A 49,264-nucleotide genomic window follows, 5' to 3' on the forward strand; every position below is an offset into this window, starting at 1 on the left:
ACCCTGCCCTGGCTGGGATTAAGGCTCGCCTCCCCAACTCTGCTGCGCTGCGCCAAGCCGCTGGCGCTGATCAATGCCATCCTGCTGTTGGCCTCCCTGCTGCTGCTCGCCAGCTGCTTTGCCCAGGATGATTTCACCGTCAGCTATGTGGCCCAGCACGCCAACAGCGCCCTGCCGCTGGGCTTCAAGCTGGCGGCGGTATGGGGGGGCCATGAAGGCTCCATGCTGTTCTTCGTGTTTGCGCTGGGGCTGTGGGGCGCCCTGGTGGCCCTTTGCTCCAAGCGGCTCGATCCGCTGATCACAGCTCGAGTATTGGCCATCATGGGGCTGATCGTCGGGCTGTTCGGCCTCTATACACTGATCTTCTCCAGCCCGTTTGACCGCCAATTCCCGGGGCCACTGGAGGGGCGCGATCTCAACCCCATGCTGCAGGATATCGGCCTTATCATCCACCCCCCCCTGCTCTATCTCGGTTACGTCGGCTTTGCGGTCAACTTCGCCTTCGCCATGGCGGCGCTGCACTCGAGTCGGCTCGATGGCGCCGTGGCCCACTGGAGCCGCCCCTGGGCGCTCGGCTCCTGGGTGTTTCTCACCGCCGGCATCGTGCTGGGCTCCTGGTGGGCCTACTACGAGCTCGGCTGGGGCGGCTGGTGGTTCTGGGATCCGGTAGAAAATGCGTCCCTCTTGCCCTGGCTGCTGGGCACCGCCCTGCTGCACGCCCTGATTGTCTGCGAGAAGCGCGGCGCTTACGGCCACGCCGTGCTGTTGCTCTCCATCTTCACCTTCGCCTTGAGCCTGCTCGGCACCTTTGTGGTGCGCTCCGGGGTGCTCACCTCGGTACACGCCTTTGCGGTGGACCCCAGCCGCGGCCTCACCCTCTTGTTGCTGCTCGGCTTGCTATTGACCTGCGCCCTCACCCTGTTTGCCCTGCGGGCGGACATTCGCGCCCCCTACGCCCGCTTCGGCTTACTGTCAAAGGAGGGGCTGCTCGGCAGCGCTATCCTGCTGCTCTGCGTGGCCTGCGCCAGCGTGCTGCTCGGCACCTTCTACCCCATGGTGTTCCAGTCGCTTCATCTGGGCTCGCTCTCGGTGGGGGCCCCCTATTTCAATGCCATCTTCGTGCCGCTGGCCCTCTGCCTGATGGGGCTGATGACCCAGCTGCCGCGCCTGCGCTGGCAGCAGCTTGCGGCACATTCCCGACTCAACGCTCTGTTGCCGCCGCTGTTTGGACTGCTTGGCGGCGGGCTGCTTAGCCTTGCCTATCTGGAACAGGGATCGTTTTCCGGTAGCTGGATTGGCATCCTCGCCAATATGGTGAGCCTCTGGCTGATGGCCAGTCTGTTGCTCCCGCTCTTGCAACCGACGTCGTTGCGCGAGCTCACCCTCAATCGGCTCGGCAGCCTGCTGGCCCACCTTGGGGTGGCGGTGTGCGCCCTTGGCATCGCGCAGGTGAGTGACCACAGTCAGGAGGGGGGCACTGTGCTTGGTGCCAACCAACCCTACCAACTCGGCGCGTTCGAGTTTCGCTATGAGGGGCGCGAGCCGGTGATCGGCCCCAACTATACCGCCGAGCGGATCACGCTTAGCGTGCACAAGAACGGTAAAGAGGTGGCGCGGCTCACGCCTGAGCGGCGTCACTACAGCGTGCGCACCATGAACATGAACGAACCGGGCATCGCGTGGGAACTGTTTGGCGATCTCTACGTGGTGCTGGGTGAAAAGATGGGACCAGATGCCTATGCCATGCGGCTGCACTACAAGCCGCTGGTGCGCTGGATCTGGTTCGGTGGCCTGTTGATGATGGCAGGCGGCGCCCTGCGCCTGCTCGCCCGTCGCCCCTTGCTTGCCTCCCGCCCCGTTGTGGTTAGCGCCTCCCATCCCCGGCTCGAACAGGAGGCGTTATGAGATCCCGCCTGCGTCTCTTTCTTCCCTTGCTGCTGACCCTGAGCCTCGGCGCCCTGCTCTGGCTCGGCCTTGGCCACAATCCATATAGCCAGGATGAGGCGACGCTCGGCCGTACCCTGCCTGCGTGGCAAAGCGACAATCTGCTGGATGGGCGTCCGATCCAGACCGCCAGCCTCAAGGGGGAGCCCTTTGTGCTTAACGTCTGGGCCAGCTGGTGCACCAACTGCCGCGCTGAACATCCGCTGCTCAGCGAGCTCGCGGCAACAGTGCCCCTCTACGGTCTCAACTACCGGGACAAGGGGGATGCCGCCCGCGCCTGGCTTATCCAGGCGGGCAACCCCTATCGCGCCGTGCTGGCCGACCCCAACGGCAAACTGGCCCTTGAGCTCGGCGTCTACGGCACGCCGGAAACCTATCTCTTTGATGCCGATGGCGCCCTGCTCGCCCGCCACACCGGCGAGCTCACCAACGAGATCTGGCTACGCCAGTTTGCCCCCCTGCTCGACAAGGCGCGAGCGGATGCGCAGATAAAGGCCGCTACAACGGCACCCGCCATTGCGCCATCTATTGCGCCGTCTATTGCAACATCAGCTCTGGAGACACAGCCATGATGTGCCGTCCTCTTGCCTGCGCCCTGCTGGTCCTCGGCATGCTGCTGAGTGCAACTGCATATTCCAGCGGGGTCGATACCTATCAGTTTCGCCACCCCGAGCGGCAGACCCGCGCTCTGGATCTGGCCCGCGCCCTGCGCTGCCCCCAGTGCCAAAACCAGAACCTGGTGGAGTCCAACTCCCCCATCGCCCGGGATCTGCGGCTAGAGGTCTACCGCTGGGTGGACGAGGGGCAGTCTGATGAGCAGGTTATCGCCCGCATGACGGAGCGCTTCGGCGATTTCGTGCGCTACGATCCCCCCTTCAAGGCCAGCACGGCGCTGCTGTGGGGCGGCCCCCTGCTACTGTTGGGGCTGGCGCTGTTGATCCTGTTTCGCCGCCTGACGCGCACAAAGGCGCAACCCATCCCTGCCGTTAAGGCCATCGTTGAGGCCCCCCATCAACCCGCGGCCGACCCGCGCAGCGAACTGAATCTGTTGATCATGCGTGGAGAACAAGCGGGCCTCTCCCCCGACCAACCACTCTACAGGGAGCTAAGCGCCGCCCGCCTGGCCAACGCCATCCCGGCGGCTGAGCTGGCCCTGCGCGAGCGACTGGCCAACCAGCATGACAATCGCGGCCGCCATCATCGGCACGGGTGGGCCTTGTTGCTGCTTGGCATCATGGCATGCGTAGCCGTGGCCGCTGTGTATCTGAGCACCGGCCGTTATCAGGCATGGCAGGATTATGCATCCCGTCCCGATCCGCTGGCGGGGTTGAGCCCGCGGGATCTGCAAGACAAGGCGCTGGGGAGTCTGCATCAGAAACTTCAGCGCAACCCTGCCGATCTCGACAGCTGGGCGGCGCTCGGCCAGCTCTATCTCTATCGGGGTGAATATGACAACGCCCTGCTCGCCTACCAACGTCTCGCTCTGCTGGAGGGGGGCGCCAGCGCGGCGACTCAAGCCGCGCAAGCCACTGTGCTCTACTATCAGGCGGGCCAGCAGCTGACTCCCGAGGCAACCCGCCTGCTGGAGAGCGCCCTCAAGCAGGACGCGGGGGAAGTGAGCGCCCTGATGCTGCTCGCCTCCGATCACTTCCTGCATGGTCGCTACAGCCAGGCCATTGCCCTGTGGCAGCAACTGCTCGATGGCGAGCGCCCTCGCATCAACCGGGCCGCGCTGATTGAGGCGATCCAGACGGCAAGCATAATGGGCGGGTAACCCCTTGATTGAATGAGGGTAATCGTGGTGATATGGCGCCGCGACCACGCAAGTGGCTCAGCACTCTCTTTCAATAGACAAGGATGTCTGGATGCAACTCACCCTGTTAAACGACTCGGGCAAATTCGATGGACTCGATGACACCATTAGGCATGTCTTTGCCGAGACGGCGCACAAATTGAATGCCTTGTTCGATCTCTCCCAACTGGATGTCACCTTCAGCCCTTTTGCCGAGGGGGATGCTCCCGACTCGGGTATCGGTGGCTGGGCCATCAACATGTATCGGATAGAACTCCAGCTTGATCTGGAACGGCCTGATATCAAAGAGGTGATCATCACCGAATTGCCTGCCGTGCTGGCCCACGAAGTCCACCATATCGTGCAAAAGAAGAATAAGGTGGAAGCAGAAACACTGGCCGAAAACCTGATTTTTGAAGGGCTGGCCTGCTACTTTGAGCAGAGGTTCAATGGTGGCACCCTCCCCTCGCTGTTCAAGGAGTCTCATCACCATGACTGGCAATCGCTCCTGGCAGAGATGACGCCCCATCTATCCAGCAAGCAGTTCAACTATTTAGACTTTTTCTACTGCCGTGATAACCGGCCATTTCCCAAATATGCCGGTTACTGGGTGGGGTTCAATCTGGTGGCCAACTATCTGGCCAAAAATGGCCTGAATGAAATAGAGGTCATGGGCCTGCCCGCCGAGGCGTATTTCAATTAACACCCCTTCACACTGTTCATGGCTATCACAGAGCCCAAACCCGGAGAGAAGATCATGATCCCCATTCGCTGCAAGGCCGTCTCTGGCGTTGCCCTTACCACTGTCGATGGCGAAACCAAATTGCTGGTGATGAAACGGGTCAAGGGGGGCTTCTGGTGTCATGTGGCAGGCACGGTGGAGGCGGGTGAAACCGGCTGGCAGACCATTATTCGGGAGTTTGGCGAAGAGACGGGGATCCGGGTCACCGAACTCTACAACGGCCAGTATCTGGAGCAGTTTTACGAGGCGATCCTGAATACGGTGGAGGTGGTGCCGGTCTTTGTAGTCTATTGCCCGCCCAATCAGGCGGTGATCCTCAACGACGAGCACATAGACTATCGCTGGTGTTCCCTGGCCGAAGCCAAGGCGCTGGTGAGTTTCCCCGGCCAGAAGGCGCTCTACGACCATATCTGGCACCATTTTGTCGACAACGCCCCTCTCCCCTGATGCGGGTCAATATCCGCTGACCGCGCACGGCTTCCCCCTGTAAATGCAACACGCCCCCGGATGGGGGCGTGTTGTATCTCAAGCCAGCCAAGCGCTTTTGTTAGCCCAAGCAGATGGCCTACGGCCGCTCGCCAGCGGCCAGACGGCGGTTGATATCGGCGATAACCGGGGCGATGTCGGCCAGGGTATCAATCACATAGTGTGCCCCCGCCGCCCGCAGTTTGGCCTCGGCCGGTGCGCGCCGGGCGGCGATCTCCGCCTCGCTCATGGCGGCAAACTCTTCCCAGGTGGCACCAAATTCGTTGCCGGAAACCGACAATCCCACCGTCCACATGCCCGCGTTAAGCCCTTCGCTGATACCCGGCACGGCGTCATCCACCTTGATGCAGCGATGCACCGCGCTCACTCCCAGCTCAATTACGTTGGCCAGCGCCATCCAGGGACCGGGGCGACCACCAGCCTTGAGATCGTCGGTGGCGACCCAGTGATCCGGGCGGTAGCCGTGATCGGCCGCCGCCGGTACCAGCGCCTCCATCACCGGACGGGGATAACCGGAGCAGGAGCCGATTTTCATCCCCTGCCCCCGCAGAACGTCCAGCACCGGCAGCACACCGGGGATGGGGGCGGCAAAGCGGGTCACGGCGGCAATCTGCAGCGGCATAAAGGTGTGATAAATGTGGTCCACCTCGGCGTGGCTCATGGGGTGGCCAAAGCGAGCCTGCCAGCGCGCATCCACCGAGGGCAGACGGCCCAGCGCGGCGATATGATCCCACTTGCCAAGACCCATGGGCTGGCGCGCTTCGTCCAGGGTCACTGGAAAGTCATAGGCGCGGGCGAAGGCCTCGACGAAGATGGAGGTGGGGGCGAAGGAGCCAAAATCGACGACGGTGCCGGCCCAGTCGAGGATCAGCGCCTCCACGTCGGTGGTCGGGTGGATGGCAATCTGCAAGTCAGTCATGGTGGTGTTCCTGTTTCGGTGAAAGTGCGATCTCGCCGAGGGCGCGATCGAGAATGGTGATGGCGCGCACCAGATCGGCGCGGGTGATATTGAGTGGGGGCGAGAGCTGGATGACGTTGCCCTGGGAGACCTTGAAGCTGAGCCCCAGCTCCAGACAGCGGTAGAGCAGCCGCTCGGTGGCCTGGCTGTTGCGGGTGCGACTCTGGTGATCGACCACCAGATCGAGCGCCCAGAGCAAACCGATACCGCGCACCTGCCCGATCAGCGGGTGACGCTCAGCCAACTTGCCGAGCTCGGCCGCCATAAAGCGGCCATCCTCCTGCGCTTTTGCCAGCAACCCCTCTTCGCGGATGGTACTGATGGTAGCGAGCGCCGCCGCGCAGCCGATGGGGCTCTTCTCGTGGGTGTAGTGACCGAGCGAGATGGCCGCAGCCTGATTGAAACGGTCGCGGGTAATGAGCGCGGCAAACGGCACCACCCCGCCCCCCAGCCCCTTGCCCAGACAGATGATGTCGGGCTCGATGCCGAACTCTTCGAAGCTGAACCAGTGGCCGGTGCGCCCCAGGGCGTTGGGGATCTCGTCGACAATCAGCAGCACCTTGTGGCGATCGCAGATCTCCCGCACCCGCTGCCAGTAGGCTTTCGAGGGCACCTGCACATCGGTGTTGCGGATCGGCTCGGCGATAAAGGCACCGATCCCTCCCTCCTTCTCGATGACGTACTCCAGATAATCGGCGTAGTGCAGGTCATCCCCCTCCCCGCGATACCAGACGCCGCGATAACGGGTGGGCGGTGGGATGCGCTCCACGCCGGCCATCAGCGGGCCCATACCAGCGCGAAAACAGGCTTCACCGCCAACCGAGATGGCATCGAGAGAGGCGCCGTGAAAGGCATCCCAGAGGGATACCACCTTGCTGTTGCCGGTGATGAAACGGGCGAGCTTCAGGGCAATCCCCACCACCTCGCTGCCGCCGGGGGCGAACAGCACCCGGTTGAGATCGCCGGGGGCCAGCTCGGCCAGGGTGCGGGCACAGTCGATGGCAACCTGATGGGTGTAGCGGCGGGGTGCAAACGGCAGATCGGCGAGTTGCTGCTGCACCGCGGCCACCACCCTGGGGTGGCCGTGGCCCAGCTGATGGACGCTGTTGCCGTGAAAATCGAGGTAACGCTTGCCCGATACGCTGGTCAACCAGCTCCCCTGCGCCCCCTCGATCAAATCCAGACAGGGGGTGGAGAGTGCCTGATGGAGGAAGTAGCGGCTATCCTCCGCCAATCCCGCCTGCACCGCCTCGCTCTGGTCAGCCCACCAACGCGCCCGCCCCTCGCCAAGGTTGATATCCCCTTCGCTATCGGCGCGGCCGCTCCCGTGCAGCTTATGGTCATGCAAATCGCGGCCACGCAGATCACGACCCTGAGCCAGCATGCTGGTCATCGCGCGTCCCCTTGCCAGTAGCAGGCGCTGGCCATGGCGGCGAGCAGATCGCGCACCCGCCCAGGGGTCACGTCGCCGATATTGCCGATACGGAAGCAATCGGCCTGGGAGACCTTGCCCGGATAGATGACAAAGCCCTGCGCCTTGAGCCGCTGGTAGAAATCGGCGAAGCGGTAGTCAGGGTGGGCCGGAGAGTAGAAGGCGGTGATGATGGGAGATTGCCACTGTTCTGGCAGCAACGGCGCAAAGCCGAGGGCAGCCATCCCCGCCACCAGCGTGCGCTGATTCTCGCTGTAGCGCTGATGACGGGCTTCAATGCCCCCCTCCTCGTCCAGCTCGCGCAGCGCCTGGGCAAAGGCAAGCACGGTATGGGTGGGCGAGGTAAAGCGCCACTTGCCCCCTTGCTGCTCCATGGTCTGCCACTGGGCATGCAGGTCGAGGGAGACCGAGCGAGCACGACCGGCGCAGGCCGCCAGCGCGGCGCGGCGAGCGATGACAAAGCCAAAACCCGGCACCCCCTGAATGCACTTGTTGGCGGAACTGATCAGAAACTCGATGCCAAGGCGCCCCATGTCGATGGGAATACCGCCAAAGCTGCTCATGGCATCGACGATCAGGCGGATGCCGCGACGCTGGCAGAGCTCAGCCACCTCCTCAAGGGGGTTGAGCATGCCGGTGGTGGTCTCGCAATGCACCATGGCCAGATGGGTGATCTCGGGGTGGCGCGCCAGCATCGCCTCGATGGCGGCGGGTTCCGGGAGGGTTGTCTCGCCACAGTCGAGCTCATGGTGGCGCAAGCCAAGGCAGCGGGCCATCTCCCCCATGCGGGCACCGTAGGCGCCGTTGTTGATGATCAGCAGGCACTCATCGACACCTATCGCCGAGCCCAGCACGCTTTCCACCACATAGCTGCCACTCCCCTGCAGCAAGACGGCACTGTAGTCACTTTGATATTCCGGGCCAGTGGCGAGGCGCACCAGCTCGCGGCGGATGGGCTCTACCACGCCCTGGTTGTAGTCCGCATCCCAGGTACAGCTGTCTTGCAGCATGGCGGCGCGCACCGTGGCGGTGGTCGAGAGGGGGCCCGGGGTCAGCAGCAGGTAATCGACGGCGGCAGGGGCCACAGGAATATGGGTCATGACTTCGCTCCTTTTGGTATATACCAGAATGAGCGCATTGTGGGTAACTGCCCCGCCAAGATCAAAGGGGTGGGGCTACGTGCAACAAAAAATTCATTTTCAGCGCCGGGATCGCGATAATCTAGGAAGCCTGAACAGCAGGGGCGCTGCTGGTATCTACCAACGCATGTTGATGTTGCCGTGTAACGACCGGGCAGATAACCTGCCCTGTGCCCAGCCCATTGCCCAACTTATTGCAAAACCAGGGATTTTCATGAGCAAACCGCAATATCTGCAGATCAAGGATGCCCTCGCCAACCAGATCCTGGCAGGGGGTCTGGCCCCCAACGACAAGCTCCCCTCCGAGCGGCTGCTGGGGGAACTCTATGGCACCACCCGGGTTACCATTCGCGAGGCACTGGTTCAGCTGGAGGCCAACGGCCTTATCTATCGGGAGGATCGCCGCGGCTGGTTCGTCACCCCGCCACGCTTTCGCTTGAACCCCAGACGCACCTCCAACTTTCACCAGATAGTGCGGGAGCAAGGGGGTGAGCCGCACACCGAGCTGCTGGAGAAAAGCCGCCAGGCGGTGCCGCCCGCGTTGATGGCGCAACTGCAGCTCAAGCCGTTCGACAGCCTGTTTCTGCTAAAACGGCTGCGCTACGCCAACGGGCGCGCCATCTGCTACTGCGAGAACCACTGCCTGCCAGAGCGGGTCCCGGGCCTGCTCGAGCTGGATCTCAACGGCAGCCTGACCGAGATCTATCAGGCCCATTACGATCTTCACTACGCCCGCATGCAGGTGCGTTTCTTCCCCACCGCCCTGCCGGACGAGGTAGCCAAGGCGCTGGGGGCCACCGCTGGCCTACCCGCCCTGCGCCTCGAGCGGCTCAACTTCGATCAGCACGGCCGGGTGCTCGACTTCGATCTGGAGTACTGGCGCCACGACAGTCTGGAGATCGAGGTGGATACCCAGGATTAGTCACGGATAAATCAGGAACGGCAAAACGTCACGGGGCTGTCACGGTCACGTCATAAAGATCCCCTAGCCTCTCTTTCGACCAATCTGGTTTATACCAAACCAATTTAACTGGAGAAGAGGATGAAACAGGGAACCCATCTGCTGGCCGCCGCCGTGCTGGCTGCCATGACCGCCCCGGCACTGGCCGCGACCGATCTCACCGTCTACACCGCCTTCGAACCGGAGCAGCTCAATGAGCTGAAAACCGCGTTCGAACGCCAGCATCCGGACATCAACATCAAGTGGGTGCGTGACTCCACCGGCGTGGTCACCGCCCGCTTGCTGGCAGAAAAAGCGCAGCCCAAAGCGGATGTGGTATGGGGACTGGCCGCCACCAGCCTGATGCAGCTCGATCAGCAGCAGATGCTCAATGCCTATGCACCGAAAGGACTGGACAAGCTCGACAGCCGCTTTCGCGACAGCAAGGCCGAGCCGCACTGGATCGGTCTGGACGCCTTCTTCAGCGCCATCTGCTTCAACAAGGTAGAGGCGGAAAAACAGGGGATCCCGGCCCCCACCAGCTGGGCCGACCTCACCAAGCCCATCTACAAGGGCAAGGTGATCATGCCCAACCCCAGCTCCTCCGGCACCGGTTACCTGAGCGTTGCTGGCTGGCTGCAGACCATGGGCGAGCAGCAGGGCTGGCAATTCATGAACGGCCTGCACCAGAACATCGACCGTTACACCCACTCGGGCTCCGCCCCCTGCAAGCTGGCCGCCAGCGGCGAGACGGTGATCGGGATCTCCTTCGACTTCCCGGCTACCAGCCTCAAGGCCAAGGGTGCCCCCATCGAGGTGGTGTTCCCGAAAGAGGGTTCAGGCTGGGATATGGAAGCCGCCGCCATCATCAAGGGCACTCCCAAGCTGGAAGCCGCCAAACAGCTGCTCGACTTTGCCGCCACCGAACAGGCCAACGCCCTCTACAACAAGTCGTTCGCCGTGGTCGCCATCCCCGATGTAGCCCAACCGAGAGCAGGCTATCCGGCGGATATCAAAGGCCAGATGATCGACAACGACTTTAGCTGGGCAGCCCGCGAGCGTAACGCCATCCTGGCCCAGTGGAGCGCCAGCTTCGACGGCAAGACCGAAGCCAAACAGTAAGCGTGAAGGGCGGCGGTTTGTTCACGCCAGACACACCGCTGCCAATAAACTGCCAGTCGAAGGCCAACAGCTGTTGGCCTTCGCTTTTTGGTTTTAACTTCCCGAGTTTGCATTGCCTTCAATTTGCGATGCTTAGTCCATTCGCACAGTACCCAGCCACTTGCTGGCGACCCGATCTCATTTGACTGTCATCAAGCTGTCATCCCCCGATCACCTGACCGTCACACTTCATCCGCAAACTGGTATATACCAAATCAGTAGCGAGTCGAACCATGACCCAGCCCTATCTGGACATTCAACATCTCAACAAGCAGTTCGGTGCTTTTCAGGCCCTCAAGGGGATCTCTCTGACCATTGAGCCGGGGGAGTTTATCTGCTTTCTCGGCCCCTCCGGCTGCGGCAAAACCACCTTGCTCAGAGCCATCGCCGGGCTGGATCTGCCGGACAACGGCGAGATCTGGCAAGGGGGGCGCAATATCTCCCGCCTGCCGCCCCAGGAGCGCGACTTTGGCATCGTGTTTCAGTCCTATGCCCTCTTCCCCAACCTGACGGTGGCCCAGAACATCGCCTTCGGCCTTGAGAATCAGGGGTTGGCGCGGGATCTCATCAAGGAGCGAGTGGACCACTGGCTGGGGCTGGTGGATCTCACTGCCCAGTCCCACAAATACCCGAGCCAGATCTCCGGCGGCCAGCAGCAGCGGGTGGCGCTGGCCCGGGCGCTCGCCCTCTCCCCCGGCCTGCTGCTGCTGGACGAGCCGCTCAGCGCGCTGGATGCGCTGGTGCGCACCCATCTTCGCAGCGAGATCCGCGCCCTGCAGCAGCGCCTTGGCATCACCACCATCATGGTGACCCACGATCAGGAAGAGGCGCTGACCATGGCCGATCGCATCGTGGTGATGGAGGGCGGCCGCATCGTACAGGTGGGCACTCCGCAGGAGATCTACCACCAGCCTGCCAGCCGTTTCGTGGCAAGCTTTGTAGGCACCATGAACTTCCTCGACACCCTGGTGCTGAGCCCCAATCAGGTGCGCCTCAACGAACAACCGCTGACACTTGCCAACCAGGCGGCGGCCGGCAGCAAATTGCAGGTGGCGATCCGCCCCGAGGCAATCACCCTGAGTGCGCCGAGCGAGCCGTATCTTGGCCAACATGGCATTGAAGCAACCATCGATCAGGTGGAGTTTCTCGGCGCCGCCCAGCGCCTGATCTGCACCGCCGACACCTATCTGGGCCCGCAGCAAATTTTGGTGGAGCGCCCGACCCACGAGCTGCCCCACCACGAACAGGGTGGCTGGCGCAGCGGCATGCGCTGCTCGCTGCACTGGCCCGCCGGGGCGATGCAACTGTTTGAAGGAGAGCGCCCATGACTGCCCCCTTTGCGACCTCCTCCCTGCTGCCACCAGCGACAGCCCGCCAAGACGCCCGCTGGCAGCGGCTCTGTCGCGGCTGGAGCCGGGATCAGCTGCTGCAACTGATCTTGCTGGTGCTCGGTATCGCCCTGCTGGTGGGGGGCCTCTTGCTGCCACTGCTCACCATGTTGCAAAAGAGCCTGCAGGATGAGAACGGCCTCTGGGTGGGCCTTGCCAACTTCAGCGCCTACTTCGACTCCCCTCATCTGGGGCGCACCATAGGCAACACCCTCTGGCTCGGGGTGTTGATCACCACGCTGGTGGTGACCATCGCCTTTGGCTACGCCTATGCCCTCACCCGCACCTGCATGCCGGGCAAGCCCCTGTTTCGCCTCATCGGTTTGATCCCGCTGTTGATGCCCTCCCTGCTGCCCGCCATCAGTCTGGTCTACTGGTTTGGCAATCAGGGGATCGCCAAGGGGCTGCTCGGCGGCGAGAGCATCTACGGCCCCATCGGCATCGTCATCGGTCTTGGCTTCTGGTGCTTCCCCCACGCCCTGATGATCCTTATCACGGCGCTCAGTCAGAGCGATGCCCGCCTCTATGAAGCCTCCCGGGTGCTGGGCAGCAGCGGCTGGCGCAACTTTGTCACCGTCACCCTGCCGACCGCCCGTTATGGCCTGCTCAGCGCCGCCATCGCCGTCTTCACCCTTACCATCTGCGACTTCGGAGTTGCCAAGGTGATTGGCGGCCAGTACAGCGTGCTGGCTACCGACATCTACCGGCAGGTGATCGGGATGCAGAACTTCTCACTCGGCGCCGTTGCCAGCGTTACCCTGCTGCTGCCGGCACTGTTGAGCTTTGCACTCGAGCACAGAGTGCGCAGCAAGATGCAGGAGCAGAGCAGCGCCAAGGCGGTGCCCTATCAGCCCAAACCCCATCGGCTGCGGGATCTGCTGGCGCTCGGCTGGTGCACGCTCTGGGCCCTGCTGTTTCTGGCGCTGGTGGGGATGGCCGTTTACGGCTCCCTGGTGCAGTTCTGGCCCTACAACCTCGGGCTGACGCTGGATCACTACGCCTTTGACAGCAACAGCGTCTATGGCTGGCAACCCTTTACCAACACCTTGCAGCTGGGCCTCTATACCGCGCTGATCGGCACCGTGCTGGTGATGGTGCTGGCCTGGGCGCAGGAGAAGGGACGCCACTTCGCGCCGCTGTGCCAGCTGCTGCATCTGCTCGCCATGCTGTCGCTGGCGGTGCCCGGCATGGTGCTGGGGCTGGGTTACATCTTCTTTTTCAACGGCAATCCGCTCTTTGGCAGCCTATACGGCACCCTGCCACTAATGGTGCTCTCCTGCGTCATCCACTACTACACGGTGGGCCATATGACAGCGCTGACCAGCCTCAAGCAGTTGCCCAAGGAGTTGGAGCTGGTGGCCATCTCATTGCGCATTCCGCTCTGGAAGGCGTTCTGGCGAGTCACCCTGCCCGCCTCCCTGCCCGCACTGCTGGAGATCTTCATTTACCTGTTCGTCAACGCCATGACCACCACCTCGGCGGTGATCTTCCTCTATTCGAGCGACAGCGTGCTCGCCTCCATCGCCGTGCTCAACATGGAGGATTCCGGCGATACCGCCGCGGCCGCCGCCATGGCCACCCTGATCCTGCTGGCCGCCGCCACCGTCAAGCTGCTCCAGCTCTTTTTGAGCCGCGCCCTGCTGGATCGCACCCAGCGCTGGCGCCACCAATAACCTTGTCGAGGAGTCATCATGTCCACCCTCCCCTTCTGGCTGGCCGAAGCGCTCGCCGCCGAACAACCCGCGCCTCCCAAGCCACTTCACGGCCACCACGAGGTCGATGTCTGCATCGTCGGTGGCGGCTTTACCGGGCTGTGGAGCGCCATCGCCCTTAAACAGGCCGAGCCCCACCTGCACGTCATAGTGCTGGAAAAAGATCGCTGCGGCAGCGGCGCCTCCGGGCGCAACGGCGGCTGCCTGCTCACCTGGTCGGCGAAGTATTTGACGTTAAGGCGCCTCTTTGGCGAGCAGCAGGCCGCCTGGCTGGTGCAAAGATCCGAGCAGGCGGTACACGAGATCGCCCACTTCTGCGAAACGCACAACATAGAGGCAGAGCTGAGGGTCGAGGGCACCTGCTACACCGCCACCAGCGAGGCCCAGCGCGGCCTGATGGAGCCGGTCTTGCAGGAACTAAAGCGCGCAGACCTTAACCAGTGGCAGGCTATTGAAGAGGGTGAACTGGCGAGCCAGTGCGGTTCCCACGTTCATCTGGAGGGGCTCTACAGCCCCCACGCGGGCTCGGTGCAACCGGCGCTCTTGGTACGCGGCCTGCTGCGGGTAGCGCGGGAACTGGGGATCGAGGTCTATGAGCACTCCCCCATGCAGCGCCTTGAGGCGGGCCAGCCAGCGCGGGTGCAAACACCGCAGGGTGAGGTACGTGCCCGCAAGGTGGTGCTGGCCCTCAACAGCGCCATGGTGCAGCACTTTCGCGAGTTTCGCCGCAGCATAGTGCTGGTCTCCTCCGATATGGTGATAACCGACCCCGCGCCGGATGCACTGGCCGCCCAGCAGCTTGAGCACGGCCGCAGCGTGGTGGATGGCCGCACCTTTGTGCATTACTACCGCTCCACCCCGCAAGGGCGGCTGATGCTGGGCAAGGGGGGCAACACCTTCGCCTTTGCCAACCGCCATCTGGCCGAGTTTGATGCGCCGAGCCGTTATCTTGCCCCCCTTACCCGCACCCTGCGCCGCTTCTTTCCGGCGCTCAAAGAGGTGCCCATCGCCGCCAGCTGGTGCGGCGCCTCCGACCGCTCGGTAGATGGCCTCCCCTTCTTCGGCCACTGGCGAGGGCAGCCCAATATCGTCTATGGCCTCGGCTACTCTGGCAACGGAGTGGCACAAAGCTGGATCGGCGGCCAGATCCTGGCGGCTTTGGTGAGAGATGAAGTGCGGGAGGAGGATAAACCCTGGCGTGAATGCTCGCTGGTCAGCGGCCCGCGCGGCTATTTTCCGCCAGAGCCATTCCGCTGGCTGGGTGCCATGGCGGTACGCAATGCCATCCGGCGCAAGGAGCGGGCGGAAGATGATAACCGCCCGGTGGCCTGGTATGACAAACAGCTGGCCAAACTTGCCGATGCGGCGGGCAAGGCGGATAAATAGTTCGGCGATAGAGGGCAACCATTTCCCATACTGTTTCGCCCCACACCCTATTTCTTGAAACTGCCGACCCGAGGGTCGGCTTTTTTACAGGTGAAATCTGAGGGGGCATTATCGCCAAGCGTGATCAGCTGATTGACCCCAGCGGCGGCAGGATTGAGATAACGTGACTTGTAGGTTGGCGCAGAGCGTAGCGAAGCCCAACAAGCGAGCATGATTACGCCAATCAGAGCGGAATAAACAAGGATGTGGCTAAGCCATAAAACTGATTGACAAGCATCTTTCACGGTAAACGTTGGGCTTCACTTCGTTCAGCACCAACCTACCATATTTAGCCCAGCATACGAGATACCTAAGTTTAATTTCAACGTGTTATCGGCGTTGATGTTATCAGGCCTTGAGCATGCCATTTTGCAATAACATACTCATAGAACTCATTATTTTTTTGAGCGCCACATATTGAGGCCAACTCTTGCCCAGCTTGTGTTAATAACGCCTTGCCAACTTGTATCTTATTGTCCTTACCATTATTAAATTCAATTAGCACCGGAGTTCCAAAATAGAATACCTGAACCAACTTACCAAAACCAATCTTGTTATATTCAGACACTGACTCAAATGAAATAAGTCCAATCGCATCCAAGTGCTTTAATGTGCTAAAATTAATACCATTCTTAGTAAAAATCTCATCTTTAGGTTCAAAAATCATTGGAACAATATCACCCATAAACCAGCAATACTGACAAAATGAAGTGAATAGACGAGCATCTTTTTTGTCCATTGATGCAACAAAATCAATAGTGCGCTTCGAAAAAGTACCGGGATTTGTCGCTTCACCAGATAACAATCTAGACCATAGAGACTGCATCTCTTTGTCTGAAACTGTATCACATTGTTTGAAAAAATGAGCTATCCAATCTTCTTCAAGCTCTTCTACTCTTGCATCATTATCCAATGCTATAGCAGCTTGACCTGTTATAGCCTCTATATTTTCTTGTTTTCTAGCTTCTTGCTGTACGAGCCGATCGATGGCCCTTTGCTGAATATCATTTAACTCGATAGATGCTAACGCCTTTATTTTATCTGCCTCAGCTTCGGCCTCAGCCTTCTTCCTTATTCTTCTCGGCTCATAAAGAACACCCACAGCGTTAGATATTTTCTCGATAAGAACAGTTGCAGGTTTAGAGATATCGCCAAAATTAATTAATGCCCCACCATCTGACATTTTACCTCCTACTAAAATCTCTGAGAGATTACACTTTTATCAATTTTGATCCATTTTGCACTGGAACTACATTAAGAACAAGTTGTATATCATGGCCATCATTTTGAAGCTCATGAGTATGAAAAGCGGATCATATTCGAATTTTCATGAACAAGATAAGTAAAAGGTCACCATAAAAAAGCCGCCCATTAGGCGGCATTTTTATTAGAGATAACGGGCTAACAGAAATTACCAGCCGGTCACTTCGCGCAGGGCCTTGCCGATATCGGCCAGGGAGCGGACGGTTTTCACGCCAGCATCTTCCAGCGCGGCAAACTTCTCGGCGGCAGTACCCTTGCCACCGGAGATGATGGCGCCAGCGTGGCCCATCCGCTTGCCGGGAGGGGCAGTAACACCCGCGATATAGGAGACCACCGGCTTGGTGACGTGGGCCTTGATATAGGCAGCCGCGTCCTCCTCGGCGTTGCCGCCGATCTCGCCGATCATCACGATCGCTTCGGTCTGCGGGTCGTTCTGGAACATCTCCAGAATGTCGATAAAGTTGGAGCCCGGGATGGGGTCGCCACCGATACCGACACAGGTGGACTGGCCAAAGCCCTCGTCAGTGGTCTGCTTGACCGCTTCGTAGGTCAGGGTGCCGGAGCGGGAGACGATACCCACCTTGCCCGGCTTGTGAATGTGGCCCGGCATGATGCCGATCTTGCACTCACCCGGGGTGATCACGCCCGGGCAGTTGGGGCCGATCATCCGCACGCAGGTCTCTTGCAGCTTCACTTTGACGTCCAGCATATCCAGCGTCGGGATGCCTTCGGTGATGGTGACGATGAGCTTGATGCCCGCGTCAATCGCTTCCAGGATGGCATCCTTGCAGAACGGTGCCGGCACATAGATGACGGAGGCGGTGGCGCCGGTCGCTTCGACCGCGTCACGGACGGTGTTGAACAGCGGCAGGCCCAGATGGGTGGTGCCACCCTTGCCCGGGGAGACGCCGCCCACCAGCTGGGTGCCGTAGGAGAGCGCCTGCTCGGAGTGGAAAGTACCCTGACCGCCGGTAAAGCCCTGGCAGATGACTCGGGTGTCCTTGTTGATCAGTACGCTCATCAGTTGGCCTCCGCTGCTTTGACGACTTGCTGCGCGGCATCGGTCAGACTCTTGGCCGCAATGATGTTGAGGCCGCTCTCGGCCAGCTTGATACCACCCAGCTCGGCGTTGTTGCCTTCCAGACGGACCACCACGGGCACCTTGACCCCCACTTCCTTGACCGCACCGATAATGCCTTCCGCGATCATGTCGCAGCGCACGATGCCGCCAAAGATGTTGACCAGCACCGCTTTGACGTTGCTGTCGGAGAGGATGATCTTGAACGCCTCGGTTACGCGCTCCTTGGTGGCGCCGCCGCCGACGTCAAGGAAGTTGGCCGGCTTGCCGCCGTGCAGGTTGACGATATCCATGGTGCCCATGGCCAGACCCGCGCCGTTGACCATGCAGCCGATGTTGCCATCGAGGGCCACATAGTTCAGCTCCCACTGGGCAGCGTGCGCTTCGCGGGGATCATCTTGTGACGGGTCGTGCATCTCGCGCAGCTTGGGTTGACGATACAGGGCGTTGGCGTCGATGTTGATCTTGCCATCCAGGCAGTGCAGGTTGCCCTGGGCGGTGATCACCAGCGGGTTGATCTCCAGCAGCGCGAAATCGCAATCCAGGAACATCTGGCCCAGACCCATGAAGATCTTGGTGAACTGTTTGATCTGATCGCCGACCAGACCCAGTTTGAAGGCCAGTTCGCGGGCCTGATAAGCCTGCGGACCCACCAACGGATCGATAGCCGCCTTGTGGATCAGATGGGGGGTTTCGTGGGCGATCTTCTCGATATCCACGCCACCTTCGGTCGAGGCCATGAAGACTACGCGGCGCGAACCACGGTCAACTACGGCGCCCAGGTAGAGCTCTTTGGCGATGTCGGTGCAAGATTCCACCAGGATCTTGGTGACCGGTTGGCCGTTGGCGTCGGTCTGGTAGGTCACCAGATTTTTACCAAGCCAGTTCTGGGCAAAAGCACGGATCTCATCCTTGCTCTTGGCCACTTTCACGCCGCCCGCTTTACCGCGGCCACCGGCGTGTACCTGGCATTTGACGACCCAGGTATTGCCGCCAATCTTGTCGGCCGCTTCGGCCGCTTCTTGTGGGGTAGCACAGGCATAACCTTCGGAGACCGGCAGGCCATACTCGGCAAACAGCTGTTTTGCCTGATATTCATGCAGATTCATAGATGCTCTATCCGTGTTGTAGGTATTTCCGTCCGGGGCTGGTGTTTCTCAATCCCCTGTGAATGGGGGCCTAGGCGGCCCCTCGTTATCTTTCAATCGCTCGGGTATTACTCAAACGTCCAGCAGCACACTCAGCTCGGGGCGCAAACCCCTTGCCCGGGTGCCACAGGCTTAGACGTCCAGCAACAGACGGGTCGGGTCTTCCAGCAGCTCTTTGACGGAGACCAGGAAGCCTACCGATTCGCGTCCGTCGATGAGACGGTGATCGTAGGAGAGCGCCAGATACATCATCGGCAGGATCTCGACCTTGCCGTCAACGGCCATCGGGCGATCCTGGATCTTGTGCATGCCCAGAATGGCGCTCTGGGGCGGGTTGATGATCGGGGTAGACATCAGGGAGCCGAACACGCCACCGTTGGTGATGGTGAAGTTGCCGCCAGTCAGTTCATCCACTGTCAGCTTGCCGTCACGGCCCTTGCCCGCCAGATCCTTGATGGCCTTCTCGATGTCCGCCAGGCTCATGTTGTCGCAGTCGCGCAGCACCGGCGTCACCAGACCACGGGGGGTAGAGACGGCGATGCTGACGTCGAAGTAGTTGTGGTAAACCACGTCATCACCATCGAGCGCCGCGTTCACTTCCGGATAACGCTTGAGGGACTCCACTACCGCCTTCACGTAGAAGGACATAAAGCCGAGCTTGATGCCGTGCTTCTTCTCGAAGATCTCGCCGTACTGCTTGCGCAGATCCATGATGGGCTTCATGTTGACCTCGTTGAAGGTGGTCAGCATGGCGGTGGTGTTTTTCGCTTCCAGCAGACGCTCGGCAATGCGCTTGCGCAGACGGGTCATCGGTACCCGCTTGTCGGTGCGACCACCCAGCGGGGCAACCTTGGCTGCCGGGGCTGCAGTTGCGATCGGTGCGGCTGCCGCAGGCTGGCTCTTGGCCTTGATGAAGGCTTCCACATCATCCTTGGTGATGCGACCGCCCTTGCCGGTACCGGTCAGCTTGGTCACGTCGATGTCGTGCTCGCCAATCAGGCGGCGCACCGAGGGGCTCAAACCATCGGCACCATCATCGGCAACCGCTTCAGCGGGTTTCTCTTTGGTCTCTTCACCGGCCACCGGAGCGGCGGTGAGGATGGCAATCAGTTGACGGGACAACACAGTCGCCCCTTCCCCTTGCAGAATATCCCCCAGCACACCGGCTTGCGGTGCCGGCACTTCCAGCACCACCTTGTCGGTCTCGATGTCGACCAGCACTTCGTCACGGGCGACCAGATCGCCCGGTTTTTTGTGCCAGGTGGCGATAGTGGCATCGGCCACTGATTCCGGCAGGTCCGGTACCTTGATTTCGATAGTCATCCAATCAGTTCCTTTTTACTTCTATGCCAGAGGCTTTACAGGGTAAGGGCATCTTCCACCAAGGCTTTTTGCTGCTTGGCGTGGACAGACATGTAACCGACGGCCGGTGAGGCTGACGCGGGGCGACCGGCATAACGCAGGGTGGCTCCGGCTGGCAGCACGCCATCGTAGTGGTGACGGGTGCAGTACCAGGCGCCCTGGTTTTGCGGCTCTTCCTGACACCAGACAAAATCGGTGACGTGGCTGTAATCGGCCAGAATGGCGCGCACTTCCTCTTCCGGGAAGGGGTAGAGCTGCTCAATTCGCACCAGTGCCACATCTTGCTGCTCGGCCTTGCGACGGGCTTCGAGCAGGTCGTAGTAGACCTTGCCGGAACAGAAGACCACCCGCTTGACCACTTTCGGATCCAGCGCATCGATCTCGCCAATGGCGTTCTGGAAGGTACCTTCCGCCAGCTCTTCGAGCTTGCTCACCGCCAGCGGGTGGCGCAGCAGGGATTTGGGCGTCATCACGATGAGCGGACGGCGCATCGGGCGCACTACCTGACGGCGCAGCATATGGAACACCTGCGCCGGGGTAGAGGGCACGCACACCTGCATGTTGTGCTGGGCGCACATCTGCAGATAACGCTCCAGACGGGCGGAGGAGTGCTCCGGGCCCTGCCCCTCGTAACCGTGCGGCAGCAACATGGTCAGGCCGCACATCCGGCCCCACTTCTGCTCACCGGAGGAGAGGAACTGATCCACCACTACCTGGGCACAGTTGGCGAAATCGCCGAACTGGGCTTCCCAGATGGTGAGGCCAGCCGGCTCGGCGCTGGCGTAACCATATTCAAAGGCCAGTACCGCGTTCTCGGTCAGCACAGAGTCATACACCTCGAACGGGCCTTGCTCGTCGTGCAGGTTGCACAGCGGGGTGTAGGTGCTGGCATCAGTCTGGCTGTGCAGCACCGCGTGGCGGTGGAAGAAGGTGCCACGGCCGGAGTCTTCACCGGTAAAGCGGATGCGGGACCCCTTGTCCACCAGAGTGGCGTAGGCCAGGGTCTCGGCAAAGCCCCAATCCACCAGCTTCTCACCAGCGGCCATCAGACGGCGGTCTTCGTAAATCTTCTCGACCTGACGCTGCAGCACGTGGGTCGCCGGATACTGGCTCACCCGCTCGCCGAGGCTCTTGAGGTGATCCATTGGCACGGCACTCTCATAGGCCATGTTCCAGTCGTGGCCCAGATACGGCGTCCAGTCGACAGAGTGCAGCTCCATCGGCCGCCACTCCTTGCTCACCCGCTCACCGCGATCCAGCGCTTCACGATACTCGTTGACCAGTTCGGTCGCCCGCTCCTGAGCGAGGCTCCCCTCGGCCACCAGCTGATCGGCGTAGATCTTGCGCGGGGTCGGGTGCTGCTTGATCTTCTGGTACATCAGCGGCTGGGTCGCGCTCGGCTCGTCCGCTTCGTTGTGACCGTGACGACGGTAGCAGACCAGTTCGATCACCACGTCGCGTTTGAAGGTGTTGCGGTAATCCAAGGCAATCTGGGTCACCAGCACCACGGCTTCCGGATCATCCCCGTTGACGTGCAGCACCGGCGCCTGCACCGCCTTGGCGATGTCGGTGCAATATTCGGTGGAGCGCAGGTCACGGATATAGGAGGTGGTGAAACCAACCTGGTTGTTGATGACGATGCGCACCGTCCCGCCGACACCATAGGCACGGGTCTGGGACATGTTGAAGGTCTCGGCCACCACGCCCTGACCGGCCATGGCCGAGTCACCGTGAATGGTGATGGGCAACACGCTGGAGCCATCCTTGTCACCGCGACGATCCATACGGGCACGGACCGAGCCGATGACCACAGGGTTGACGATCTCGAGGTGAGAGGGGTTGAACGCCAGCGCCAGGTGGACGTTGCCACCCGGGGTGGCGAAGTCGGAGGAGAAGCCCATGTGGTACTTCACATCACCGGTACCCCAGGATTCGCCATGCTTGCCGGCAAACTCGTCGAACAGATCCTGAGCGCGCTTGCCCAGCACGTTGATCAGCACGTTGAGGCGACCGCGGTGGGCCATACCGATAACGGCCTCTTTGCAGCCCTGCTCACCGGCGCGACGGATCAGCTCCTTGAGCATAGGGATCATGGCGTCGCCACCTTCCAGCGAGAAGCGCTTGGCTCCCGGGAACTTGGCACCCAGATATTTCTCCAGCCCTTCGGCGGCGGTCAGGCTCTCGAGGAAACGGGTCTTCTCTTCGAGGGTGTAGCTCCCCTTCCCTTCAATGGATTCGAGACGCTGTTGCAGCCAGCGCTTCTCTTCCGTGGAGGTGAGGTGCATGTAGTCGGCGCCGATGGAGCCGCAATAGGTCTTCTTCAGCGAGGCGTAGAGGTCGGAGAGCACCATGGTCTCGCGACCGATGGCGTAGGAGCCCACATTGAAGGTGGCCTCCATATCTGCGCCCTGCAGGTTGTGGAACGCAGGATCCAGTTCGGCAACGGTTTCACGCTGCCACAGGCCCAGCGGGTCCAGATTGGCATTCTGGTGACCACGGAAACGGAAGGCGTTGATCAGCTGCAATACCCGCACCTGCTTGGCATCCACTTGCGGATCGGAGACGGGGGCACTGTAGCGAGAGGGATCCTTGGCCAGACGACGGAAATAATCGCGGACCTGGGAGTGGGGTTGTTCAACCGCATGGCCATTGACCTGGGGCAGCTCGCTAAACAGGCTGCGCCACTCGTCGGACACGGAGTCAGGATTTTCCAGGAAGGATTCGTACAAATCCTCGATATAGCTTGCATTCGCACCAGCCAGGTGAGATGACTCCAACCAGGCCTTCATCACGCCGTTATGCATTTCTATCCCTTGTACTTCTTGTTACTGCTGCGCAGCTTGTAGGGGTCAAATAGCCATCCTGCCACGGGTGGGATGGCTATCCAGAGGTCGGGCCAGCACCTGGCCGGCCCTGATACTAAACAGCCCGATTGAGCAACATCGACTTGATCTGACCAATCGCCTTGGTCGGGTTCAAGCCTTTCGGACAGACGTTCACGCAGTTCATGATGCCATGGCAGCGGAACATGCTGAATGCGTCGTCCAGATTCCCCAGTCGTTCGGTGGTCGCGGTGTCGCGGCTGTCAGCCAGCCAGCGGTAGGCGGCGAGCAGCCCGGCCGGACCGATGAACTTGTCGGGATTCCACCAGAAGGAGGGGCACGAAGTGGAGCAGCAGGCACAGAGAATGCACTCGTACAGGCCGTCAAGCTTGGCGCGCTCTTCGGGGGATTGCAGGTGCTCACGCACCGGCGGCAACTTGTCATCATTGATGAGGAAGGGTTTGACCTTCTCCCACTGGGTGTAGAACTGGGTCATGTCGATCACCAGATCACGGATCACCGGCAGGCCGGGCAAGGGGCGGATAACGACGTTATTGCCCTTCTTCAGCAGGTCGGAGAGCGGGGTGATACAGGCAAGACCGTTCTTGCCATTCATGTTGAGACCGTCTGATCCACAGACCCCTTCGCGGCAAGAGCGGCGGAAGGCGAGCGTGGGATCCAGCTCTTTCAACTGGATCAGTGCGTCGAGCACCATCATGTCGGAACCTTCAGGAATATCAAGACGATATTCCTTCATATGGGGGACGTTATCAACATCCGGATTGTATCTGTAGACAGAGAATGTGACGTTCATAGGGCTGGCTCCGCAATCAGTAAGTCCGGACCTTGGGCGGGAACGCCTCACGGGTCTTGGGTGACATGTTGACAGCGCGACGGGTCATGGACTCGGTGTCCGGATGATAGAGGCTGTGGCACAGCCAGTTCTCATCGTCGCGATCCGGGAAGTCGAAGCGGCAGTGAGCACCGCGACTCTCGGTACGGAAGTTGGCGGCAACCGCCGTGGCAAACGCCGTCTCCATCAGGTTGTCCAGCTCCAGGCACTCGATGCGCTGGGTGTTGAACTCTTTGGAGGTGTCATCCAGACGGGCTGACTTGAGGCGTTCGCGGATAACCTTGAGCTCGGCCAACCCTTCTGCCATCGCCGCACCTTCGCGGAATACGGAGAAGTTGTTCTGCATGCAGCGCTGCAGGTCTTTGCGGATCTGCACCGGGTCTTCACCGTCACGGCAATTTTCCCAGCGGTTGAAGCGTGCCAGTGCGGCATCCAGATCCGACTCGGAAGCATCGCGGCCGTGATCCATCTCGCCCAGGGTGTTGACCAGATGCATGCCGGCCGCGCGGCCGAAGACCACCAGATCCAGCAGGGAGTTGCCACCCAAACGGTTGGCACCGTGTACGGAGACGCAGGCAATCTCGCCCACCGCAAACAGACCGACTACCGGCACATCGTTGCCGTTCTTGTCCTGAGTCAGGCACTGGCCATTCACGTTGGTCGGCACGCCGCCCATCATGTAGTGGCAGGTCGGGATGATCGGGATCGGCTCTTTGACCGGATCCACGTGGGCGAAGGTGCGGGAGAGTTCGCAGATCCCCGGCAGACGGGATTCCAGCACCTCTTTGCCGAGGTGATCCAGCTTCAGCTTGATGTGCGGGCCCCAGGGACCATCGCAGCCACGGCCTTCACGGATCTCGATCATGATGGAGCGGGCCACCACGTCGCGACCGGCCAAGTCCTTGGCGTTTGGCGCGTAACGCTCCATGAAGCGCTCGCCATCTTTATTGAGCAGATAGCCGCCTTCACCACGACAGCCCTCAGTTACCAGCACCCCTGCCCCGGCGATGCCGGTCGGGTGGAACTGCCACATCTCCATGTCCTGCACGCCGACGCCGGCACGCAGCGCCATGCCGACACCGTCACCTGTGTTGATGTGGGCATTGGTGGTGGACTGGTAGATACGACCGGCACCGCCAGTCGCCAGCACGGTAGCCTTGGCCTTGAAGTAGACCACTTCACCGCTCTCCATATCGATGGCGGTACAACCCACCACATGGCCATCCTGGTTTTTCACCAGATCCAGCGCATACCACTCGGAGAAGACGGTGGTCTTGTTCTTGACGTTCTGCTGATAGAGGGTGTGCAGCAAGGCGTGACCGGTACGGTCGGCCGCAGCGGCAGTACGGGCAGCCTGCTCGCCACCGAAATTCTTGGACTGACCACCAAACGGACGCTGGTAGACAGACCCGTTGTCGAAACGGGAGAAGGGCAGCCCCATGTTCTCCAGCTCATAGATAGCCTCGGGGCCGGTTTTGCACATGTACTCGATGGCTTCCTGATCACCGATGTAATCGGAACCTTTTACCGTGTCATACATGTGCCACTGCCAGTTGTCATCGTGGGCATTGCCCAGCGCAACCGTGATCCCGCCCTGGGCGGAGACAGTGTGAGAACGGGTTGGAAAAACCTTGGACAACAGAGCGCAGCTCTTGCCGGACTGGGCAATCTGCAGCGCGGCGCGCATACCGGCACCACCGGCACCAATCACCACCGCATCAAATTCACGAGTTGGAATAGTCACCTTACACACCCCACAGCACGACGAAACCCGTCATCAGATAGACAAACAGCACCACGACCAGGGCAAATTGCAGCGCCCCGCGCAGCCCTACCGGCTTGATATAGTCAGTCAGCACCTGCCACAGACCAATCCAGGCGTGGATCAGTACGCAGAGCAGGGTCAACAGGGTGAATACCTTGGTGAATGTTTTGGCGAAGAAGCCTGCCCACACCTCGTAGGTGATGTCGTTGAACGCGACAAAGCCCACCAGATAGAGGACATAACAGGTCATGATGAGGGCGGTGGCGCGGATCAGGATGTAATCGTGAACGCCGCTGCGCCCGAAGGTTGCAGAATTGGTTACCATACAAGCACTCCCGCCAATACAGCCAGGATCGCGGTGATCACGAAGGCCACGCGGGCGCTCTGATTGCCGGATTCCAGCTCTTCCCAATAGCCCATATCCATGACCAGATGACGCAAGCCGCCCACAATGTGGTATGCCAGCGCAGTCAGGATCCCCCACAGCACGAGTTTGACCAGGAAGTTGTCCATGATGGCAACCACGGTTGCAAACCCTTCGGGAGAGGCGAGTGAAGTACCAAGCATCCACAGCAAGATGCCCAGTGCAACAAAGGTAATGACCCCTGAAACACGGTGCAGGATGGATGCAATGGCAGTGACAGGAAAGCTGATCGTCTGTAGGTCGAGGTTGACCGGTCTCTGTTTGTTTTTCACGCTTGCCCACTCAGCTCCATTGAGCACGTTAGTTATTGTTTTAACTCACACTTGAGGGCACGGAATGGTGATTGTTGGTTTTTTGTTACCAAAACACTCTGAAAAAGCCAAAACGCGAGTTTTCGGTTTCACATCAGGCTTTGCCAAAGCGTTTCAAACACCCGCAGCCATGACCCACGTGGCGCAGTATATCGGCGGCCTTAACCGAAGACAATCAATTAGCTACAAAGAAAACACAAAACCGCAAACTCGATCGCATATTTAATTTAACATTTCATTAATGCCATTAATGGGGTTCCAGCAAAATTGACATTGATAAGGAACTCTGTTTCAAATAAGGCGCTCCAGCCACTTCGGTATGGGTAACAACCTTTGCCAGCGTCATAAAAGTCGTAATAGAGTAGGACTGGAACCAAATTATAAAGAGCAAAGGAGACGTGCTATGGCTGATAAGATAGCCACCCTACACCTGCCCGGAAAAGATCCGGTCGAACTGCCGATCCTCTCCGGCACCATCGGCCCGGATGTCATCGATGTCAGAAAATTGGGATCACAGGGGTATTTCACCTTTGACCCCGGTTTTATGGCCACCGGTTCTTGCAAATCTGCCATTACCTACATTGACGGGGATCAGGGTGTCTTGCTGCACCGTGGTTACCCCATCGCCCAGTTGGCCACCCAGGCCACCTATCTGGAAGTCTGCTATATCCTGCTGTACGGCGAAGCGCCGACCAAGGCCCAATATGCCGAATTCGAACGCCTGGTCACTCGCCACACCATGGTGCACGAGCAGATCGCCTTCTTCTTCCGCGGCTTCCGTCGCGACTCCCACCCCATGGCCATCATGTGCGGTGTAGTCAGCGCCCTCTCCGCCTTCTATCACGATGCCCTCGACATCAATAATGAGCAGCATCGCGAGATCTGTGCCTTCCGTCTGCTCTCCAAGATGCCGACTCTGGCCGCCATGTGTTACAAGTACTCCATCGGCCAGCCGTTCATGCAGCCGCGTAACGCCCTCTCCTATGCCGGTAACTTCCTGCACATGATGTTTGGCGTGCCGACCGAAGAGTACAAAGTCAACCCCATCGTTGAACGCGCCATGGATCGTATCTTTACCCTCCATGCGGATCACGAGCAGAACGCCTCAACCTCCACCGTTCGTCTGGCTGGATCCTCCGGTGCCAACCCATTCGCCTGTATCGCCGCGGGGATCGCCTCCCTGTGGGGACCGGCCCACGGTGGTGCCAACGAAGCCTGCCTGCGCATGCTGGAAGAGATCGGCTCGGTGGATCGCATCCCCGAGTACATCGCCAAGGCCAAGGACAAGAATGATCCGTTCCGTCTGATGGGCTTTGGTCACCGCGTCTACAAGAACCACGACCCCCGTGCCACTGTGATGCGCGAAACCTGCCACGAAGTACTGACCGAGCTGCAGATCAAGGATCCGCTGCTGGACGTGGCCATGGAGCTGGAGCGTATTGCGCTCTCCGACCCCTACTTCGTCGAGAAGAAACTCTACCCGAACGTGGACTTCTACTCCGGCATCATCATGAAAGCGATCGGCATCCCGATGAGCATGTTCACCGTGATCTTCGCCATCTCCCGCACCATTGGCTGGATTGCCCACTGGAACGAGTTCCACTCAGACCCGGACAGCAAGATTGGTCGTCCACGCCAGCTCTACGTGGGTCACCCGTTGCGCGAGTTCACTCCGCTCGAGCAGCGCTAACCACTGCGTTGATATGGATTGTTACAAAGGCGGTCATTGACCGCCTTTTTGTTTGCCGCTCTAATGCCCCCTTTCGCGTTGAAGGAGTCCATCATGAAACCACTGTTTATCAGCGCAGCCTTGCTGCTGACCGCCTGCCAGAGCCCCCCCGCCCCGTCACAGGGAGAGACCCTCTATATCAACAGCCAGTTGGTCGATTGCGTCGGAGTTGGCCCGATGCAGTGCATGCAGGTTCGCAGTGATGAGCAGCAGCCCTGGACGCTGTTCTACCAGGATATTGAAGGCTTCCAGTTCGAGCCGGGTTACCGGTATCAGCTCACTGTCAGCAAGGAGCAGCTCACCGATGTGCCGGCCGATGCCCCCTCCCTGCGCTATCAGCTGATCAAGGTGGTGAACAAGGTCGCCAGCAAGTAACAAACACGATCAAAAAACGGGGGATGGCTGATGCCATCCCCCGTTGGTTTATGGGTACTGCGCCTCATCAGGCACGATCAGGTCGGCGCCAGCGCCATATGCAGCAGCGGATAGGGCTTGCCCTGACCATCCAGTGGCGAACGACCCGTCACGGTAAATCCCATCTTCAGATAGAAGCCCACCGCCTGTTCGTTCTGCTCGTTGACGTCAACCTGCGTCGCGCCGCCCTGCGTGATGGCATGAGCCACCAGCCGGCGACCCACGCCACAGCCGCGCGCCTCGGGAGCCACAAACAGCATCTCCAGCTTGCCCTCGTGCACTCCGCTAAAACCCGTAATGTGCCCCTCTTCTGTGCGGGCACTGTGCAGTGTCACCGCATCGAAGTAGTGCTCCAGAATAAGCGGTTTAAGCGCGAGGATCTCGGCCTCGGGCAGAAAGTGGTGGGTCGCCCGCACCGAGGCCTCCCACAGATCGATCAGGGCCGGATAATCGGCCCGGGATACCGGAACAATCGTCATGAAATGACTCGATATGATAACCAGCGGGAAGAGACACCTTCCCGCTGGCAACGGTGATTAGCGCGCCTGCACCGCCTGCAGCAGCACCGACATATCAGCGCCAAAGTTGCGGCTGCGGATCGCTTCGCGAATATCCGCTTCGCTATAACGGCTGCCCGGATAGACCACCACGCAGGAGGTGTCGCCCGGTTTGAGGAAGTGGGTCTCGCCAAACGGGGTATAGCGGGTGGCACCGATACTAATGAGCGCATGGGGAGGATGTCCCGCCTGCGCCAGCAGTCCCTGAATGTGCTCCGCCGGCCCCTCATCCTGCTGATGATTGAACTTGTCGATGGCCCAGTCGAGCAGCTTGCCGTGGAAGTAGCTGTAGTCGATGGCGGCGCTGTCTACCCCGTAAGCGTGCAGCTCGCCATCGCGCTCCAGATAGCAAGCGATGCGATAGTCATCGAGCTCGCAACCGGCGGCAAAACCGGAAAGCGGCAGCAGGTTGGCCGCCAACCCCTTGCTCTCTTCGCCCCAGTTCTTTTTCTCGCTAATCTTCTTGGCGTTGGGACGGCGGATGGAGCAGTCGTTATAGGCACCAAAGGCGCGGGGATGGATCGCCACCACCTGCTTGCCGGCATACTCCAGCTCGCACCAGAGGGCTACTTCCGGCTCGATCTGCACCTTCTCGTCACCACTGACCGCCGCTTCCGGCAGGAAGATCGCCTTGTCGCTCAACGGGAATACCCCGAGCTGACCCGGATGGCCCGGCACGAAAAAGGGAAACAGCGCCTTGGGCGCCGTGGTGTCGCGCACGACTACCGCTACGAAGTCCGACGCTTCACCCGCCTGCTCCAGATGACCGGCGAAATTGCCCGCGACCCCGAGTCCGATAAATTTGCTCTCTGCTGCTATCTGCATCTTGCTCACCTGCATCTTGCCAACGCAAGGTAGCAGGCTCGTCGCCTACTACCGCTAAAGTGGCAAGATTAAACCACAAGGACCCCGCCTTCGCCCAGTCCGGCCCTGTCGTGGTGTGCGCCAGTCCGCTTTTTTAGGGTCGAAAAGTCTGTGGCGAACCAGCCATTGCGCACTCATTCATCTACGCGGTCACCGCGCTGGAAACAGTGCGTTTCCGGCATATCCCCTCTTTCTCCTTGGGACTCAACTTCATCTTTGTTAGGCTGCCTGCCACACAGGCTCACAGAGGGATCTTCTTGATGTCACAGACGCACTTTCAGGGCCGTTTCGAAGTCGAGTTCAAATATCAGCTGACGGATCGCCCCGCCTTCCTCAAGGCACTGCTCGCCCTCAATCCGGAGATCATGCTGGAGGATAATCTGGAGCAGGATCGCTACTTCGACACCCAGGACGATGCCCTTGCCCGAGCTGGCAAAAGTCTGGCTATCCGCACCATGCAGCCCTCCGGCATCCAGCTCTGGATCGTCAAGGGGCCCGAGTCGGATCGCTGCGAGGCGGTCAATATCAATGATGCGGACAAGGCTGCCAACATGCTCCTCACCATGAACTACCGGCAGATACTCGTGATCACCAAAAGGCGCAGCATCTACTTCATTGGCCCGTTTCACGTCACCCTGGATCATCTGGCCGAGATCGGGGATTTTGCCGAGCTCGCCATCATGACCGATGACGAGGCACGCCTGCCTGAATTTCGCCAGCAACTGCTCGCGCTGGCAGATCAGTTGGGACTCTCTCCCGATGCGCAGGAGCCTCGCTCCTACCGCACCCTGCACATGCAGGCAATACACACCACACAACCAGAGGATGCAACTCAATGATCGACAAACTCGCCTGGCTCACCTTTAAAGATCAGCAGCTGCTCTGCGCCCGCTCCCACGGCAAGGACATCTATTACATCCCAGGCGGCAAGCGGGAACCGGGCGAGAGCGACGAGGCGGCACTGATCCGCGAGATTGAAGAGGAGCTGGCTGTCACCCTGCAACCCGATACCCTGCGCTTTGTCTGCGAGTTCAGCGCTCAGGCCGATGGCAAACCGGCAGGAGTCGAGGTGAGACTGCGCTGTTACACCGGCGAAACAAGCGGCACCCCGATCGCCTCGGCAGAAATTGCCGAGCTGCGCTGGCTCGACAGCTCTCACCTCGATGAGCTCTCCCCCGTCTCCCGCTTGCTGTTTACCTGGCTGGTTGAGCAGGGGCTGATCCGCTGACAAGCCGTGCTTGCGGCAAGCATACGTATCCACCTCAAATTCACCAACGGTGGCAATCAGCCACATAACAGCGCAACGACAAGGATGTCAGATGGACATTGTGGAAGTTAAGAGCGCAGCAACCTACCAAAGTGCGCTCATCACCCTGCTGCAAGATTGTGTCGATAGCGGCGCCTCGGTCGGTTTTTTACCACCGCTGACCACGGAGGAATCTGCCCGCTACTGGCAAGGAATTGAAGCGGATCTAGCGGCAGGTCACCGAAAGCTGTGGCTTGCCCTTGAGCAACAACAGCTCGTGGGAGCGATTCAGCTCGCGCTCTGTGGCAAGGCCAACGGTCGCCACCGGGCCGAAGTGGAAAAACTGATGGTACTGCAAACGGCGAGAGGTAAAGGTGTCGGTCGTGCGCTGATGCTGGCAATGGAACAAGGCGCCCATACCGCGGGCCGTTCGCTGCTGGTGCTGGATACTCGCGCCGGTGATGTGGCCTCCCACCTCTATCGTCAACTCGGCTATCTGGAAGCGGGCCAGATCCCGAGCTTTGCACGCAACGTCGATGGCTCCCTTGCTGCGACCGTCATCTTCTACAAACCGCTCTGACCATCCCCTATCCCTTATCCAAATACAGCAGGGCCGCACCAAGCGGCCCTGCTTGTTGCCAGCGTGACTGTTTGTTGCCAGCGTGACTGTTTGTTGCAGCAATATGGCTTGCGACGGATTGCCACGATACGGCCATTGCGCCTGTATTCCTCAACACCGCCAATTGCTCGCCCCAAAATACAACCAAACAAAAAGATTAATTAATGATTAAAACGCCCCCCCTTTTCCTCTTCATCTATTGCCTCATCAGGCGTATCGTGAGAGACCCATTTGATAATCAAATCTATGTTGTTCACTGCCTTGAGGAATAATGGATGCCCACTTTGCCCCGTACAGTTACCTCCCCCAAAAAGTTCATCATCGGTCAACACCTTCTCCCGCAACTCCATGAGCACGTTAAAGATTTTGGTGACTATGCGTTGCTCATCAGCGATGAGTTCATTCTGGAGCGGGTACGGGAAGAAGCTTTGGCGGGGCTCCTGCAGGCAGGCCTCAGGGGAGTGGTCGACAAGTTTCGCTATGAATGCACCGAACAGGAAATCCACCGCCTGACCCACCTTGCAGAGCAATATGGTGCGAACGTGATTGTCGGGATCGGCGGCGGCAAGACGCTGGATGTCGCCAAGGCCGTGGCCTTCTATCTGCGCCGTCCGGTTGTGCTGTTCCCGACGATTGCCTCCACAGATGCCCCCTGCACGGCACTGGCGGTGATCTACAACCAGGCGGGGGAATTTGAACGCTATCTGTTCCTGCCGCAAAATCCGGACGTGGTGCTGGCTGACACGGCCATCATTGCCGCCGCCCCTCCCCGCTTCTTTTCCGCAGGCGTTGGTGATGCCCTGGCCACCTATTTCGAGGCGCGCGCCTGCTATCGGTCGGACGGGCTCAATCTGGTCGGCAAGCGTCCTTCACGCACTGGCCTTGGTCTGGCAAAGCTCTGTTACGAGCTGCTTGGTGAGAACATCGAGCTGGCCATGGATGCGATACGCCACCATGTCTCGACCCCAGCGCTTGAGCAGGTTATCGAGGCCACCATCTACCTCAGCGGGGTCGGCGCAGAAGCCGGTGGGCTGGCCGCCGCTCATGCAATCAACAATGGCATGTCACTGATCGCGGAACTCCATCGTGCCCAACATGGTGAGAAGGTGGTCTTCGGCCTGCTGACCCAACTCGTGCTTGAGCGCGCCCCGCAACATGAGCTTGATGAGGTGTTTCGCATCATCGACTGTGCAGGCCTGCCCATGACACTGCAAGAACTGGGGCTCACCCACTTTGATGAAAGCGAGTGGCGCAAGGTGGCGCAGCTGGCCTGCGATCCCCTCGATACCATGGGCAACATGCCGATGACAGTGAGTGAACAGGATGTCTACGCCGCCATGGTAGCGGCCAATGCCATGGCTGAGCGTTATCGCCTCCGCCATCCCCGCATCTGATTGCTTGCCGCACTAAATAGGCAAACAGTAAAAGGCTTGCCCATTGGCAAGCCTTTTTTATCTGCAGCCCATCGCTTGTCTAGATAGACGAACGCCTGCGCAGTATCAGGGCAGTTTCACCGCTCGCACTGCAACCTCTGGCAGGGCGAAGGCATCTTGCGCGGCGATGAGTTGCAGCTCGTAAGCCTGCTGGCGCCAGGTCTCCTGCAGCACCGCATCCACCGAGGCGTTGGTGCGCTCGAACGCGCTGACCGCATCGTGACCGGCCAGCAAATTGGCCAGCATCAGGGCGCTGATAAGATCGCCCACCCCCACCGGCTGGCGGGCAAAGTCATAGAGCGGACGGGCAATCAGATAATCCCCTTGCGGCGTTGCCAGCAGCATCTCGAAGCGGCTGGAGTCCTGCGCCGCACGACCGAGATGCTTGACCAGCACCAGCTTGACGCCGCGGGCCAGCAGCTGATGGGCAGCCGCGCGGGTCTGATCCAGATCTGCCAGATGGATATCACAGAGGGTCTCCAGCTCCAGCAGGTTGGGGGCCATCATGTCGGCTACCGGCAACGCCTGCTCGGTCAGGAAACGGGTAACGCCGGGAGCGACGATACACCCCTTCTCCGGATGACCCATCACAGGGTCGCAGAAGTAGATGGCATCGGGGTTGGCCGCCTTGACGGCGTTGACCACAGTCAGGATCTCGTCTCCCTGTTCGGCGGAGCCAAGGTAACCGCTCAGCACGGCATCACACTGGCTCAACACCTCGATATTGCCCAATCCTTTCACCAGCGCACTGATATGGCCTGCCGGCATCGCCATCCCCTGCCACCCCTGGGCATATTGGGTGTGGTTGGAAAACTGCACCGTGTTGATGGGCCATACATCCATACCAAGGCGGCGCATGGGGAAGACGGCCGCGCTGTTGCCGGCACAACCAAAGACCACGTGGGACTGAATAGAGAGAACGGATTTCATCGGTAATACCACAGCAAAGGATCAGCAAGGTGGGCAATATATCGGATGAAGATAACGATGCGCCACCTTGGCGCGGGATGAACAGGCAATTTCCTGACTAAAGACAGGTTTTTTGCGCCATTTGGCCCGCGTCCACAGGGTGAGCGGCGCCATGATGCGCCGCGTCCGTCCGTCACATCCCGTTGCGTTCAACAGCATGACGGGCAAAGTGATAGACCCATCCCTCATCACACGGCATGTCACTGGGTGGCGAAATCAGCTCAGGCAATACCGTCACCTTGCAGCCAGCAGCATATTGCAGCGCCATCAGGGCGCAGAGCGCCGCATCATAGCGATCGGTGCCAACCAGCACATCCGCAGGCAGCTGCGCCGCCAGCTCGGGCCGTGCCGGGGATGCCTTGCCGCCGACTTTGGACAGTGCCGGATAGACCTCCAGCACGGCGCGGCTGGCCTTCGGGGCAACGGTCGGCACCAGTTGCAGATCAGAGAGCTGCGGCAGCATGGAGAGCGCCAGAGTGGCGTTGTTGCCGAGCCGGTCGAAGGTGGCCGACAGCGGCTTCTTGCCGTACTGCTGATACAGCCAGCGCTCGCAGTCGCGGTAGGCGTAGGGGTTATCTATCTCACGCTCGGGAGCGGCACAGCTATGTGGCTGGCCATTTAGCAGATCCCGCAAAGCGCGGGGAAAGGCAAGCGGCGCATCGATACCGAGCGCCAGTTGCGGGCAGGCTTCTACCTGCATCAGGGTCAGCTCATTTTGCAGGGCGGGACGCAGCAGAGCGGCCAGATCTGGCGCCACCCGCGAGCTCAGACGAAACAGCGGCGACACCCCGAGCCAGTGCAGGCGGTTGGATTCGGCCTGCCAGCCCACCACGGCCACCGCCTGGGCACTGCCCTGCCAGCCACGCACATCCCAGCCGATCCCGATTGCACTCATTTGCCCTGCCGTCATCAATTACCTCTGTTCGCCTGTCACAAGTTGCAAGAGGCACAGGGTAATCAGCAGAGGCCCTTAACGCAAAGCGAACCGCCTTGTCAGAACGATTTCTGGAAGTTCACTAGCGGCAGAATGGGGAACACGCCGTTGGCGGCATAGTTGGCCAGCCCGATCTGCAAGCCATCGAGATGCTTGGTCGCATTGATAAAGCCAATCTGGAAGGTGGTACGCTCGGCATAATTGACGAAGCCGACGTTGGCCAGCGCATTGCCCTTGGCGATATTGACCGCCCCCCAGTTAAGCCCCTGCACATTGTTGGTCAGGTTGACCAGCCCCAGATTGACGCCGGTATCCTGCCCTTCGTGCCAGTTGATGGCGTTGATAGCGACCCCGCCAAACTGGTGACGCACCCGACCAGCACCGAGGAAAATCCCGAGCTGCAGACCGCTGAACTGATCCACATCGGAGAGGGCGAAGATCGGCAGATCAATGCCCTTCACCTGACCGGTCCGACCGTAGAGCAGCGAGGCGCGCGCCCCTTCCACCTGATGGGACGCGGGCAAATTGACCCCGGGCAGCGAGACCTGCACCGGAGTACTGGCCTGCGCGACACCGCACAGAGTAAGGGCGCTGCATGCCAGCAGCAGGCGGGAGAGTGTCATGGAAAGTTCCTTGGGCCATTGAGAGTGGCCCGATCCTAACAGTCAGGGGAGAGTGTGGGCACACCAGCAGGGACGAGGTGCGTCACGATACGTCACGGTTGGCCCTCTCACCTCTCCATCAGGACTTACGAAAGCGCCACCTCAAGGACAATCGACCACTTTTTCGCAGCGAGTGGCCCCTCTTCCTTTCTTTGCCTGAGCGAACTGCCTAAAATAGTCGCCCTGCTGTATCCGGCATTCATCCATCTAGAGGATTTCCCATGGAGACGTTTCTGCTCGAAGGTCACCCCTTCGTTGCCTTGTGTGACCTTATCAAACATCAGGGGTGGGCCGATTGTGGCGGCGCCGCCAAAGCCCTCGTTGCCGAAGGGCTGGTCGAGGTGGACGGTCAGGTGGAGACCCGCAAGCGCTGCAAGATCGTGGCCGAACAGGTGGTCAACTTCAACGGCATGAAGGTCGTGGTGAAAGAGGGCGTCAGCCCGGAGATTGGCTAAACCCGTTTCGGGGAGCCACTCTCCGGCAACCCGCTAGCTGGCCTTGATCGACAGGGTCAGCACAAAACGCGCCATCGCCTCATCCCCGTTCAATGACGGACAGGTGGCCACCACCCGGATGGGGCGATTGATGCGCTGACCGCTTGCCAGCGACTCGTCGATCATGGCGTCAATCTCCTCCCCCGCTGCGCAGTCGAACTGCACATCCCCCTCCGGTCGTTTCAAAAACTCCCCCTGCACATCCTTGAAGGCGAAGTGCACCTTCTTGCGCCGCTGCCGCCCCTTCTCCATCACCAGCAGACCGCCTACCAGATCGGCGCCGGTCGCCAGCGCACCAAAATACATGCTGCCCAGATGGTTACGGGTACGCCAGCCAAGGGGAATGCGAATGCGCAGCGCCTTGGCGTTCATCTCTTCGATGATCGGGGCACAAAACCCGATGACGGGAATATAGCGCCAGGCAAACAGCCGGAGCGCCAGATTGGCTTTGAAGCGTTGCAAATCCATATGCGAACTGATCCGACGAGTTAATGTAAACAACATGTTGCCTGCATCTGCGCCATTCGACAAGCACAGGGATCACGGTTACGACCTTTTGCCCAACCCAAAAAACAGAGGGAACCGCATCGGTTCCCTCTTTTCGTTCATGTCGCGGTTACAGCAAATGTGCCGATCAGGCGCGTTTCTCTTCCAGCCAGGCCCCCTGACTCTGCATCTCGAACAGCTGGGCATAGTGACCGCCGAGGGCCATCAACTCACCATGGGTACCCCGCTCGTTCACCTGACCACGGGAGAGCAGCAGGATCTCGTCCGCATCGACGATGGTCGAGAGGCGGTGGGCGATGGCGATGGTAGTGCGGCCACGACGGGCAGCAGAGATCGCCTGCGACAGCGCCAGCTCGGTCTGGGAGTCTACGCTGGCCGTCGCTTCATCCAGAATGAGGATGCGCGGATCCCCCACCAGTGCACGGGCAAAGGAGAGCAGTTGCCGCTGACCGGCGGAGAGGTTCTTGCCACCCTCCTCCATCAGGGTGTTGATCCCCTGTGGCAGGCTGCGCACAAAGTCGGCCAGCTGCACCTCGCTCAGCGCCTGCCAGAGCCGCGCGTCATCTATGCCGGCGCGGCCGAGACGCAGGTTCTCCGCCAGGGTGCCGACGAAGATAAAAGGATCCTGCTGCACCAGCCCGATGCTGCGGCGCACCGCCGCCAGCGACAGGGTATCCAGTGCGTGATCATCGAAGCGGATCTGCCCCTGATCCAGCGGATAGAAGCCCATCAGCAAGCTGATGATGGTGGACTTGCCGCTGCCGGTATGGCCCACCAGCGCCAGCATCTGGCCCGGTTTTGCGGCAAAGCTGACCTCCCGCAGCACCTGCTGCTCACCATCGTAGGAGAAGCTCACCCGCTCGAAACTGACCCGCCCTTCCAGCGGGCGCAGCTCGCCCTCGGTGCTCTCGCGGGTTTCATCGAGCAGAGCAAAGACCCGCTCCCCCGCCACCATCGCCTGCTGCAACTGGTTAAGCTGGTTGGTCATCTCGATGAGCGGCTCGATCATCCGGCCCAGATAGCTGATAAAGGCGTAGAGCACCCCTACCTGAATAGCACCCGCGTGGCTCCCCCCCTCATGGGCAAACAGCGCCAACAAGCCGATCAGCACCATCATGTAGAAGAGATCGATGAGCGGACGCAGCAAAATGCCGTTGATCTTGAGGCTCTTGATCCGTGCCGACCAGTGTTGCTGGTTCACCTCGGCAAAGGCGTTGGCAAAGTGGCGCTCCTGCACCATAGCCTGAATAACCGGCATCCCCTGCAGCGACTCGTTGAGGCGGCTGTTGATGTCGGAGAGCAGACTGCGGGTCGCTCGCACCACCGGCACGCTCAGTTTCTGGTAGAGCCACATCACCCCCCCCACTGCGGGCAGCAACAGGGAGCAGACCAGCATCAGCCGCAGATCCAGCAGCGCCATGGAGATGAGGATGCCGCACAACAGCACCACCTTTTGCACCAGCAAGCCGATCACCTGCACATAGAGGTTCATGATCGCCTCGGTGTCGTTGGTGATGCGGGAAATCAGCGAGCCGGAGCGATGCTTGTCAAAGTAGCGGGCCGGCAAACGGATGGCGGTAGCAAATACCTGCTCGCGCAAAGTTTGCACCACCGCCTGAGCAATGCGATTGAAGCGCAGGGATTGCAAATAGAAGCCCGCCGCCGACAGCACCTGCAAACCCAGATAGCCCGCTGCAATCAGGGCTATGGTGGGCAGCACGATATTGCGTGGCGCCAGATAGTCATCGATAAAAAGCTTGATCAGCAGCGGTCCGGCCACTTCGGCGCCGGTGGCAAGCAGCAAACAGATCCCCGCCTGGATCAGCCAGCGAGGATACTGGGCGCAGTAGGCGAGCAGTCGTTTAATGGTCGGATTCACAGGCTCTCCTCCACCGCTTCTTCGAGACGCTGGTAACGCACCATATCTGCATACCAGCCATTGTGCGCCATCAGGGCACCGTGATGACCCCGCTCGCTAACGGTCCCCTGCTCCAGCACCAGGATCTCGTCGGCCTGCTCCACCGCCGTCATGCGATGGCTGACCAGGATCAGGGTGCGACGATGGGCTTTGAGAGCGTGCAGAATTTGCTGCTCGGTGTGGGCATCCACCGCCGAGAGCGCATCATCGAGCACCAGAATGGGCGCCTCCAGCAGCAGGGCGCGGGCAATGGCCAGCCGCTGTTTCTGGCCACCGGAGAGGGTCACCCCTTTCTCCCCCACCTCGGTCTCATAGCCCTTGGGGAAACGCACAATATCATCGTGGACACAGGCAATGCGCGCCACCCGTTCGACCTCCTCGCGGGTCGCATCGGGTTTGCCCAGGGCGATATTGGCGGCGATAGTGGTGGAAAACAGGAATGGCTCCTGCGGCACATAGGCAAACTGGCTGCGCAGTGTGGCGAGCGGCAGCTGGTCAATCGGAACGCCACCCATGACAATCGAACCGTGAGTCGGATTGGCAAGGCGCATCAACAGCTTGAGCAGGGAGCTCTTGCCTGCCCCGGTGCGCCCCACCACCCCGAGCATCCCCTCTTGCTTGAGGGTAACGTCGATATCCGCAAGCAGGGTGCGCTGCTCAAGTTGATAGCTCACCCCTTTGATCTGCAAAGGAAAGGCAGAGGTAAACGCGGCAGGCTGGGCGGGCTCTTCGATATCGCTACGCTCCCCCAGCAGGCTTTCGATACGGGAGTAGGCGGCGCTGCCCCGCTCGATGATGTTGAACAGCCAGGCGATGGCAAACATCGGCCAGATCAGCTGGCCGAGGTACATGGTGAAGCTGGTGAGCTCACCCAGGGTCAACTCATCGCGCAGCACCAGCACACTGCCCCCCGCCACCGCGAGGAAGTAGGAGCAACCGATACAGAGATAGATGACCGGATCGAATTTGGCATCGATGCGGGCCACCGCCATATTGCGCTCCCCCGCCTGTTTGGTCAGCTCGGCAAAGCCTTCATCTTCCAGCGATTCAACCGCATAGGATTTCAACACCCGCACGCCGGAAAGGGCCTCCTGGGTCTTGTTGTTGAGCCTGGAGAAGGCCCCTTGCGCCGCCTTGAACTGGGTGTAGATCTGGGTGCCGAAGCGGTTCATGAAATAGGCCATCACCGGCAGCGGCAGCAAGGAGACCAGCGTCAACTGCCAGGAGTACTGGCTGCACATGATGGAGAGCACCAATACCCCGACCATGATGGAGTCCACCAGAGTCAGCACCCCTTCGCCAGCGGTCATCTCCACAGCCTGAATGTCATTGGTGGCATGGGCCATCAAATCGCCAGTACGGTGGCGCTGATAAAAATCGGGGCTCATCCGGGTGAAATGGCTGAAAAGGCGATTGCGCAATACATAGGCCAGACGGTAAGAGGCACCAAACAGCATCACCCGCCAGACGTAGCGCAGCAGATAAATCAGCACACCCAGACCAAACAGCCCCGCCAGATAGCGCATCAGGGTACCATTGTCGAGACCGCCCTTGGTGATGCCATCCACCACCCAGCCCACCACTTTGGGCGGAATAACGGTCAACAGGGCCACCATCAGCAGCAGGGAGATGGCAGCCAGATAACGGGGCCACTGCTCCTTGAAAAACCAGCTCAATCGTAGAAATACGCTCACACCACCAACCTTTAGCGCTCTCTGCCCGTGACCGCTCCAAGGAGCGGCCATCAGAGAAGCCACGCAGAAATAGAAGAATGAAAACAATCGCCTCCGGCTGGAGGCGATTCGAACGAAAGCTCATCATATCCCGAACCGGGATGGTTGAGAATAATTACTATTTAATTCACTGTGACATGCGATCATCACCTGATGAATAGGGATTATACGAATTTTCATGCTGCTCACCGGTCAACAGGAAGTGTGACACCTCTTCCCGGGTCTGGCTGAACACCTGTTGCAACTGCTCCAGATCCGTCTCGCTTAGCACCTCGTTTTGCCGCAAGCGCCACTCCAGCTCGCCAGCCACCAATTGCAGACGGGCCGCCGAGATATTGGCCGACACCCCCTTGAGGGTGTGCAGCAGCTTGCTGGCCACCTCGGGCTGCTGACGGCGCAGGGCAGAGCGGATCTCCCACAGGTCGTCCTTGTGTTCCGACATGAACAGCTTGAACAGGATCTGCAACGCCTCCTTGTCCTGCTCCAGCCGCTTGAGGGCATCCTGCAGATCGAGGATCCCGATCATGTCCGGCGGTTTAACCTCCATGATCCCCGCCTGCTCTACCCCTTGCGGCTTTACCCACTGCAGCAGGTTGTTGTAGAGATCCAGCTTGCTCACCGGCTTGGTGACATAGCCATTCATCCCCACCCCCAGGCAACGCTCCTTGTCACCGGGCATGGCGCTGGCGGTGAGGGCAATGATGGGCACATCGTGTTTGTCGACCATCTTGCGGATCTGGCGGGTGGCATCGAGTCCGTCCAGCACCGGCATCTGCAAATCCATCAGGATCACGTCAAAAGGCTGCTCGGCGACCCGCTCCACCGCCTCCCGACCATTGCTGACCACACACACCACCGCATCGACGCGCCGCAGATACTCAATGATGAGCTGCTGATTGACCCGGTTGTCTTCCGCCAACAGCACTCGGGTACCCTGCAACAGGGATTTGAAGTGTTGCTGATCCCCCTGTGCCTCGGCCTTGCGTAGGTTGAGCTCGTAAGAGCTGCCGTTGAGCAGTTCGTCCACCTTGGCCAGCAGGGCATTTTCGGTCATCGGTTTGGGCAGAAAATGAGTCAGCCCCATGCTATCCATCCGGGCGTGCAGCCCCTCTCTGGCCCAGGCACTGATCATCAGGATGGGGATACGCCGCCACTGGCTGTGCTGATACATCTCCAGCGCCAGATCGAGCCCATCCTCCTGACCCATGCGCCAGTCGAGGATCGCCAACCGCAGATTCGGTCCCTCTTCACGGAGCAGCTGACGGGCGCGGGAAAGGGAGTTAACCGGCAGCACTCGCACTCCCGCCCGAGTCAGAATGTCCCGGGCCAGATCCAGCACCAGTTCGTTGTCATCCATCACCATCACCAGCGGCTGGTTCTCGAAGAAGACTTTCCGTCCAGCCACGCCGTAGACCGCCTGCGCCATCGGAATATCGAACTTGAACAGAGAGCCGACGCCAGGCTTGCTCTCTACGGTGATCCGCCCCCCCATCAGCTCCACCAGCCGCTGGGAGATGTTGAGCCCAAGACCCGAGCCGCCATATTTTCGGGTATTACCCGCCTCCAGCTGGGTAAACGCCTGAAACAGTTGGGTCTGCTTCTCTTCGGCAATGCCGATGCCGGTATCGCGCACACTGAAGCTGATCCGCATTGGGTGAGGATTGGCCAGCTCGATGCAGACTTCGACTTCACCGCGTTCGGTAAACTTGATGGCGTTGTTCACCAGATTGACCAGCACTTGTCCCAATCGCAAGGGATCCCCACGCAAGAAGACCGGCACCTCCGGTGACTTGCGAATAACCACTTCCACGTGTTTGCGCTCCGCCAGATCGGCAAACATGCCCGCCAGCGAATCAAGCTGCTCGCTGAGATCGAAGTCGATCTCCTCCAACGTCAGCTTGCCTGACTCCACCTTGGTCAAATCAAGGATGTCGTTGATCAGCAGCAGCAGGGTATCGGATGAGGATTTGATCTTGCCCAAATAGTCCCGCTGTTGTTGATCCAGTTCAGTCTGCAGTGCCAGCGAGCTAAAACCTATGATGGCATTCATGGGGGTGCGGATCTCGTGGCTCATGTTGGCCAGAAAATCGCTTTTGGCCTGGGCCAGCAAGCCGGTCTGGCGCGACAACTCGCTCAGCTTCTGATTGCGGCGCCACAGGGTGAAGGCCACCAGCGCAAAGCAGATCAAAGCCCCGCACAGCACCATCAGATAGAAGCGGTTCATCAAAGAGGAGGCGCGCTCCAGCTTGTCGAGTTTCCAGCGCACCAGACTCTCGATCACATGCATGTCGATGAGCTGGTAACGCAAGGTGTGATAGGCAATCACCTGCTGGCTCATCTCCTTGCTCAGGCGGATCAGGGTAGCGATCTCCGGCAAGTTGCCATAACGGGATTGCAACTGCTGTTGCAGCTGGTCCAGCGTAGTCTGTTCACGTTTGTCCCAACTGCGCTGCAGATAATTGCTCAGTTGCGCCAGCTCCTCCAGGTCGCGATGAAGCGCACTGTCTGACGGGCTTATCCCCCGCACCTTTTTAATCTGGGCCTGCAGGGGCGCATTGAGGTACTCGATAGCCATCTCAATGGCATGAAGCCTGGCCAGCGCCATCAGATAGGTGTCCATGTCATCAAGCAGAGCCTGGGAAAGGTCGTCTTGCACCAGCTCGGGATCGCTTCTGACTTCCCGTACAAAACCGTCAAGGGTGATGGATAACTGGTTCAGTCGCTGCTGGACATTGCTGTCATTGGCCTGCTCCCGCCCAAGCAGATAGACGGTATCGGCGTTAATCCGGTTCAGCACCACCTCGGCCGCGTCGTTCAGGTCGTGGGCCTGTTGCTGCTGACTGAGCGACTGCCAGCAGTAGCCCGAAAAGGCGAGCAGCAAGGCAACGATCAGCCCTGGCACAGCACGGTTTTTCCGTGATCCTTTATTCATCCCGTCTCGACTCTCATCTGGTGGTCGCTGAATTATCCGGTTAGGCAATGAACCCTGGGGGAATTATCCACTCCCGCTGGGCACTGTGTTACCGTTATTGCTCTGATATTTCGCTATTGTTTCGCGATTGCTTCATTCTGGCTTCTCATCATATCCCCGGCCAGAGCTGATTTAGAAGGAACCAATTATGTCATTTATCACTACTTATTGTAGCCACTGCTTTACCAGGAACCGCCTGCCCGTTACCCATATCGATACATCTGCCAAATGCGGGCGCTGCAAAGCCCTCCTGTTCAGCCAGACCCCTTGCCTCGGGAAGGCGGATAACTTCGATACCCTGATCAACTCAGATATCCCGGTCGTGGTCGATTTCTGGGCCAGCTGGTGCGGCCCCTGCCAGCAGTTTGCTCCGGTATTTCATGAGGTTGCCCATGAACTCGAACCACGGATGCGCTTTGTCAAAGTCGATACCGAGCAACAGAGCACCATTGCCGCCCGTTACGCCATTCGCAGCATCCCCACCCTGATGGTCTTCAAACAGGGCAAACTGGTGAACCAGATAAATGGCTCCTTGCCCAAGAGCATGTTCAAGCAATGGCTGGAACAGTTCATGGATGTTTGATTTATATTTCGCACATGTTTTATTTATGTGTTCATTTCCTCATTTTTATCAATGAGTATGTGAGTAGAGGCTGATTTTCAACATGTGAGTCTGTTTCAAACAAGTGAATGGATGTAATCTCGGCAACACAAAAACAACCATAAATTAACCGAGAGAACATTATGCACACATCAGCTGTACCCTCTGCTCCATCTCGCTGGCTGGACATCAAATCAGGGATCGTCATCCTGGATGTTTTGCTACTTTGTGCCATGCTCGCCTGGCTCCCGTTTGACCCCATGGTCAACAAGGGGCTGGGCATTCTGGTCTTTATCGCCATCCTCTGGCTGACCGAAGCACTGCACGTCACCATCACCGCGCTGCTGGTACCCCTGCTGGCTACCGTGCTCGGGGTGTTTGATATGAGCAAATCCCTCACCGATTTTGCCAACCCGATCCTGTTCCTCTTTTTTGGCGGTTTCGCCCTCGCGGCAGCCCTCTCAAAACAGGGACTGGATACCCTGATGGCAGGCAAGGTGATGCACCTGGCCAATGGTCATCTGGGTTGGGGCGTCATCCTGCTTTTTACCATCACAGCCGCCATGTCGATGTGGATCAGCAACACCGCTACCACCGCCATGATGCTGCCACTGGCGATCGGTATGCTGGCACGCCTCGATAGCAAAAAAGAGCGCGCCACCTTCGTCTTCGTATTGCTGGGGATCGCCTACAGCGCCAGTATCGGCGGCATCGGTACCCTGGTGGGTAGCCCACCCAACGCCATCGCAGCCGCCCAGATGGGGATTGGCTTCACTGACTGGATGAAATTCGGTGTTCCAGTAGTGCTGATCCTGATGCCCTGCGGCATTGCCCTGCTCTATCTGGTCACCCGCCCGCGTCTCAGCCACCGCGTCGAGATCCAGGATGTCACCATCAACTGGACCCGCGAGCGTAAAGTGACGCTGGCAATCTTCCTGACCACCGTTGTGCTCTGGATCGGCTCACAACCCATCTCCAACGCCTTTGGCGGTATTCCGCAACTCGACACCCTGATTGCCATGGGCGCCATCGTGGCCATCGTGGTCAGCCGTGTCGCCAGCTGGGATGACGTCAACCAGAACACCGACTGGGGCGTGCTGATGCTGTTTGGCGGCGGTCTGACCCTGAGCGCCATTCTCAAGGCCACCGGTACCAGCGCATTCCTGGCCAGCCATCTGTCGGCCGTGCTCTCCAACGCCAACATTTTTGTCGTGTTGCTTATGCTGGCCGCCTTCGTGGTATTCCTGACCGAACTGGTCTCCAACACCGCCACCGCCGCACTGTTGGTTCCCCTGTTTGCCGGTGTCGCCGAGGCGCTGGGTGTATCACCTGTGGTGATGTCAGTGTTGATCGCTATCGGTGCCTCCTGTGCCTTTATGCTGCCGGTCGCCACGCCGCCCAATGCCATCGTCTTTGCCAGTGGCCACATCCGCCAGAGGGAGATGATGAAAGCCGGTATGGCTCTGAACGTGGTCTTTACCGTGTTGCTCGCCCTGCTGGCCTACTTCGTTGGCGATATCCTCTGATCCAGCTCCCCCCCAATAAATAAAAGGCTATGTCCTAAGGAAGGTGCGAACAAGCGGTTCGCACCTTCACCACGAACTCCTTGTCCGCATTTGAAATGATCATCACTTCAAAACCTGACTTTTTGCCGCAAGTATTCGGCTATTAAGCGCCATTTAGCCTCATTTTCGAGGCTTATCTCGATTTTTGGGCACAGCTATACCATGCCCGTATCATCTGGTCCACGCGAAACAGATTCGCCAGCGTAAACAACATCGCCAGTTGGTTGTCGTTCTTGCGCAGCCCCTTGAACCGCACCTTCACAAAGCCAAACTGACGTTTAATGATCCGAAACGGGTGCTCCACCTTGGCGCGGATGCTGGATTTGAGCCTCTCAAAGGCAATCACAGCCTTGTTTTTGCGCGGATGCTTTTTGAGCTCCTTGAGCCTGCCAGGTCGCATCGCAATCGCCCATTGTGCCTTTACATCCGCCAGCTCTTCACGATTTTCCGCACCCTGATATCCTGCGTCAGCGAACACAAATGCCTCCTCGCCATGGAGCAGATTTCCCACTTGATTGAGGTCGTGCTCATTGGCTGCCGTGGTCTCCAGAGTGTGCGTCAGGCCGCTCTTGGCATCGACACCGATATGAGCCTTCATGCCGAAGTACCATTGATTGCCTTTCTTGGTCTGGTGCATCTCGCCGTCACGCTCGCCACGCTTGTTCTTGGTTGAGCAAGGGGCCTCAATGAGAGTAGCATCGACCAACGTGCCTTGCTTCATCATGATGCCGGCGTCAGAAAGCCACAGGTTGACGGCGTCGAAGAGCTGCCGGGCCAGCTGGTGCCACTCCAGCAGATGGCGGAAATTCATGATGGTGGTGCGGTCGGGGATGGCCTGGTCCAGTGAGAGCTTGGCAAACAGACGTATTGAAGTAATCTCGTAGAGCGCATCCTCCATGGCGCCATCGCTAAGGCTATACCACTGTTGCATACAGTGAATGCGCAGCATGGTATCGAGTGGGTAGGGACGACGGCCATTACCTGCCTTGGGATAGACGGGCTCGATGACCTCCAGCATCATTGCCCATGGGAGCAACGCCTCCATACGAGCCAGGAATAACTCCTTACGGGTTTTGCGGCGTTTGCCATTGAACTCGCTATCCGCGAAGGTGAGCTGATGATTCATGCTGAACCTCATTGCAGGCGCCAAGTGGCGCCCACGATCTCACATCAGGGATTTGTTCGCACCTTCCCTATGCAGTGACCGAACGGATGGCGGAGCATAAATAGTCGAGCCGGATCACTGTGCTTGTTCAGCCTTGATTCACCAGCAATACAATTGATAACACTTTTCATTATTTTTACTGCGTTATAAACTTGCTCCCCCCGGGCTGCCCCGCCCGGGTGCTGGAGCCTTTATGACAAGCCTTTCTATCTCACCCCGACAATTCTGGCAGTGGCTGGCCTACCACCATCAGGCTGCCGAGGGCACCCTCTATCTGATGTTCTTCTCCGGTCTGCTGCTGTGGGAACCGCTGACCCCGCTCTGGTCGCTGGCTCGCTGGAATCTGTTTTTCCATGTGATGCTCTCGCTCACCCTGTTCCCGCTGCTATTTGGCGCCTTCTGGCTCTCCCATCGCAGCTTGTTGAACCGCAGCAACAAACCCTTTTTACGCACCACGGGGCGGATTATTGAAGCCCTGCTGCTGATCTGTCTGGCCAGCGGCCTGCTGCTGGTGCTGCACGGCACTCCGGGCGATGCCATGGGCAACCTCGCCAGCTGGGCCCACTGGCTGAGCGCGTTGGCGTTAACTCCTCTGGTGCTGCGCCACGCCTGGCGCTGGACCATCTTGAAATGGCGCTCCTGATCCCATGTTGAAGTCATCGTTCTCTGCATATTTGTCACCCCTGTTGACACTCGTCCTGCTGCTGGCCAGCCCCTTCGCGTTTGCCCAGCAAATGAGTTCAGGGATGCTCGCCTATGAGGAGGGAAGCGCCCCGCGCCTCGTCACCGCCAACCTGAGCGCTGGCTCGGTCACCCTGCTGGAGCGCGATAGCGGCAAGCGCCTAAAAGAGGTGCCGCTGGGGGGCGATCTGCGCCAGCTGGCCCGCGCCGATGACGCTACCCTGCTGGTCACCGACTACAGCGGCGATCGCCTGCTGCTGCTGGATGATGATCTCACCCTGGAAAAGACGATCCCCACCGGCCACCGCCCCTACGGGGTCATCTTCGATGCCAAGCGGCAGTGGTTCTGGGTCACGCTGTTCGAATCAGCTCGCCTGCAGGCCTACGACACAGCGGGCAAGCTGCAACTGGAAGTGGCCACTGCCGAGACACCCCGCGGGCTGGCCTTGACCGACGACGATCGCCTGCTGCTCACCCACGCCATGACCGGCCAGCTCGCCATCTATGATCTCGCCAAGCTTGGCCACGGCGCCAAAGGATCTTCGCTTCCCAAGCCCAAGCTCATTACCCTGGCCGAGACCCATAGCGACACGCCGAGCGACTCTCAGGGATTGCCGCGCCTGCTCGATGGCATCGCCCTCTCCCCCGATGGCAGCGAGGCCTGGTTGCCTCATGTGCTGTGGAGCTTCGATCACCCCTTCCAGTTTCAAAGCACCGTCTTTCCGGCCGTCTCCATCATCGATCTCGATGAGGAGAAAGAGCGGGTCGATGAAAGAAAACAGCTCTTTTTGCAGATCAACCTGCCAAGCGTCGGCAACCGCAGCCAGATCGTCTCCAACCCGTTCGCTGCACGCTTCGCCGCCGACGGCAAGCGGGTCTACCTGACCCTGGCGGGCTCGGAAGATCTGCTGGTGTTTGATCTCTCCCGCAGCGGCAAGTCCAACAACAACCGCCACCGCCGCAAGAAGTTTCAGGGGGGCGCCAAGGCGACCCAGCTATTGCGTCACCTGCCGGGCCAGAATCCGCGGGACTTGCTGATCGACGGTGACCATATTCTGGTGCACAACGCCATGGGGCAGGATCTTACCCGCCTCAATAGTGGCGGCAGCGGCCCGTTTGCCCGAGTAACGGTTGATGTGCCCCACTTCGCCAAGCTGGTAGAGACGGATCCGCGCCCCGAGCCGCTTCAGCGCGGCGAGCGGCTGTTCCATCTTGGTAACACAGCGTCCAACTCACGCTTCCCCATGGCGGGGGACAACTGGATGAGCTGCAACTCCTGCCATCTGGACGGGTTCAACTTCACCAACCGCTATCTGATGGCGGCCCATCGCCAGAAGAGTGGCGACAACGCCATCAACGGCCACGCCAACCTCACCAACATGGTGGCGGGGGATTTTGTCGGCGAATACCTGCGCATGACCCAGCAGACCCAGGGTGGCATGGGGCACGACACCCGCGATGGGGCCGAAGCGGTTGACCCCGCCAAGCCTCAGCCCGAGGTGAAGGCGATGATGGAGGACTTACACGCCTTCGTCACCGCCGATGGCAACCTCCCCTATCTCGCCAACTGGCTGCGGCTCGATGCCCCGCGCACCGATCCCGCCAAGGCGCCGACGACTCACCCGAAGGAGTGGCTCAACTCCGCCTCCTGCCAGAACTGCCACCAACAGGCCTTCAAAGATTGGAGCGAGAGCAACCACCGGCTGATGGGCAACTCCCATCCCTACTACAAGGTGGTGCAGGCGCTGGCCCGCGAAACCGAAGGGGAAGCGTTTGGCCAATGGTGTCAGGGCTGCCACATGCCCCAGCAGGTGATGACAGGCCAGCTGGATCTGCCCAAGGGCTCCCACATGTTCGAGCAGGGCGGCGCCTCGCTGATTGCCGCCCACAAGGCGGGCGAACCTGTGGTTGAGGAAGGGACCGGCTGCGTGCTCTGCCATCGCATCACCAAGGTAGAAGACGCGGGCGGCAACAGCGCCTTTACCGTGAATTTGAAAGACCGCGAGAGCTATGTGTTCGAGGATGCCGCGGGCGGCAGCCTCCAGCACTGGCTGGCC

Annotated in this window: 43 protein-coding genes; 21 read left to right on the plus strand and 22 right to left on the minus strand. The window is 59.7% G+C overall.

From position 1 onward, the window contains the following. From nrfE to L972_RS13510, 5 genes are all read left to right on the plus strand, one after another. On the plus strand, positions 1–1,905 hold a 1,905-nt coding region (gene nrfE, locus L972_RS13490; protein WP_047438825.1), incomplete at its 5' end, for a heme lyase NrfEFG subunit NrfE. Then, complete coding sequence (locus L972_RS13495) at positions 1,902–2,516, plus strand: DsbE family thiol:disulfide interchange protein (RefSeq protein WP_047438827.1); 615 nt, start codon at positions 1,902–1,904, stop codon at positions 2,514–2,516. The genes nrfE and L972_RS13495, both read left to right, overlap by 4 nt. Further along, positions 2,513–3,718: a heme lyase NrfEFG subunit NrfF gene (gene nrfF, locus L972_RS13500; RefSeq protein ID WP_047438829.1), complete on the plus strand. Its 1,206-nt coding sequence runs from the start codon at positions 2,513–2,515 to the stop codon at positions 3,716–3,718. Before L972_RS13495 ends, nrfF begins: the two co-directional genes overlap by 4 nt. A gap of 91 nt (positions 3,719–3,809) precedes the next feature. Continuing rightward, complete coding sequence (locus L972_RS13505) at positions 3,810–4,439, plus strand: DUF2268 domain-containing putative Zn-dependent protease (protein WP_021231308.1); 630 nt, start codon at positions 3,810–3,812, stop codon at positions 4,437–4,439. A gap of 54 nt (positions 4,440–4,493) precedes the next feature. Beyond that, on the plus strand, positions 4,494–4,925 hold the full coding sequence (locus L972_RS13510) for an NUDIX hydrolase (RefSeq protein WP_047438831.1): 432 nt from the start codon (positions 4,494–4,496) through the stop codon (positions 4,923–4,925). Between the two features lie 118 nt (positions 4,926–5,043). Here the strand turns inward: L972_RS13510 and phnX are convergent, their stop codons facing one another. Genes phnX through phnW form a run of 3 tightly spaced genes read right to left on the minus strand, consistent with a single transcriptional unit; the run spans position 5,044 to position 8,454 of the window. Next, the gene (gene phnX, locus L972_RS13515) at positions 5,044–5,883 is read right to left on the minus strand and encodes a phosphonoacetaldehyde hydrolase (protein WP_052200064.1); all 840 of its coding nucleotides are present in this window, start codon (positions 5,881–5,883) and stop codon (positions 5,044–5,046) included. Continuing rightward, the gene (locus tag L972_RS13520) at positions 5,876–7,315 is read right to left on the minus strand and encodes an aspartate aminotransferase family protein (protein WP_047438833.1); all 1,440 of its coding nucleotides are present in this window, start codon (positions 7,313–7,315) and stop codon (positions 5,876–5,878) included. Before L972_RS13520 ends, phnX begins: the two co-directional genes overlap by 8 nt. Beyond that, on the minus strand, positions 7,312–8,454 hold the full coding sequence (gene phnW, locus L972_RS13525; RefSeq protein WP_047438834.1) for a 2-aminoethylphosphonate--pyruvate transaminase: 1,143 nt from the start codon (positions 8,452–8,454) through the stop codon (positions 7,312–7,314). The genes L972_RS13520 and phnW overlap by 4 nt, the downstream gene beginning before the upstream one ends. A gap of 253 nt (positions 8,455–8,707) precedes the next feature. Here phnW and phnR point away from each other — a divergent pair, with 253 nt between their 5' ends. The 5 genes from phnR to L972_RS13550 all read left to right on the plus strand — a co-directional run bounded on the left by phnR (position 8,708) and on the right by L972_RS13550 (position 15,080). Continuing rightward, positions 8,708–9,415 carry a phosphonate utilization transcriptional regulator PhnR gene (gene phnR, locus L972_RS13530; protein WP_047438836.1) on the plus strand — a complete coding sequence of 236 codons (708 nt, stop codon included), beginning with the start codon at positions 8,708–8,710 and terminating at the stop codon, positions 9,413–9,415. A 120-nt stretch (positions 9,416–9,535) separates the two neighbouring features. Beyond that, complete coding sequence (locus tag L972_RS13535) at positions 9,536–10,555, plus strand: putative 2-aminoethylphosphonate ABC transporter substrate-binding protein (RefSeq protein WP_005352506.1); 1,020 nt, start codon at positions 9,536–9,538, stop codon at positions 10,553–10,555. Positions 10,556–10,827: 272 nt separating this feature from the next. Further along, entirely contained in the window at positions 10,828–11,922 is a 1,095-nt protein-coding gene (locus L972_RS13540; RefSeq protein WP_047438838.1) for a putative 2-aminoethylphosphonate ABC transporter ATP-binding protein, read from the plus strand. After that, complete coding sequence (locus L972_RS13545; protein ID WP_047438839.1) at positions 11,919–13,655, plus strand: putative 2-aminoethylphosphonate ABC transporter permease subunit; 1,737 nt, start codon at positions 11,919–11,921, stop codon at positions 13,653–13,655. The genes L972_RS13540 and L972_RS13545 overlap by 4 nt, the downstream gene beginning before the upstream one ends. 18 nt (positions 13,656–13,673) lie before the next feature. Continuing rightward, a complete protein-coding gene (locus tag L972_RS13550) occupies positions 13,674–15,080 on the plus strand; it encodes an FAD-dependent oxidoreductase (RefSeq protein ID WP_047438841.1) in 1,407 nt (468 codons plus the stop codon). Between the two features lie 361 nt (positions 15,081–15,441). On the opposite strand, the gene L972_RS13555 is transcribed toward L972_RS13550, so the two are convergent. The 9 genes from L972_RS13555 to sdhC all read right to left on the minus strand — a co-directional run bounded on the left by L972_RS13555 (position 15,442) and on the right by sdhC (position 26,106). Then, on the minus strand, positions 15,442–16,302 hold the full coding sequence (locus L972_RS13555; protein ID WP_047438843.1) for a DUF2806 domain-containing protein: 861 nt from the start codon (positions 16,300–16,302) through the stop codon (positions 15,442–15,444). 228 nt (positions 16,303–16,530) lie between these two features. Next, complete coding sequence (gene sucD / locus L972_RS13560) at positions 16,531–17,403, minus strand: succinate--CoA ligase subunit alpha (protein WP_047438845.1); 873 nt, start codon at positions 17,401–17,403, stop codon at positions 16,531–16,533. Next, positions 17,403–18,569 (minus strand): ADP-forming succinate--CoA ligase subunit beta, encoded by a 1,167-nt coding sequence (gene sucC, locus L972_RS13565; RefSeq protein WP_005361097.1) that lies wholly within the window; start codon positions 18,567–18,569, stop codon positions 17,403–17,405. The genes sucD and sucC overlap by 1 nt, the downstream gene beginning before the upstream one ends. Before the next feature lie 171 nt (positions 18,570–18,740). Continuing rightward, positions 18,741–19,931, minus strand: coding sequence for a 2-oxoglutarate dehydrogenase complex dihydrolipoyllysine-residue succinyltransferase (odhB, locus tag L972_RS13570; protein ID WP_047438847.1), 1,191 nt, complete (start codon positions 19,929–19,931; stop codon positions 18,741–18,743). Positions 19,932–19,966: 35 nt separating this feature from the next. After that, the gene (sucA, locus tag L972_RS13575; protein WP_047438849.1) at positions 19,967–22,774 is read right to left on the minus strand and encodes a 2-oxoglutarate dehydrogenase E1 component; all 2,808 of its coding nucleotides are present in this window, start codon (positions 22,772–22,774) and stop codon (positions 19,967–19,969) included. Between the two features lie 115 nt (positions 22,775–22,889). Beyond that, on the minus strand, positions 22,890–23,606 hold the full coding sequence (locus L972_RS13580) for a succinate dehydrogenase iron-sulfur subunit (RefSeq protein ID WP_047438851.1): 717 nt from the start codon (positions 23,604–23,606) through the stop codon (positions 22,890–22,892). Between the two features lie 16 nt (positions 23,607–23,622). Further along, on the minus strand, positions 23,623–25,389 hold the full coding sequence (sdhA, locus tag L972_RS13585) for a succinate dehydrogenase flavoprotein subunit (RefSeq protein ID WP_040066317.1): 1,767 nt from the start codon (positions 25,387–25,389) through the stop codon (positions 23,623–23,625). Between the two features lies 1 nt (position 25,390). Further along, positions 25,391–25,735: a succinate dehydrogenase, hydrophobic membrane anchor protein gene (gene sdhD, locus L972_RS13590; protein ID WP_005333558.1), complete on the minus strand. Its 345-nt coding sequence runs from the start codon at positions 25,733–25,735 to the stop codon at positions 25,391–25,393. Beyond that, the gene (sdhC, locus tag L972_RS13595; protein ID WP_021231296.1) at positions 25,729–26,106 is read right to left on the minus strand and encodes a succinate dehydrogenase cytochrome b556 subunit; all 378 of its coding nucleotides are present in this window, start codon (positions 26,104–26,106) and stop codon (positions 25,729–25,731) included. The genes sdhD and sdhC overlap by 7 nt, the downstream gene beginning before the upstream one ends. A gap of 442 nt (positions 26,107–26,548) precedes the next feature. Here sdhC and L972_RS13600 point away from each other — a divergent pair, with 442 nt between their 5' ends. Both L972_RS13600 and L972_RS13605 read left to right on the plus strand, forming a co-directional pair. Further along, complete coding sequence (locus L972_RS13600) at positions 26,549–27,835, plus strand: citrate synthase (RefSeq protein ID WP_005333572.1); 1,287 nt, start codon at positions 26,549–26,551, stop codon at positions 27,833–27,835. A gap of 93 nt (positions 27,836–27,928) precedes the next feature. Further along, positions 27,929–28,249, plus strand: a complete 321-nt coding sequence (locus tag L972_RS13605) for a DUF4377 domain-containing protein (protein WP_047438853.1) — start codon at positions 27,929–27,931, stop codon at positions 28,247–28,249. 77 nt (positions 28,250–28,326) lie between these two features. On the opposite strand, the gene L972_RS13610 is transcribed toward L972_RS13605, so the two are convergent. Further along, positions 28,327–28,767: an acetyltransferase gene (locus L972_RS13610; protein ID WP_047438855.1), complete on the minus strand. Its 441-nt coding sequence runs from the start codon at positions 28,765–28,767 to the stop codon at positions 28,327–28,329. 57 nt (positions 28,768–28,824) lie between these two features. After that, complete coding sequence (locus L972_RS13615) at positions 28,825–29,670, minus strand: DUF5718 family protein (RefSeq protein ID WP_047438856.1); 846 nt, start codon at positions 29,668–29,670, stop codon at positions 28,825–28,827. Positions 29,671–29,969: 299 nt separating this feature from the next. Here L972_RS13615 and L972_RS13620 point away from each other — a divergent pair, with 299 nt between their 5' ends. The 4 genes from L972_RS13620 to L972_RS13635 all read left to right on the plus strand — a co-directional run bounded on the left by L972_RS13620 (position 29,970) and on the right by L972_RS13635 (position 32,968). After that, positions 29,970–30,548: a class IV adenylate cyclase gene (locus L972_RS13620; protein WP_047438858.1), complete on the plus strand. Its 579-nt coding sequence runs from the start codon at positions 29,970–29,972 to the stop codon at positions 30,546–30,548. Then, on the plus strand, positions 30,545–30,937 hold the full coding sequence (locus L972_RS13625; protein ID WP_047438860.1) for an NUDIX hydrolase: 393 nt from the start codon (positions 30,545–30,547) through the stop codon (positions 30,935–30,937). The genes L972_RS13620 and L972_RS13625 overlap by 4 nt, the downstream gene beginning before the upstream one ends. A gap of 91 nt (positions 30,938–31,028) precedes the next feature. Then, the gene (locus L972_RS13630) at positions 31,029–31,535 is read left to right on the plus strand and encodes a GNAT family N-acetyltransferase (protein WP_047438861.1); all 507 of its coding nucleotides are present in this window, start codon (positions 31,029–31,031) and stop codon (positions 31,533–31,535) included. Positions 31,536–31,849: 314 nt separating this feature from the next. Beyond that, positions 31,850–32,968: a glycerol dehydrogenase gene (locus tag L972_RS13635; protein WP_047438863.1), complete on the plus strand. Its 1,119-nt coding sequence runs from the start codon at positions 31,850–31,852 to the stop codon at positions 32,966–32,968. Positions 32,969–33,073: 105 nt separating this feature from the next. Here the strand turns inward: L972_RS13635 and pdxY are convergent, their stop codons facing one another. The 3 genes from pdxY to L972_RS13650 all read right to left on the minus strand — a co-directional run bounded on the left by pdxY (position 33,074) and on the right by L972_RS13650 (position 35,533). Continuing rightward, positions 33,074–33,937, minus strand: a complete 864-nt coding sequence (gene pdxY, locus L972_RS13640; RefSeq protein ID WP_047438865.1) for a pyridoxal kinase PdxY — start codon at positions 33,935–33,937, stop codon at positions 33,074–33,076. Positions 33,938–34,109: 172 nt separating this feature from the next. Beyond that, complete coding sequence (locus tag L972_RS13645; protein ID WP_047438866.1) at positions 34,110–34,886, minus strand: DUF429 domain-containing protein; 777 nt, start codon at positions 34,884–34,886, stop codon at positions 34,110–34,112. A gap of 83 nt (positions 34,887–34,969) precedes the next feature. Next, positions 34,970–35,533 (minus strand): VC2662 family protein, encoded by a 564-nt coding sequence (locus L972_RS13650; RefSeq protein WP_005333596.1) that lies wholly within the window; start codon positions 35,531–35,533, stop codon positions 34,970–34,972. 260 nt (positions 35,534–35,793) lie between these two features. Here L972_RS13650 and ybcJ point away from each other — a divergent pair, with 260 nt between their 5' ends. Further along, complete coding sequence (gene ybcJ / locus L972_RS13655) at positions 35,794–36,027, plus strand: ribosome-associated protein YbcJ (RefSeq protein ID WP_005361116.1); 234 nt, start codon at positions 35,794–35,796, stop codon at positions 36,025–36,027. Between the two features lie 33 nt (positions 36,028–36,060). Here the strand turns inward: ybcJ and L972_RS13660 are convergent, their stop codons facing one another. From L972_RS13660 to L972_RS13675, 4 genes are all read right to left on the minus strand, one after another. Beyond that, complete coding sequence (locus tag L972_RS13660) at positions 36,061–36,534, minus strand: DUF4442 domain-containing protein (protein WP_005352552.1); 474 nt, start codon at positions 36,532–36,534, stop codon at positions 36,061–36,063. Positions 36,535–36,700: 166 nt separating this feature from the next. Further along, positions 36,701–38,452 (minus strand): ABC transporter transmembrane domain-containing protein, encoded by a 1,752-nt coding sequence (locus L972_RS13665; protein WP_047438868.1) that lies wholly within the window; start codon positions 38,450–38,452, stop codon positions 36,701–36,703. After that, complete coding sequence (locus tag L972_RS13670; RefSeq protein WP_047438870.1) at positions 38,449–40,185, minus strand: ABC transporter transmembrane domain-containing protein; 1,737 nt, start codon at positions 40,183–40,185, stop codon at positions 38,449–38,451. The genes L972_RS13665 and L972_RS13670 overlap by 4 nt, the downstream gene beginning before the upstream one ends. Positions 40,186–40,351: 166 nt before the next feature. Continuing rightward, on the minus strand, positions 40,352–43,156 hold the full coding sequence (locus L972_RS13675) for a hybrid sensor histidine kinase/response regulator (RefSeq protein WP_047438872.1): 2,805 nt from the start codon (positions 43,154–43,156) through the stop codon (positions 40,352–40,354). Between the two features lie 187 nt (positions 43,157–43,343). Here L972_RS13675 and trxC point away from each other — a divergent pair, with 187 nt between their 5' ends. Together trxC and L972_RS13685 are read left to right on the plus strand one after the other, a co-directional pair. Next, on the plus strand, positions 43,344–43,778 hold the full coding sequence (gene trxC, locus L972_RS13680; protein WP_047438874.1) for a thioredoxin TrxC: 435 nt from the start codon (positions 43,344–43,346) through the stop codon (positions 43,776–43,778). Between the two features lie 161 nt (positions 43,779–43,939). Beyond that, positions 43,940–45,322 carry an SLC13 family permease gene (locus L972_RS13685; protein WP_005333606.1) on the plus strand — a complete coding sequence of 461 codons (1,383 nt, stop codon included), beginning with the start codon at positions 43,940–43,942 and terminating at the stop codon, positions 45,320–45,322. Positions 45,323–45,494: 172 nt separating this feature from the next. On the opposite strand, the gene L972_RS13690 is transcribed toward L972_RS13685, so the two are convergent. Further along, positions 45,495–46,487, minus strand: a complete 993-nt coding sequence (locus L972_RS13690; RefSeq protein ID WP_047438876.1) for an IS5 family transposase — start codon at positions 46,485–46,487, stop codon at positions 45,495–45,497. Positions 46,488–46,719: 232 nt separating this feature from the next. Here L972_RS13690 and L972_RS13695 point away from each other — a divergent pair, with 232 nt between their 5' ends. Then, positions 46,720–47,169 carry a hypothetical protein gene (locus L972_RS13695; RefSeq protein ID WP_047438878.1) on the plus strand — a complete coding sequence of 150 codons (450 nt, stop codon included), beginning with the start codon at positions 46,720–46,722 and terminating at the stop codon, positions 47,167–47,169. A 4-nt stretch (positions 47,170–47,173) separates the two neighbouring features. Continuing rightward, positions 47,174–49,264: YncE family protein (locus L972_RS13700; protein WP_047438880.1), on the plus strand; the 2,091-nt coding region annotated here is incomplete at its 3' end.

Origin of the sequence: Aeromonas sp. ZOR0001 (assembly GCF_000801015.1) — a bacterium.
GTDB lineage: Bacteria > Pseudomonadota > Gammaproteobacteria > Enterobacterales > Aeromonadaceae > Aeromonas > Aeromonas veronii.

Bases quoted from the DNA above. Each gene is read 5' to 3' on its own strand.
- L972_RS13495 (WP_047438827.1), top strand. From the start codon at position 1,902: ATGAGATCCCGCCTGCGTCTCTTTCTTCCCTTGCTGCTGACCCTGAGC.
- nrfF (WP_047438829.1), top strand. From the start codon at position 2,513: ATGATGTGCCGTCCTCTTGCCTGCGCCCTGCTGGTCCTCGGCATGCTG.
- L972_RS13505 (WP_021231308.1), top strand. From the start codon at position 3,810: ATGCAACTCACCCTGTTAAACGACTCGGGCAAATTCGATGGACTCGAT.
- L972_RS13510 (WP_047438831.1), top strand. From the start codon at position 4,494: ATGATCCCCATTCGCTGCAAGGCCGTCTCTGGCGTTGCCCTTACCACT.
- phnX (WP_052200064.1), bottom strand. From the start codon at position 5,883: ATGACTGACTTGCAGATTGCCATCCACCCGACCACCGACGTGGAGGCG.
- L972_RS13520 (WP_047438833.1), bottom strand. From the start codon at position 7,315: ATGACCAGCATGCTGGCTCAGGGTCGTGATCTGCGTGGCCGCGATTTG.
- phnW (WP_047438834.1), bottom strand. From the start codon at position 8,454: ATGACCCATATTCCTGTGGCCCCTGCCGCCGTCGATTACCTGCTGCTG.
- phnR (WP_047438836.1), top strand. From the start codon at position 8,708: ATGAGCAAACCGCAATATCTGCAGATCAAGGATGCCCTCGCCAACCAG.
- L972_RS13535 (WP_005352506.1), top strand. From the start codon at position 9,536: ATGAAACAGGGAACCCATCTGCTGGCCGCCGCCGTGCTGGCTGCCATG.
- L972_RS13540 (WP_047438838.1), top strand. From the start codon at position 10,828: ATGACCCAGCCCTATCTGGACATTCAACATCTCAACAAGCAGTTCGGT.
- L972_RS13545 (WP_047438839.1), top strand. From the start codon at position 11,919: ATGACTGCCCCCTTTGCGACCTCCTCCCTGCTGCCACCAGCGACAGCC.
- L972_RS13550 (WP_047438841.1), top strand. From the start codon at position 13,674: ATGTCCACCCTCCCCTTCTGGCTGGCCGAAGCGCTCGCCGCCGAACAA.
- L972_RS13555 (WP_047438843.1), bottom strand. From the start codon at position 16,302: ATGTCAGATGGTGGGGCATTAATTAATTTTGGCGATATCTCTAAACCT.
- sucD (WP_047438845.1), bottom strand. From the start codon at position 17,403: ATGAGCGTACTGATCAACAAGGACACCCGAGTCATCTGCCAGGGCTTT.
- sucC (WP_005361097.1), bottom strand. From the start codon at position 18,569: ATGAATCTGCATGAATATCAGGCAAAACAGCTGTTTGCCGAGTATGGC.
- odhB (WP_047438847.1), bottom strand. From the start codon at position 19,931: ATGACTATCGAAATCAAGGTACCGGACCTGCCGGAATCAGTGGCCGAT.
- sucA (WP_047438849.1), bottom strand. From the start codon at position 22,774: ATGCATAACGGCGTGATGAAGGCCTGGTTGGAGTCATCTCACCTGGCT.
- L972_RS13580 (WP_047438851.1), bottom strand. From the start codon at position 23,606: ATGAACGTCACATTCTCTGTCTACAGATACAATCCGGATGTTGATAAC.
- sdhD (WP_005333558.1), bottom strand. From the start codon at position 25,735: ATGGTAACCAATTCTGCAACCTTCGGGCGCAGCGGCGTTCACGATTAC.
- L972_RS13600 (WP_005333572.1), top strand. From the start codon at position 26,549: ATGGCTGATAAGATAGCCACCCTACACCTGCCCGGAAAAGATCCGGTC.
- L972_RS13605 (WP_047438853.1), top strand. From the start codon at position 27,929: ATGAAACCACTGTTTATCAGCGCAGCCTTGCTGCTGACCGCCTGCCAG.
- L972_RS13610 (WP_047438855.1), bottom strand. From the start codon at position 28,767: ATGACGATTGTTCCGGTATCCCGGGCCGATTATCCGGCCCTGATCGAT.
- L972_RS13615 (WP_047438856.1), bottom strand. From the start codon at position 29,670: ATGCAGATAGCAGCAGAGAGCAAATTTATCGGACTCGGGGTCGCGGGC.
- L972_RS13620 (WP_047438858.1), top strand. From the start codon at position 29,970: ATGTCACAGACGCACTTTCAGGGCCGTTTCGAAGTCGAGTTCAAATAT.
- L972_RS13625 (WP_047438860.1), top strand. From the start codon at position 30,545: ATGATCGACAAACTCGCCTGGCTCACCTTTAAAGATCAGCAGCTGCTC.
- L972_RS13630 (WP_047438861.1), top strand. From the start codon at position 31,029: ATGGACATTGTGGAAGTTAAGAGCGCAGCAACCTACCAAAGTGCGCTC.
- L972_RS13635 (WP_047438863.1), top strand. From the start codon at position 31,850: ATGCCCACTTTGCCCCGTACAGTTACCTCCCCCAAAAAGTTCATCATC.
- pdxY (WP_047438865.1), bottom strand. From the start codon at position 33,937: ATGAAATCCGTTCTCTCTATTCAGTCCCACGTGGTCTTTGGTTGTGCC.
- L972_RS13645 (WP_047438866.1), bottom strand. From the start codon at position 34,886: ATGACGGCAGGGCAAATGAGTGCAATCGGGATCGGCTGGGATGTGCGT.
- L972_RS13650 (WP_005333596.1), bottom strand. From the start codon at position 35,533: ATGACACTCTCCCGCCTGCTGCTGGCATGCAGCGCCCTTACTCTGTGC.
- ybcJ (WP_005361116.1), top strand. From the start codon at position 35,794: ATGGAGACGTTTCTGCTCGAAGGTCACCCCTTCGTTGCCTTGTGTGAC.
- L972_RS13660 (WP_005352552.1), bottom strand. From the start codon at position 36,534: ATGGATTTGCAACGCTTCAAAGCCAATCTGGCGCTCCGGCTGTTTGCC.
- L972_RS13675 (WP_047438872.1), bottom strand. From the start codon at position 43,156: ATGAATAAAGGATCACGGAAAAACCGTGCTGTGCCAGGGCTGATCGTT.
- trxC (WP_047438874.1), top strand. From the start codon at position 43,344: ATGTCATTTATCACTACTTATTGTAGCCACTGCTTTACCAGGAACCGC.
- L972_RS13685 (WP_005333606.1), top strand. From the start codon at position 43,940: ATGCACACATCAGCTGTACCCTCTGCTCCATCTCGCTGGCTGGACATC.
- L972_RS13690 (WP_047438876.1), bottom strand. From the start codon at position 46,487: ATGAATCATCAGCTCACCTTCGCGGATAGCGAGTTCAATGGCAAACGC.
- L972_RS13695 (WP_047438878.1), top strand. From the start codon at position 46,720: ATGACAAGCCTTTCTATCTCACCCCGACAATTCTGGCAGTGGCTGGCC.